The sequence below is a fragment of the Sphingomonas sp. genome, assembly GCF_045810705.1.
Taxonomy (GTDB): domain Bacteria; phylum Pseudomonadota; class Alphaproteobacteria; order Sphingomonadales; family Sphingomonadaceae; genus Sphingomicrobium.
Genome location: NZ_JBJMVI010000002.1, coordinates 228,506 through 271,248 on the forward strand (window position 1 = coordinate 228,506; position 42,743 = coordinate 271,248).

The window sequence follows — 42,743 nt, forward strand, 5'->3', positions numbered from 1 at the left end:
ACGCCGCGGCCGCCGACGGCTGCGCCGCCCAAGCGGGCGCCCGCCGGGATCGTGGCGTCGCGCCTCAGGCCCGCGCTCGAGATCGCCTTCCAGCCGCTGCGTTGCCAGGTCGACGACGACCAGGTCACGATCGAGTTCGAGCTCGAGCTGTTCAATGCCGGCGCGGCACCCGCTCGCGCAGTGCTCGCCGAAGCCAGCCTGCTCAACGCCAGCGCCGCGCAGGACGAGGAGCTCGCCGCATTCTTCGCCAATCCGCAAGGCATCGGCGAGCGCCTCGACCTCATTCCGCCGATGAAGCGAGTCAGCTTCAAGAACCAGGTCGTCGCGCCGCGCGCGGCCGTCCAGGAATATGAACTTGCCGGGCGCAGGACGTTCGTCCCGGTCATTGCCTTCAACGCGCTTTATGAATGGAGCGGCGGCCGGGCGCAGTCGTCGGCGGCCTATCTCGTCGGCCGCGACACGCAGCGCGAGAAGCTCGGCCCACTCCGGCTCGACCAGGGCGCGCGCGAGTATCGCGGACTTGGAGCGCGGGCGCTGCCGAGCGCCGTCAGGACCTAGAGAACCGCCGAATTATAGCTGTGCCACGCGAGCACGGCGGCGGCGCCGCGGTACGGCCGCCAGGCTTCCGCAAGCTCGCGCAACTGCCTTTCGGTCGGTTTCTCGGGAAGGTCCAATAACCGGCCGATCTCGACCAGGACGGCGAGGTCGCCGGCAGGAAAGACGTCACGCCGCCCTTCCGCGAACAGCAGATAGATTTCAGCCGACCAGCGGCCGATCCCTTTGATCTTGGTCAGCAGCGCGATCGCTTCTTCGTCGTCTTCGGGCAGGCTCCTAAGGTCGAGCTCGCCCGAGATGACCAGGCTTGCGAGGCTTCGGATATAGCCCGATTTCTGCCGCGACATGCCTGCGGCGCGCAGCTCTTCGTCGCTCGCCGCGAGCAGCAGGTTGAGATCGGGCGGCGAGCCGAACGCAGCCTCGAGCTTGGCCCACATCGAACGCGCCGCAGCGACGCTGACCTGCTGGCCGACGATGGTCCGCAGCAGCGTTTCGACGCCGGGGTTGCTGCTGCGCGGTTCGGGAATGCCATGCTGCTCGACAACGCGGGCAAAGGCGCTCTCCAGATTCGCCAGCGCCTTGACGTCACTGCGGATGCTTTTGCTGGTCCGGACCATTAGCCGAGGCTCGCTGCGTAAAGGGCGACGGCAGCCGCGTTGGAGACGTTGAGGCTTTCGACCGCGTCGGTGATTGGAAGCCGCGCGAGCGCGTCGCAATGCTCGCGCGTGTTGGGCCTTAGTCCCGGGCCTTCGGCTCCGAGCACGAGCGCGACGCGCGGCGGACCAAGCGCGTCCTTCAAATCACCCGCTGCGTCCCCTGCAAGGCCGATGCGCCAGAAGCCGGCTTCGCCGATCTCATCGAGCGCCCGGGCGAGGTTGACGACCCGCGCCCAGGGCACGCGTTCGAGCGCTCCCGACGCCGCTTTGGCGAGCGCGCCGCTTTCGGGCGGCGAGTGGCGGTCCTGGGTGACGATGCCGATCGCGCCGAACGCTGCCACGGAGCGCAGGATCGCGCCGACATTGTGGGGGTCGGTGACCTGGTCGAGCACGAGCACCACCGCGCGCTCGCCCGCATTGTAGAGCAGTCCGTCGAGCCAAATGTCCTCGAGCGGCTCGACCTCGATCACCACGCCCTGGTGCGGCGCATCGTGCGGGACGAGCCGGCCGAGGTCGGCGACGTCCGCCAGTGTCACAGGCACCTCCGCCGGGAATTGCATCGAGGCTGCACCTTCGCGCGTCGCCCAGGCTTTCAAGACCTTGCGTTCGGGGTTGTCGAGCGCGGCGGCGACGGCATGCTTGCCCCACAGCCGCGGCCGGCTGGCCTTTCCATGGCTTTGGTGCGATTTTTTTCGACGCGACATTGCGCCCGCTTAGCGGTGGGAGCGAGCGAGTCTAGCGCGCCGGCATCGGCTCATTTGCTGCGAGAGTGCGTCGATGTTGCCGCCATGCCCCGATGAACAGGATCACGAGAATCGGGTAGCTCCAAAACCGCTCGGCGATTGCATAGGCCCACGGCGGGAGACTGACCGTGATCGCCTTCAGGATGTGGGACAAGCTGTCGACGAGTTGAAGTCCAGCAACCCAAAGTGGCCAAAAGCGATCGGAAGCGAGGGCTATCGCAACGACGGCGATCAGGACTGCGGAATCGACGGCGATCTCGCCGCCATTCATCGCCACGTAGCCCCGCCCAAAGGATAGATGCGCCAGGAATGAAACCAGACTCGCGGCCAGAAAGACGATTGCGGCCAGCCGCTCGTATTTCCGCCCCCTTACGAGCGCATAACCGCAGGACAGAAGCAGCAGTGCCCAGAAGATGATGACGCGTGCAAACATGGCAATGGACCGGACCACATTGACGCGGTCCGGTCAAAGCTCCTTCGAAATCAGGCGACGATGCGGAGTTCGGTCTGCGCCGATGGCGGGCAGTCGTTGTCGGTATCTCCCCAGCTCACTGTGCGAAGGCCCGGAACGAACTGCTTCGCTTCGGCCAGCTGCCGGTGACAGCCGACGACCGATCCCCGCGCGGAAACCAGGCTGCCGAGCGCGGCCGAGAGTTCCTGCAGCGCGGCGTGAATCGGTGCCGGTCCGACATGGGCGACCGAATTGATCCGCATCATCCGGGCCTGGAGCTCGGCGATCTCGGCAAGTGTGGCGTCGATCGAATCTTCGACCGCGCGGACCTGGGTAGCGACTTCGTAGGCGGCGTCTTCAATCATATGCTTGCGCATGGCTGCTCCTTCCCCGGCGCTTATCGCGTCCGGAGTGGCTGTCGGCCTGATCTGGGGTCGGTTAGTGCTTGAGAAGCCTAGCGAGGCTTTCCAACCCGGCGAGGTACATGCCCGCCGAGAAAGCTGCACCGATCGCGATGGTCGCGATCCAGAACAGCCGCTGGCCGACACTCATCTCATTCCGGGGGTTGCTCCTCGTTGCGAACGGCAGTTGCAGGGAAGGCCAGAAAGACGCCGGCCTCTGCTCGGTAAGGAAACCAACTCCCCCAGCCTCCCCTGCGCGATCAGCGTGCCGAATCTGATGACTGACCGCGGCTTCGGGGTGGCGGGCTTGGGCGTCGCCGACAATGTACGGCGGTTGATGTATCAATCGTTGATATGGGCCCTTGGATTGCGCCACGATCCTCGCGGCCTGGGTGCGGCGCTCGACGCCGAGGATGGCAAGGGCCTGACGAATCCGCTGGTCGACCGTGTGCGGCGAAATCTTGAGCTCGGTCGCTATTTCCTTGGATGAGAGCAACTGGTCGACGAGCCGCAAACAATCGAGCTGCCCCGAGGTCAGCCGGGCAACGCGCTCGGCCATCGCGTCGACGGTGCGCGAACTCGATGCCTCACGAGGCGCATCCTGCGCTCCGTCCGAATGATCCAATGCGACACCCACCCCGCGTAACATGCGGTCTTCTCCGAGCGCGATTCACCGAAGCCTTAAGTCATCTCTGAGGCTTTAGCCAGTTTTCAGCCGGTTTTGAGCCATTTCGGGATTAACCTTCGATATTTACTTCCGGGAGGCCCGTTTCGACGAGATGCTCTGTCCGAAGTGGAGTTTTATTGCTCGCGCGCGGGCGGACTCGGCCGTCGTTCGAGAAAGACTCGGCGCTTGCGGCCTGCCCGATCGTTCGAATTGCCTCTTTGGCAGTGCCGGGCTGTGTTCGGCCGACGGTGGTGGAGAGGGCTGGATTCGAACCAGCGTACGCTTGCGCGGGCAGATTTACAGTCTGCTGCCTTTAACCACTCGGCCACCTCTCCAGGATTGGCAGCGCAGACCATCGGGGGATGGTCGAGCATGACGATCAGGCCCGCGCAAATGGCGGCGCACCATTGCTGTGTCAACGCGTCGGTCTGCGCTGAGTTGTCGCCCCTCGGCTGCGCCTCGGGCGCTCCACATTTCAACAGTCCCCCCGGACTGTCGAGATGTGCGGTATTATGCAGCAAACGCACCACGCCAACGGGCAACGTCCTCGTCGTCCCAAGCGTATTGACCCCTTAGCGCAGACTGAAAGCGCTTCCGCTCGTCATCCGGCAGTATCCGCCTAAGCTCTCTGCACTCGGCTTTCGTAAACAGCTTGGAGAGCCGGGAAGCTAGTAGAGTCGAATGACCTTCGTTTGGAAATGCCGCGAAACGGTGGCCGTGCTCCGGGCACTCGCCCTCGAACATTCTCTGATGGCTCTGAGGTCCGATGTCCTTTTGGCCGGGTGCGATGAGCAACATCTCGTTCGCTAAACGCGCGTTTGCGAGCTTGAGCCCACAAAGATCACACGGAATGTCTGGTTCAGACATACCGACGCCCGTCTGCGAACATCACTGGAATGCGGCGCTTTGCGCGTCCGACGACAATTTCCGTTGCGCGTCTCGTCCTCTCTTGAACGCCAGTGCAAGGATGATCAGCGAAGGCAGCAAATAGCTAACAAGACCATCGAAACGGAACTCGCCGCCATCCGCTGCACCGAATCCGTATAGAATCGCTGAGATCGGGTAAGTAGCTATCGCGGCAAAGATATGGCTGTGGAGCCGATTCGAGGTGACCCGCTTAAAGATCGCCCAATGAAGAAGCGAATAAACCAAATAGCAGCCAATCACTGCTCCTATCAGAAAAGCTATTAACCCCATGAGCTTACCCCTCGTTCAACGTTGATCCGCCTTTGAAATGAGCGCTGCGGAGCCTGCCATGAGCACTGGCAGTATCACTCCACAGAAAACTCCTGTGGTCCCCATGCGTAGCCGGAGGCCGGAAATGGCGTCCGGCAGGGAGTACGAAGGACCAGCGGTGCGCCCAAATTCCCAAATTAGAAGCGAATGGGAGTAGTCGTACTGGCTTCCAACTCTCCAGAATATGAAGACCAGCAATGCGCTGAGGCCATAAAGCCCATATACGACTATATTCCTCTGCTCTTTGTTCATGACAGCCTCCGCACGCTCACCGGCTTGCGCCACTGAGGTATGCGGACTGGGTTAATGATGCTTTAGCGCCCGCCTCACAGCCTATCCGCAAAACGGACCAAAGTGGCGGAGCAGATCGCGTCGTCCAGGGCATGGGGAGTGCTCACCTCCAGCTTCCAAGCAGCGTTCTCACACGCTGCCCACATCGACGCCATCCCTCCGCCGTTCCAAGCGAGCAGCACTTGGACGAGACCGGCCTACTGCAGCGAGGGGTAGTGCGCCTTCTTATGCTTCTGAACCAGCCGTGAGATGTAAGCCACCGCTAGGTCTTGGTTGTCGTCCCGCTCCCCCGCTCCGTTTATTGCGATGTCCATCTGACGCATCGAGGGGACGTCTTTCTTGGCAGCAACAATGTCGGGCTCCTCGTATGCCTCAGGCTTGAGCGCACCCGCCATGATGAGGAACGTGACGATCCCGTGGTCGTAACCGCGCGCCCAATCTGGATCGCCACGTTCGGCAAGTTCCAACCCACGGTCCAATCCGTGCTGTGGCGCTCCTAAGCTACGCATTGCGTCGAGCATGACAAAGCCCTTGTCGGTCGGATTCAATTTCCGACCGGTCATTGGAAGCATCTGAGCCGAGATGGACCCACCGATGACCCCAAGCACATAAGGGTCGCTCCAAATTCGGTCATCGAAAGCTCTGTCCCAGATAACCCAGAACGGCATGATCGCCATGCGCGCTGCCGCTGCGCCGATCTCAGTCGCTTCACGCCGTGCCTTACCTAAGCCAAACATGCTTATTCCTCGTAGCTATTAGCGTGAACGAGCTTCCCATCGGCATCTTCGACTTCCACTCTCATTTTGTGCATGTCGGGCCTGATTGAGAACGGCTTTGACTGGTCATACCAGTAGCATTCGACTTTGACGGTGCCGCCAGCGTGATCCGCATAGGTGTATTCCCAGCGCTGGCTAAGATCGCGCCGGATTTCACCACCGGCCATTCCCTCGGCCTCTGCCGCCTTCGGCACGTCATAGATGTGCCGGTCTGCGGTCGCCCTGTCGATTGCGGCGACCAGCTTCTCATATATCTCACGGGCCGATTTCATAATCATTCCTCGTGTTCGTAGTCCGGGTCGTCAACCGGGTAGAAACGACGAGAGCCGTCGCGCTCAACATAGCGGCGGCAAAAGGCAGTGCGGCGGCGAACATTGCTCGTGTCGATGTATTCTACCCACCCCATCACATAGACGTTGGACCGCCCATTCTCGTCCCAGTGAAGGGCGGTAAACGGCTCCTCGGACGAGAAGAGCCCAAAGACTGAGGAGCCGCTTGGAATGGCCGTGCGCGGCACCGGGTTATTGCCGTTTTTCCCCTCATAAGGCCGCTGCATTGGCAAGCCGTCTTTGAGTCCCCAAAGGACTTCGCAATGGCTTTCGACGACCCTAGCTTCGCCTGAACCGATGTTGGAAACGTAGAACTGGCCGTTGATCCGCTCTCCGGGGCTGAAGTTGAACGCCTCGTGCTGAAACGGACCGCTGCTGTCCTTGACGACGATGTTTCGAACATGAAGCCGAGGACGGTGCGTGGCATTGAACTCACTTCGGGAGAGATCGACCGAGCGTTTCGTCGTTCTGAGCATTCCCCATGTGACCAGCCAAAGCGCGATGGTCGCAACGGCGAGCACCAGAGTATAAATGGCGATGGGATCGGCAGACCGCTCCGCAAAGGATTGCAGTGGCACCGATCCGGCTCCCGTTCAGTAACAATTCACGCGAATTGGTTTATCAGCAACATCGGCTGCTGAGTTACTAGCCGGTGTAGGCATCGAGCATCTTTTCGATACTGCCGATCATCTTCTTCAAAAGAGCTTTGTGATCTTCCGTCCGGTCCTTACCGGCGAATTTCCACCGCATCTTGCCCTGCTCGAAGTAGCCAAGCTGCCGCCTCAATGAGGCCAGCTCACCCTCCCAATGCGCGATGAACTCGTCTTCCTGCGAGGACATCTCAACCTCCTGAAAGCTCCAAATGACTGATCGCGAAGTGATGATAGCGCTCTACAAGGCAATCGAGCAGCTATATCTGGAACTCATTGGCAAACCCCTCTCCATCTCGGTCGAGACAGGCAACGGGCGAATGCTGATTCAGAGCCTCGGCGGCACGAGTGAAGCCCGCATCTCAGAGGGCACTGCAGCCCAAGCGGCCTGAACCTTTCGCTTCGCTTCGAAGCGTCGGGCAATGGCAGTCTGAATCTGCTCGGGCGTATCCCAGCCACTCGCGTCGTATGACTTCGTAGATGACGACGCCACGATTTCTGCTGGGAGACCAACGGTGGTGTTTGAAAAGCATGTGTTCTCGGGAGCCCTGCTTAACTGTGTGGCGAAGTCTTTGAGTCCCGCAGCAATCGCGGCCAGAGCTTGCTTCGCGGCCTCGAACTCAGCATTCGTCTTGAGATAGTTTTCAATGGCAGTCATCGACCTCTTCACCTCCAATGGAGAGGCTAGTGAGGCCGCGTGGGCAAGTCCACAGTAAGAGCCGCGACGTCGCACCTCATTGCCCGAGCGAGCCGCACCAGAGCCGTGAACGTCAGGTTGTGCTCCCCACGCTCGATCCGGCCAACATAGCTGCGATCCATTCCGGCAACGTGCGCTAATCCCTCTTGTGACATCCCAAGCTCGCTCCTGCGGGCGCGGATGCGCTTTCCAAGTATGTCGAGATAGGGATCGCTCACCCCGACAGTGAGCGGTCGTGGTGATTACTCGTCCACGGCGTATTGATCCCGTTGTTAACCTTTGGCGCTTACGTCTCGCCTGCCGAGCGAACGGGAGAGCGAGTGGTGAGTGAGAAGTCGTCGGCAGCAGTAGGCTGCTTCGGTGTCCTTGGAATGATTTTGGTAGCTTCGTGTGTGTTCGCTGGCTCGCATGATAAGCCAGTGAAAACCGAGGCAGAGGCAACACCGCAGGTCGAGACTCAGACAACCACTGCTGAAAGTGGTTCGGACAGCACATCGTCAGACGGGTCGGCTCCTAGCTCGGCAGATGTTTCGAAAGCCCAGGGCACTGTCGCCTTCATCATCGGCCTCAACGGCTATCACTGCGTCAAGGTGATCGATGCCCATAAGGCCACTTCGACCCTGTACGACGTAACCTGCATCACGGACCATCACGGCCACCAAACAACTTACATGGTCAATGCCGAGACCAACGACGCGACACCAATCTGATGGTCGTTTTCATCCTGCTCGTGATCCTTGTCGCCTTGGTTGGTGGCAAGAACGGCGGCTTGCTCGTTAGAGGCATTCTCGGGTTGATATTTGGAGCGGTACTGATGATGGCTGGCTGCGCTATTGTGTGATCGAGGCCTCGACCAGCCCGACCGCGAAGATCCGATCCAGCTTCGGCAGCAGCCGTTTGAAGAGGCGAGAATCCCGCTTTGATTGCGCTGCCCTCAACCGGACATCTCTCAACAACTCTTCGCGAGCGACATACTCGGCGACCATCCGGTATTCGGTTTGCAACTCGGCTGGTCCTTGCTCCGCGAGCCTCAGCAAGTGAGCCAGTGATCGGTTGCTCTTGAGCCGGTTGGCCCTGTCGCTGATCACACGGATGTTGCCGGGGACGTAGCCCAATGATGGGTCTATGCGGTCGAGTGATGGCGAAGCCGGAGACCGGTCGCTGCCCACCACCAGAGGGATACCAAGGACAGGGCAGACATCCGGCGTGATGATGTCCTCTCGCCTGATCGTGAAGTCGAGACGGCGATTTTGAGCACGTTTCCGAGCCCTGTCGAAGAGAGCGTAGCCGGGCATCTCAATCCTGCGCCGACGTAGATAGGCTCGCATGTAAGCCGCATTGCATTCAGAGCAGGTGTCGCGTTTCGAAGGTCGTCCGTGCATCGGACACACTGTTGGGAGCTTCGGCCTCACTCCGGAAGCTCCATCACGATCTGTATGCGATTTGCCGGTATGAGCACCGGGCAGTCGGTCGCCTCACCGGCAATCTCGACCATGCGGCCTTCGATGTAACGAGCCCGAGCTATCCAGTGATGGAGCTCGGCAACATTGCGGGCTTCCATCTCTAAAATGGGCGATTGCGGCGTCCCTATCATGCAGAACTTGAATCGGGTCATCACGCGGCAGCCCTCAAGTGCCGTTGCCAATAGCCCTTCCACTGGCGTGACACCGGATGGTGGAGACCTGCCGCGACGATGGTCAGGAACTGCTCGCCGTTCGAGATGCGGCGGTTCGTTTCCCGCCAAGCCAACTCGGCCACGTAGTTCTCCGTGTAGGTATGGGCGATGTGATGATGGACGCCCATGATTGAGCGCTTGAGCCGCGAGTGGAAAGACTCACATTGATTGGTGTTCACGCCATCCAGTGAAGCCCACATTTTGGAGTGATCGATGCGCCGCATATCGAACGCGGCGTGGAGAGCATCATAAGTTTTCGCTTCGTCAGCGAAGCCGATACTGCCCGGTTCCAAGCGGTCCATGATCTCAGGGAGGCCTTGCCGCTCGGATTTGGCGACGAATGCGAGGACGCGACCACCGCGTTCGACCATCGTAATGATGCACTTTTTCCGGCCCGTCTGGTTCTCAAGGTACCGAGCATCACGGTGGTTCTTCTTCTCCCGTGCTGGCTTAACGTAGCCGCCAGTATAGGTGGCATCCATCTCCACCTCAGTGCCGACGCCGCCCAGCGTGACCGCCTGCAATGCCTTCATCGCCTCGCGAAGCTTGTGCAGCAGCACGAAGGCGGTCCGGTAATTGCACTGCATTTCGCGGCTCAGTTGGAGGGCGCTCACGCCCTTGGCTCCGTTGGCAAACTTGGCGATGGCGTAGAGGATATCGCGGATCGCCAGCTTGCGACCGGCGAAGATGGTGCCCGCCGTTAGGCTGAACTGCTTGTCGCAAGCCTTGCACTTGAACAGGCGGCGGACGCCCGGTTCCGCCTCCTTATTCTTGCCTCGCGAGGGCAGCTTGGCCGTGATGTGATAGACGACGACGCAGCCACAAGCGGGGCAGAACGGCTCTCCGTCCGTTTCCGCATACCGGATTTTGACGAAGGCGGCATACGCCTCTTCTTCGGACATGCGGGCGACCTGCTTAGTGCTAAGCGTCTTGGCCCGTGCCGAGAGAAGAAAGTGTTGTGCCATGTCCTCCGCTGCGTTAATTTCGCAGCGGATGTGCCACATATGTCCCGGATGTGCAACATCCTGATGACCGCTAAGTGGGACAATTGTAGCAGATGTGTGGTCATATGTCCCAGATTGAGAACGGCGAGGCGAAGCGCATCCTCCGGGCCGAAATGGTCCGACGAGGCGTCAGCTATGATGATCTAGCGAGGCTGCTGGCCGAAGCAGGGGTGAAGGAGACCAACAAGAGCCTGCGGAGCAAGCTCAGCCGTGGCTCCTTCACCGCCGACTTCTTCCTTAAAGCCCTACTGGCCATGGGCGCTAACGCGCTGAGATTAGGCGACTAAAATAGGGCTGGACTCCGCAGTAGACGCAGAGTAATTCCGTATTATCGCGCAGTTGATCTGCACGGTAGCCTCACTTCCTAGCTCCAATAGGGCGTGCGGGTTCAGAGCCACCGGTCAGCGAGAACTGACCGGTGGTTCGCCTTCTCAGGCGAAGAACGCCGTCTAGTGCCTAAAAATCCCAGCGCAAGCGGTTTTTTGTTTGCCTACGGCAGTTGCTTACTCGATGTCAGCGCCGCTTAGCGTTACCGTTACTTTCGCTTTACGTTAGTAATACTTTACACTCCCGTGGAATCCCCGATGTGGGGATTGCCGATCGCCCACCACAGACAGGGCGTTCGGCCCTCGTCCCGCATCACCGATACACCCTCCCACACTCGCAAGCCGCCTTCGATGTTCGACCTGATCCGCTCCCACAACGGCTGGTCGAGATCGAACAGGCCTTGCTCGTCCAACACGGCGTCGGTGATCTCCCGAGTCGTCATCTTCTTCGTTGCCGCTTTGAGGACGTCTAGCGCCACCCTACGACCGTCGCCGAAGGCAATCGGACTGCGGTGACCATTCGGCTTGATCGGGATGACTGTCTCGCGGTTCCAAGTCGGATCAAGGTCGGTCAACACGACATCGATCCCGTCGATCACCTTATCCAGATGTGCGAGATGTTCTTTAGTGGCAGGAAGCTCCTGCACCATCGCGTCGATGCGTTCGATTTTGCGAATAACCTGCTGGCGCTCGCCCATGACCCGAGCGATGCGATCCTTAAGGTTCGAGGAGATGTTGCTCTGTCCCATTGCCTTTAATCCTTCTGCGACAGTCCGTGGAGTCGTCGAAGGATACGGAAGGCGTGGGTTTTTCAGCTAGTTAGCTGTTGGTGCGTTTGCTGCATAATACCGGAGATGTGGAGCGGGTGAAGGGAATCGAACCCTCGTCGTAAGCTTGGAAGGCTTCTGCTCTACCATTGAGCTACACCCGCTCGAGCCACGGCCAATGCCATTTGCGGCGCGAGGGCGTCAACCGAATAGCCGGTTGACCGGGCCCAAGCGCCTGCCGTACCACGCGAATCGCATGACGAACCTGGTCGCCATCTCCGCTTCATCGACCGCTCGCCGCTGGTGGTGGCGTTCGATGACCCTTGCGGCGCGATGGCGCGATTGATCGATTAGCCAACCGATCAACGACTGCCCGCCCGCCTCCGGCGGGCTTTTTTGTTTCCAGGTGAGATCATGAACCAGATCCTAAATTTCGTGCGCGACGCCGTGGGCGCCCCCGCGGCCGCTCACGCGCCCCATGCCCACGATCCACGACAGCCGGTGGCGAATCCGCTGCCGAAACTCCTGGCAGGCGAGGACCTGCCGATCGACGATTCCGAACATTTGTTCGAGCGCCTCGTCCTCGGCAGGCTCGAACCGGCCGAGATTGCCGGAATGCTCATCGCGCTTCGAATGAAGGGCGAAACCGCGGACGAAATGATCGGCGCCGCCCGCGCGTTGAGCGCCGCGGCGCTGCCGTTCGCCCGGCCCGATTATCTCTATGCCGATTGCTGCGGGACGGGCGGCGACGGCTCCGGCCTGATAAATGTGTCGACCGCGACCGCCTTGGTCGCCGCGGCCTGTGGCCTGCCCATCGCCAAGCACGGCAACCGCAGCGTCAGCTCGCGCTGCGGCTCGGCCGATGTGCTCGAGGCCTTGGGTGCGAAGATCGACATCGGACCGCAAAAGGCCCGCGCACTGCTCGACGACGTCGGCTTCTGCTTCTTGTTCGCGCCTGCCTATCATCCGGGAATGAAGCATGCCGCGCTCGTCCGCCGGCAGCTCCAGGTGCGCACGGTCATGAACCTGCTCGGTCCGTGCATCAATCCGGCGCGGCCTGCCGTCCAGCTCCTCGGCGTCGCCGATCCCAGGATGCTGCGCCGGATCGCCGAGACGCTGGCGGCGATGGGCGTCCGCGAAGCGCTCGTCGTCCACGGCGGCGGCCTCGACGAGGTTGCGCTGCACAGCGAAACGCGCGCGATCCGGCTGTCGCGTGGGGAGTTCGAGGAGTTGGAGATCACGCCTGAGGAAGCGGGTCTGGAGCGGGCGCCGGTCAACGTCGTGACCGGCGGCGAAGTCGAGGAGAATGCCGCGAGACTTCAGGCGCTGCTCGGCGGTCGCGGCAGCCGCGCCGAGGAGGATATCATATTCCTCAACACCGCGGCGCTGCTGCGGACGGCGGGCATGGTCTCGACCTTGCGCGAAGGAGCGGCCCTGGCGCGTGACGCGCTCGCATCGGGCGGGGCGGCCAAGGTGCTTGCGGAATTCCTCGAGGCGAGCCGTGACTGAACCGGCTGGAGTGCTCGGGCAGATTGCCGCGGCCAAGCGCGACGAGCTCGCGCGACGGTTCGACGGCGTCGCCCTCGACTCGCTGCGCGCGCGGGCGCGGGCGACGAGGCGAAGCCTTGCCAGCGCACTCGCGCAGCCCGGCGCCCGCTTCCTCCTTGAAATCAAGAGGGCCTCGCCGTCCGCCGGGGTGATCCGGGCTTCCGCCGATCCCGCGGTGCTGGCCCGCGGCTATTCGGGTGTCGGCGACGCGCTCAGCGTTCTGTGCGATGCCGAGTTCTTCGGCGGCTCGCTGGCCGACCTCGCTGCGGCGCGCCGCGAGTTCGACGGACCGATCCTCGCCAAGGACTTCTTCATCGACCTACGTCAGGTCACCGAAGCGCGAATCGCCGGCGCCGACGCTGTGTTGGTGATGCTGTCGTTGCTCGACGACCCCGCCGCGCGCGAGATGATCGCCGAGGCGCGCCGCTTCGGCATGGACGCGCTTGTCGAAGTTCACGACGAGACGGAGATGCAGCGCGCGCTGGCCCTCGGCGCGCCGCTGATCGGCATCAACAATCGCGATCTGCGCGACCTCACCGTTGACCTCGCCACGACGGAGCGGCTCGCGCGCCTCGCCGGTGACCGCCTCCTGGTCTCCGAATCCGGAATTGACTTCCGCGCCGACGTCGAACGCCTGTCGCCGTTGGTCGATGGCTTCTTGATCGGCTCATCGCTGATGCGTGGGAGTGAGCCGGCCCAACGCGCACGTGAGCTGATCTTCGGGCGGATCAAATTGTGCGGATTGAATTGCGGCGCTGACGTGAGCGCCGCCCGGCCAGCGGCGTTCGTCGGCTTCGTGTTCGTGCCTGGCAGCCCCCGCCATGTCACGGCCGACGAAGCTGCGCCGCTGGCCGGTGTTGCCCGAAAGTGCGGGATACGGCCCGTCGGTGTGTTCCGAGACGCGCCGCTGCGAACGGTTGCCGAGCTCGCGACGTTGATGAACCTGCATGCGGTCCAGCTGCACGGCCACGAGGACGCCGACTATGTCGCGACGCTCCGGCGCGAGCTGCCCCCGTGCGAAATCTGGACGGCACTCAGTGTCGGCCGCGAGCCGCTCATTGGGCGCGGCGGTGATCGGCTGGTGTTCGACAATGCCGACGGCGGCAGCGGACGCTCGTTCGACTGGTCCCTGATCGCAAGGCATGCCGATCTGTCTCGGTCGGTGGTCGCCGGCGGGATCGGCAGGCACAACGCACGCGCAGCGCAGCGGCTCGGCGCTTATGCGATCGACGTCGGTTCGGCCATGGACCAGCGCCCCGGCAAGAAGTCGCCCGAAAAGATGGCAGCTTTGTTCGACGCGCTGCGCCCGGCGTCGCGGCAGCGGCTGCGCGCATGCGCCTGAACGGCCGCTTCGGGCGCTTCGGCGGCTGCTACGTCCCCGAGATCCTGGTCCCGGCGCTCGAGCAGCTCGAAGGGGCGTTTCTCGACGCGCAGGAAGATCCCGCGTTCCGGACCGAGCTGAACGACTTGCTGGCGAATTACGCAGGCCGCCCGACGCCGCTGACCCGCTGCCGGAACCTCCCGGACAACATCTATCTGAAGCGCGAGGACCTGCTCCACGGCGGCGCGCATAAGACCAACCAGGTCCTTGCGCAGGGCCTGCTCGCACGGCGCATGGGCAAGACGCGCTTGATCGCCGAGACCGGCGCCGGGCAGCACGGCGTGGCGACGGCGATCGTCGGGGCGTTGCTCGGCTTTGAGACGGTCATCTACATGGGCGCCGAGGATGTCGAGCGGCAGCAGCTCAATGTCTTCCGCATGCGGCTGATGGGCGCCGAGGTGATTCCCGTCGAAAGCGGTGGACGCACGCTCAAGGATGCGATCAACGAGGCGTTGCGCGACTGGTCGGCGAGCTTCGAGGCCACCCATTATCTGCTCGGCACTGCCGCCGGTCCGCACCCGTTCCCGACCATGGTCCGCGAGTTCCAGCGGGTGATCGGCCGGGAAGCGCGCGCGCAGATCATCGAGCAATTGGGCCGTCTACCCGACGCGGTCGTCGCCTGCGTCGGCGGGGGTTCCAACGCGATCGGCCTGTTTGCCGACTTCATCGACGACGACGTCCGGCTGATCGGCGTCGAAGCCGCCGGCAAGGGCCTTAGCGGCGCCGAACATGGCGCGACTTTGCTGCGCGGCGCGCCCGGTATCCTCCACGGCGCAGAGACTTACGTCCTCCAGGATCCGGACGGGCAGGTCACCGATACCTGGTCCGTGTCGGCGGGCCTCGACTATCCCGCGGTCGGGCCCGAGCATGCCCACCTCAAGGACAGCGGCCGGGCGCAATATGTCGGCGCGACCGACGCCGAGGCACTCGCGGCGTTCAAGGCGCTGGCCGAAGGCGAGGGCATCCTCTGCGCGTTCGAATCCGCGCACGCGCTTGCTCACGCGCTGAAGCTCGCCGAAGCGGAGCCGGACAGCGCGATCCTGGTCGGCCTCTCCGGGCGCGGCGACAAGGATGTCGCACAGGCCGAGGCGCTGCTCGCGTGAGCCGCTATGGCGCTATGTTCGATCGGCTGGGCAGCGACGGCGCGTTCGGTGCTTTCGTGATGCTCGGCGATCCCGATCTCCAGACCAGCGCGGCGCTGCTCGATGCGCTGGTCGAGGGTGGCGCCGACATGATCGAGGTCGGGATCCCCTTCTCCGATCCGGTTGCCGACGGGCCGGTGATCCAGGCGGCGGCGCAGCGCGCGCTCGGTGTAGGCGTGAGGGTCGGCGACTGTTTGGGGCTCCTCGCGGGGTTCCGGGCGCGCCACCCCAACGTGCCCGTCGGCATTCTAACCTACGCCAATATCGTCGTCGCGCGCGCCGGCTTCATGCGCGACGCCGCCGACGCCGGCGCCGACAGCCTTCTGATCGCCGACGTCCCGGCGCTCGAGGCGGAGCCGTTCGCGGCGCAGATGGTTCAGGCCGGAATCGAGCCGGTGCTGATTGCCGCCGCCAACACGCCGGAGCCGGCGCTCCTGCGAATTGCGCGCTTGTCGAAGGCCTACACTTACTGCGTCAGCCGCGCCGGAATCACCGGCACCCACGCCGGCGGGGAATTCGATGCAGGCCTGATCGATCGCGTGAAGGCCGCGGGCGCGCCGCCGCCGGTGTTCGGCTTCGGCATCTCCACGCCCGAGCATGTCCGCGCCGCGCTCGCGGCCGGCGCGCGGGGCGTCATTTGCGGCTCGGCGATCGTCGATCTCGTCAGCCGCGGCGGCGATGTCGCGGCGTTCGTTCGCACTCTCAAAGCCTCGACACGGAACGAGTCGGTGGCGCAATGAATTGAATCGGCTCGAAAAGGAGACGATTCATGGCTGCGCGCGCGATCTGGCGAGGGCAAATCCGGCTGGCGCTGGTGTCCATCCCAGTGGAACTCTTCCCGGCGACCCGAAGCGGGGCACAGATCCAGTTCCACCAGGTCCACGAACCGACCGGCAAGCGCATCAAATATGAAAAAGTGGTGCCGGGCGTGGGACCGGTCGACCGCGACGAGATCGTCAAGGGCTATGAGGTTTCTAAGGGCCATTATGTCCTCCTCGACCCGGAGGAGATCGAGAGCGTCAAGCTGGAAAGCCGCAGGACGCTCGACCTCGTCGAATTCGTCGATGAGGACGACATCGAGCCGATGTATTTCGACAAGCCTTATTATGTCGTGCCCGCCGACGACCTTGCCGAGGAGGCTTATGTCGTGTTGCGCGACGCGTTGAGGGCGGCGAAGAAAGTCGGCGTGGGCCAGCTGGCAATGCGCGGCCAGGAATATGTCGTCGCCTTGAAGCCGTTCGACCGCGGCCTGGTGCTGGAAACGCTGCGCTACGCCGATGAGGTCAACAAGGCTTCCGGTTTCTTCCGCGACATCGGCGACCACAAGCCCGACCCCGACCTGCTCGACATGGCGTCGATGCTGATCGAGCGCAAAGCCGGCGAGTTCGATCCCAGGGAATTTCACAATCGCTATGTCGATGCGCTTCATCGCCTGATCGAGGAGAAGCAGAAGAAGAAGGGCGAGAAGATCATCGAGGATCCGGACGCCGACGCCGGCCCGCCCAAGGGCTCGAACGTGATCGACCTTATGGCGGCGCTTAAGAAGAGCCTCGGTGACCGCGAAGCGGAAGGCCGCGGCAAGGAGAAGAAATCGGCCGCGAAGAAGGCACCACCGAAGCGGACAGCCAAGAAGAAGGAACCGGTCAATGCCGCGGCGCGCAAGCGGGCGTAAGCCATGGCCAAGCGCGTCCCGCTCGACATCGAAACCTACAACCGCAAGCGCGACTTCTCGAGGACCAAGGAGCCGCGCGGGCGCAAGCTCAAGGGCAAGGGCGACAGCTTTGTCGTCCAGAAGCACGACGCGTCGCGCCTGCACTGGGACTTCCGGCTCGAGCTCGACGGCGTCTTGAAGAGCTGGGCGGTGCCCAAGGGCCCCAGCCTCGATCCCGACGAGAAGCGCCTCGCCATGCGGACGGAGGACCATCCGCTCGATTACGGCACCTTTGAAGGCACCATTCCCAAGGGCGAATATGGCGGCGGCACGGTCATGCTGTGGGACGACGGCCGCTGGATTCCCGAGCCCGGCAAGGACCCGAGCAAGACCATCGGGGAGGGGCACCTCCATTTCACCCTCGAAGGCGAAAGGATGAAGGGCGAATGGGTGATGTTCCGCCTGAAGCCCCGCCCGGGCGAAAAGGCCGAGCCGTGGATGCTCAAGAAAGTCACTGACGAATTCGCCGATGCGGAAAATGGTGACGCGCTGGTCGACAATGAGGTGACCAGCGTCACGACCGGCCGGACCATGGCCGAGATCGCTGCCGGCGCCGACGTGTGGCGCTCCAACCGCGGCGGGCAGAAGGGCGGTCGCGGAAAGCGCAAGCCGAGCGTTGCGCCGCCGCCGTTCGAGGAGCCGCAGCTGGCGACGCTGGTCGACGAAGTTCCGACCGGAAATTCATGGATCCACGAGTATAAATATGACGGCTACCGGCTGCTGCTCGCTGTGGGCGAAGGCGTCGCCACGGCATGGACGCGCAACGGCAAGGACTGGAGCGACAAATTCAAGGCGCTGGTCAAGGCCGCGGTCAAGCTGCCTGCCGGATGCCTGATCGACGGCGAGGCCGTTGCGATCGACGATAGCGGCAAGCCCAGCTTCCAGCTGCTGCAGGCCACGCTCAAGGATCAGAAAGGCGCCAACCTCGTCTTTTACGCCTTCGACCTGCTGATCGACCGGGGTGAGGACATTCGCCGCCTTCCCAACATCGAACGCAAGCAGCGTCTGGCTGCGCTGCTCGAGGGCGTGTCCCCGCCGATCATCTACGGCGATCATGTGGTGGGGCGCGGCGAAGCCATGTTCGAGCAGGTTTGCAAGCAGCGCGGCGAAGGCATCATCTCCAAGAAAGCCAGTGCCCCGTACAAGGGGACGCGCACGCGCAACTGGCTCAAGATCAAGTGTATCCAGCGCCAGGAATTCGTCCTCGTCGGCTGGTCCGAGAGCGATAAGCGCCTCGGCTTCCGCTCATTGCTGCTGGCCGCGCGTGAGCATGGCAAGCTGACCTATGTCGGCAAGGTCGGCACCGGCTTCAGCGGCAAGCTGATCGAGGAGCTGATGGAGCGCTTCAGGCCGCTCGAAACGGACAAGGCGCCAGTCGCGGTCCCCCGTGCCGATCGCAAGGGCGCGCATTTCATGAAGCCGCAACTGGTCGCCGAGATCGCCTTCACCGAATTCACCAACGAGGGTATCCTGAGGCACCCGAGCTTCGTCGGCCTGCGCGAGGACAAGCCGGCCAGCGAGGTGGTCGTCGAAACTCCCACGCATCTCAGGAAATCGGAGACGAAGGCCGAGCGGCCGACGCCGGAGAGCTTCGGCATCGCCATCAGCAGTCCCGAGCGGATCATCTATCCGGAGGACGGTCTGACAAAAGGCGACCTCGCCAATTATTATGCGGCGGTCGACCCGCTGATCATGGTCGATGCGGCGCATCGGCCCATGACCTTGATCCGCTGCCCGCAGGGGCGGTCGAAGAAATGCTTCTTCCAGAAGCATGACAGCGGGACGTTCGGCGAACACGTCAAGCACGTCCCGGTCCGCGAGAAGAAGGGCGACGTCCAGGACTATCTCTATTTCGACGATGTCCGCGGCCTCCTCGCCTGCGTCCAGATGGGAACGGTCGAGTTCCACGGCTGGGGCAGCCGGAGCGACGACATCGAGCACCCCGACCGGCTGGTGTTCGACCTCGATCCCGACGTCGGGCTCGATTTCGCCAAGGTCAAGCAGGCGGCGGCGCGGCTGCGCGCTCTGCTTGCCGACCTCGGGCTCAAGACCTTCCCCTTGCTGTCGGGCGGCAAGGGGCTGCACGTGGTCGCGCCGCTCGACGCCTCTGCAGACTGGCCGGCCGTCTCCGACTTCGCCGAACGATTCAGCCGCGCCATCGCCGAGGCCGAGCCGGAGATGTTCACCGCCAATATCCGCAAGGTTCAGCGCAAGGGACGGATCTTCCTCGACTGGCTGCGCAACCAGCGTGGGTCGACCGCGGTGATGCCTTATTCGGCCCGGGCACGCGAAGGCGCGCCGGTGGCCGCTCCGATCGCCTGGGAAGACCTCGACCGCTATCAGGGCGGCAACCACTTCACCATCCGCGATGCCGAGGAGCTGATCGATCGTGCGTCGTCGAAGGCGCTTGCGGATTGGGGGAAGGCGAAGCAAGCCTTGCCGAATGCGTAAGACCGCCGCCGCCCTCCTTCCACTCCTTTTCCTGCTCACAGCCGCGTCGCCGGCCGATCTTGCGCGATGGCGAGCCGAGGCAAGTCGAGTGACCATCACGCGCGACGATTGGGGCATCGCGCACGTCCACGGCAAAACCGACGCCGACGCCGTCTTCGGGATGATCTACGCCCAGGCCGAGGACGACTTCCCGCGCATCGAGGCCAATTACCTGACCAACCTCGGACACACCGCCGAAGCGGACGGCGAAAAGGCGATGTGGCAGGATTTGCGCGCGCGGCTCTATGTCAGCGACAGCGAATTGAAGGCCGATTATGCGCGCAGCCCCGCTCCGATGCGGCGGTTGATGGATGCCTGGGCCGACGGCCTCAATGACTTCCTTGCCACGCACCCGGCCGTGCACCCGCGCGCAATCACCCGTTTCGAGCCGTGGATGGCGCTGTCGTTCACCGAAGGCAGCATTGGTGGCGACATCGAGCGGATCGACCTCGACCAGCTCAAGGCCTTTTATTCAGGAAGGCCGATTGCAGCAGCGTTGGCGCCGTGGCGCGAGCGCCAGGGCTCCAACGGCATCGCGATCGCGCCAAAGCTGACCGCGAATGGCTCGTCGCTGCTGCTGATCAACCCGCATACAAGCCACTTCTTCCGTTCCGAGCTGCAGGTCCGAAGCGACCAGGGGCTCGATGTTTACGGTGCGGCGACCTGGGGTCAGTTCTTCATCTACCAGGGCTTCAACGCCCATGCTGGCTGGATGCACACGTCGAGCGGGATCGATAATGTCGACGAGTTCGCCGAGAAGGTCGAGCGGCGCGGCAATGGTTATTGCTATCGGTACGGCCAGACCTGCCGGCCGATCGGTGTCCGGCCCGTGACGGTCCGCTATCGCAAGGCCGATGGAACGTTCGGCACTCGCAGCGTCATCACCTACCGCACGCACCACGGCCCCATCGTCCGCTCGGCGGACGGCCGCTGGATTGCGTTTGCGATGATGGACAAACCCGTCGAAGCGCTGCAGCAGAGCTTCCTCAGGACCAAAACAACCGACTTAACGTCGTTCCTGGGCATCGCCGACCGGTTCAAGGCGAACAGTTCGAACAACACTCTGTTCGCGGACGATCGCGGCGAGATCGCCTACCTCCACCCGCAGTTCGTCCCGAGGCGCGACGATCGCTTCGATTACACCCGGCCCGTCGACGGCAGCGACCCGACGACCGATTGGCGCGGGCTTCATGCGTTGATCGAGCTTCCGAGCGTGCTGACGCCTAGCGTCGGCTGGGTCCAGAACACCAATGCCTGGCCATATCGCGCCGCCGGCCCGAACAGCGCCGATCCCCCGCGCTTTCCCAAGTACATGGACACCGACGGCGAGAATTTCCGCGGTCTCCACGCGCAGCAACTTCTCACGGGAAGCAGCGGCTGGACGCTCGAAAAGCTCCAGCGCGCGGCCTACGACAGCTATCAGCCCGGCTTCGCGCTGCTCATCCCGTCGCTCGTGCACGCCTACGACGCGCTCCCGTCCGGCGACCCGCGCAAGGCTCAACTTGGCGCTCCGATCGCCGTTCTGCGCTCGTGGAGCTACCGATGGAGCGCGGACTCGGTCGCGCAGTCGCTCGCGATGTTGTGGGGCGCGGCGCTGAAGAAGGAGCTCAACGCGCCAAAGTCGGAGCCTGGCAACAAGGTTATGATGCGCCTCGCCCGCGACACCACGCCAGAGCAGAAGCTGCGCGCGCTTTCCGCCGCGGTCGCCCGGCTGAACGGGGACTTCGGCCGCTGGCAGGTGCCATGGGGCGAGATCAACCGGATTCAGCGCATCTCGCCGGCGATCAACCCGCCCTACAGCGACCGCGCGCCGAGCCTTGCGGTGCCGTTCGCGGAGGGCAGCTACGGCTCGCTCGCCTCGCTTCGCTCCGAGCAGAAGCCGGGGACCAAGCGCTGGTACGGCAATTACGGCAACAGCTTCGTCGCTGCGGTGGAGTTCGGCAAGCGCGTCCGGGCTCACGCCGTCACCGCTGGGGGCGAGAGCAGCAACCCCACCTCGCCGCACTTCAACGATCAGGCTCAGCGCTATGCTTCAGGCGATTTGCGCGAGGTCTATTTCTATCCTGAGCAGCTCAAAGGCCACACCGAGCGGGTCTATCATCCGGGCGAGTGACTAGATCCCGGCAAACTTGTCGGTCGCCCGAACCAGTGCGTCGAGGTTGCCCGGCTCGCTGAACAAATGTCCGGCGTCGGGAATGATGTTGAGCTCGACTTCGGGCCACGCTGCCTTCAGCTTCCATGCGGCGATTGGCGGCGTGCAGGTGTCGTGGCGCCCCTGGACGATCACGCCGGGGATGCCGCGCAGTTTTTCGGCGCCGCGCAGCAGCTGGCCTTCCTCGAGCCAGCCGTGCGTCGCCATGTAATGGTTCTCGATCCGGGCGACGGCAACGGCGACCTCGGGCGATGTGAAATGCTCGATCGTTTCGGGGCTGGGGAGCAGCGTCACGATGTCGCCTTCCCACTTGCTCCACGCCTTGGCTGCGGCGAGCTGGATGCCCGGATCCCCGCCCGTCAGCCGCTTGCGATAGGCCTCGACGAGGTCGTCGCGTTCGCCCTCGGGAACGGCTGAGAGGAACTCTTCGAACTTGTCGGGATAGATTTGTGAGGCGCCGCCCTCCCTGTACATCCAGTCGATCTCATATTGGTCGAACAGGAAGATGCCGCGCAGCACCAGTTCGGTGACTCGATCGGGATAGGCCTCGGCATAAGCGAGCGCGAGGGTCGAGCCCCAGCTGCCGCCGAACACCTGCCATCTTTCGACTTTGGCGATTTGAGTTCGAAGCTTCTCGATGTCCTCGACGAGGTCCCAGGTCGTGTTGTTCTCGAGGCTCGCATAAGGTGTGGATTTGCCGCAGCCGCGCTGGTCGAACACCAGGATCTTGTACTTGTCGGGGTTGAACTGCCGGCGATGATCGGGGCTCGACCCGCCACCGGGGCCACCGTGGAGGAAGACCGCCGGCTTTCCGTTGGGGTTTCCGCACAGCTCCCAGTAGAGGCGATGACCGTCGCCGACGTCGAGCATCCCGCTCTCATACGGCTCGATCGCAGGGTACAGCGTCCGGCGCTTGGGGCTCATCGCGTCCATCAGAAGCTGAACTCCTCGTAGATGTGGGAAACGTCGCCGCCCCACTCGTGTTCATACTTGTGCAGCAGCCGGTCGGCCGGAGTCATGCCGGTTGCGACCACATCGCGCAACGGGTCGAGGAAGCCGCCTTCATTGTCGCCCGCGTTGTTCAGGCGCGCGCGGCGGGTGAGCCCGCCGGCGGCGATGTCGAGCACGCGGCCGGCGAACTCGCGCATCGTCTCGCCGTCGGGAGTGACCGCCTCGAGCGCGAGCTTGGGCACGTCGTGGCGAAGCGTCTCGCGTTCGGCGATGCGCCAGTGTTTCACCAGCTCCCACGCGTCGTCCAGCGCTTGGGAGTCGTAGAGCAACCCGACCCATAAAGCGGGCAGCGCGCAGATCCGGCTCCAGCGCCCCCCATCGGCGCCGCGCATCTCGAGAAAGCTCTTGAGCCGCACTTCGGGGAAGGCGGTCGACAGATGGTCATTCCAGTCGGTGATGGTCGGCTTTTCACCCGGCAGCTGCGGCAGCTTGCCGTCGATGAAGTCCTGGAAGCGTTCGCCGGCGACGTCGATGTACTGTCCGTCGCGATAGACGAAATACATCGGGACGTTCAGCGCGTAGTCGCAGTAGCGCTCGTAGCCGAAGCCGTCCTCGAACACGAAGGGCAGCATGCCGGTGCGGTCCGGGTCGGTGTCCTCCCAGATGTGACTGCGGAAGCTCTTGTAGCCGTTGGGCCTGCCTTCGGTGAACGGCGAGTTGGCGAACAGCGCCGTAGCAACCGGCTGGAGCGCAAGTCCGACGCGGAACTTCCTCACCATGTCGGCTTCAGAACTATAGTCTAGATTTACCTGAATGGTACAGGTGCGAAGCATCATGTCGAGGCCCAGACTGCCGACTTTGGGCATGTAATTGAGCATGATCTTGTAGCGGCCCTTGGGCATGACCGGCAGTTCGGCCCGGGTCTTGTCGGGCCACATGCCGAGGCCGAGGAAGCCGAGACCGAGCCGGTCACCGACCGCCTTGCATTGCTGCAGGTGACGGCCGGACTCGGCGCAGCTCTGATGAAGGTTCTCGAGCGGCGCGCCGCTCAGTTCGAACTGGCCCGCAGGCTCGAGGCTGACATTGCCATCCTCGCCCTCGAGCGCGATGACCTTGCCGTTCTCGAGCACCGGCTCCCACCCGAACTCGGTGAGGCCGAGGAGCAGGTCGCGGATGCCGCCGGGTTCATCCCATGACGGCGCGCGGTGATCGTCGAGGCGGTAAACGAACTTCTCGTGCTCGGTGCCGATCCGCCAGCGCTCGGGCGGCTTCTCGCCGCCGGCAAAGACCGACAGCAGATCGTCGCGGCTCTCGATGAGCGGGCTCGCGCTGTCGTCGGTCCGGGTCGTCATGGCTGGCGGCGCTTACCCGTGCGCCCGTAACGACGCCAGCACTTCCGGCTTATGATTCGACAAGCCGCCAATCGCCGGCAACCGCCATGAAGACGGCGAGCGCGGCGAGCGCAGCGGTCTCGGCCCGAAGGATGCGGGGCCCGAGCGAAATGGCAACCGTATTGCTCGCTGCTCGGATAAGCGTGCGTTCCTCATTGGTGAAACCGCCTTCGGGTCCGGTCAGCAGCAGTGCGGGACCGGCCTCGAAAGCGCTGGCAGCCGGCTCGCCGCCGGCCTCGTCGGCAAAATAGAGGCGCCGCCCGAGATCGCGCGTAGCGAGAAGCTTCGTGAGACTGAGTGGTTCGGCGATGTCGGGCAGGCGCGTGCGGCCGCATTGCTCGGCGGCTTCGATTGCTATTGCTTCGAGCCGCTCCAGCTTGACGCGTTGCGCGATGGTGCGCTGCGTCAGCGCCGGCATCAGCCCCCCCGCTCCGAGCTCGGTGGCTTTCTCGACCAGCCAGTCGGTTTGTGCACGCTTCACCGGCGCGAAGGCGAGCCAGACGTCGGACGCGGGCTCGGCGTCGCGCGTGCAGCGCTCAACGGTCAATGTCATCCGTTTCTTCGCCGCATCGGCGATCCGCGCCAGCCATTCGCCTGACTGCCCGTCGAACACCAGCAGCTCGGCGCCGACATCTAGCCGCATCACATTGCCGAGGTAATTGGCCTGCCTGGCGTCGAGCTCGACGCGAGCGCCGTCGCTTAGCGCGGTCCTGACAAACAAGCGCGGCAGGCTCCTGGGCGGCCAGGCGGGGGTTGCGGGCATGGCTGCCTCCTACTTAGGTGCGCTGGTGACCGCCACAGACATTGTCCCCGACAGCGAGCGGCGCGGCTTCATCGGCGCGCTGCCGGTGGGGCTGAGACCCTACGCCAGCCTGATGCGTCTCGACCGGCCGATCGGCACCTGGCTGCTCTACTGGCCCTGTGCGTGGAGCGTCGCGCTTGCCGGCGTGGGCGGGCGCTGGGACCTGTTCGGATGGCTGTTCCTCGGCGCGTTCGCGATGCGCAGCGCCGGTTGCGTCTACAACGACATCGTCGACCGCGATCTCGACCGGCAGGTCGAGCGCACCCGCCTTCGGCCTTTGGCGAGCAGGCGCGTGTCCGTCGCATCGGCATGGCTGCTCATCGGCGTGCTGTGCCTGCTCGGTCTTCTCGTTCTCTTGCAACTGAAGTGGGTCGCGGCGCTTGTCGCGCTTGTCAGCCTTGCGCCGGTCGTGGCCTATCCGTTCATGAAGCGCATCACCTGGTGGCCGCAGGCATGGCTCGGGCTGGTCTTTTCATGGGGAGCATTGGTCGGCTGGCCGGCCGTAACCGGCAGCCTTTCGCTGCCGCCACTGCTGCTCTGGTTCGGGACCATCGCCTGGGTCATCGGCTACGACACGCTCTACGCGATCCAGGACAAGGAAGATGACGCGCTGGTCGGCGTCAAATCCTCGGCGCGGCGGCTGGGCAACAAGGCGCCGCTCGGGGTGGGCGTTTGCTACGCGATCGCCCTGCTGCTGTGGGGTGCAGCCGTGTGGACGGTCCGGCCTGACTTGGTCGCGCTGGTTGCCCTCGCCCCCGCGGCGCTTCACCTCGTCGGCCAGGTCGCGCGAGCCAATCCCGACGACGGCGAGCTCGCGCTGAAGCTGTTCCGCTCGAACCGGACATGCGGCCTGCTGGTTTTCCTCGCCGTGCTGGTCGTCGGCCTTTCCGCGCGCTAGGGCGCGCCGCTCATGCTTTCCCCCGACAAAGCCAGGACGATTGCCGAGGCGCTTGTGGAACGCGGCATCGCGGCCGGCGCAACAGCCGCAGATGCGCTTTACGTCGGCCAAGGCTCGTCCGGCGTTCAGGTCCGGCTGGGCGAGATCGAGGGCGTGAGCCGGTCCGAAGGCGAAGAGATCGGCCTGCGCCTGTTCGTCGGACAGCGCTCGGCGACGGCCGCTTCCTCGGACCTTTCGGACGAAGCGCTCGTAACGCTCGTGGAGCGCTGCCTGGCGATGGCGCGCGAAGCGCCCGAAGACCCGTTCGCCGGCCTCGCGCCCGGCGAGTTGCTGCAACGCGGCGATTTGCCGTTCCTCGACGTCGTGGATGGTTGCGAGCCCGACTCCATCGCGCTCAGGGCGCGCGCGCTTCAGGCGGAGAAGGCGGCGCTCGCCATCCCCGGAATTACCAACTCGGGCGGGGCCGGCGCGAGCACCTCCGCTTCGATCGTCGCACTGGCGACCTCCGGCGGCTTCTCGGGATCCTACCGGACCACCGGCCACGGTTGCTCTGTGTCCGTCATTGCCGGCGAGGGCGCCGCGATGCAGCGCGACCATGCGTGGCACAGCGCGCATCATCTCGACGATCTCGAAAGCGCTGCCGACATCGGTCGCCGCGCCGGCGAGCGCGCCGTGAAACGCTTGAATCCCACGCGGCCCAAGCCGGGAAAATATCCGGTGTTGTTCGACCCCCGCGTGTCCTCGACGCTGCTCGGCCATTTTTGCGGCGCGATCAGCGGCTCGGCCATCGCCCGCAAGACCAGCTTCCTCCAGGACAAGCTTGGGCAGGCGGTGTTCGCGAGCGGAGTTACAATCGTCGACGACCCGCTTCGCACGCGCGGGCTTCGTTCGCGACCGTTCGACGGCGAGGGCGTCCGCGTCGCGCGGCAGGAGCTTGTTTCGAACGGGATGCTCAACCAATGGATCGCCGAGAGCGCTTCGGCGCGCCAGCTTGGGATTCAGCCGACGGGCCATGCTTCGCGCGGCGTCGGCGGCGCACCGAGCGCTTCGCCAAGCAACCTCTACCTCGCGGCGGGAACGCGTAGTCGGGACGACCTGCTCGCGACATTTCCGGAAGCCGTGCTGATCATTGAGCTGATCGGCCAGGGCGTGAACCCGGTGACCGGCGACTATAGCCGGGGCGCGGTCGGTTTCATGATCCGCGGCGGGCAAATTTCCGAGCCGGTGTCGAAGATCACCATCGCTTCGAACCTCGTCGACATGTTCGCCACGCTGGAGCCGGCTTCGGACCTCGAATTCCGCCGCGGTATTGATGCGCCGACGCTGTTGATTCCGGAGATGACGGTCGGCGCGGCCTAGGCGTCGCTTGAGACTCGCGGCACGCCAAGCCGCGGGATCTCGATCTTCGGGCAGCGGTCCATGACGACCTTCAGGCCAGCGGCCTCGGCCTTGGCCGCGACCTCCTCGTTGATGACGCCGATCTGCATCCACACCGCCTTGGCGCCAACGAAGATCGCCTGGTCGACCGCTTCGGCGGCGGCTTGGGGCCGGCGGAAGATGTCGACAATGTCGATCGGGACGCCAATCTGGGCGAGCTCGCGCCAGACGAATTCGCCGTGGACATGTTCGCCGGTGATCTGCGGGTTCACGGGGAGCACGCGATAACCCCAGTCCTGGAGGAACTTCATCACCCCGTAAGACGGGCGGTCGGGCCGGTCGGACGCGCCGATCATCGCAATCGTGCGCGCGTTCGTCAGAAGCTCGCGGATGTCCTCGTCACGGGTAAGTGGCATGTGCTGATAACCTCTCAATGGACCGGTGTTTCCAACGCCTCGAGCAGTTTCCTTGCGATTGCCGCGAAGGCCTGCCCGTCGGCGTCATCGGCGGCGGCGGGAGGGTTGCCGGCGTCCGAAGCTTCGCGGATTCCAACCGAAAGCGGCAAGCGGCCGAGGAAGGCCACGCCCATCTCGGCTGCCGCAGCTTCCGCCCCGCCGCTGCCGAACGGATGCGACTCCTCGCCGCAATGGGGACAGACGTACGTCGCCATGTTCTCGATGATGCCGAGGACCGGCACGCTGGTCTTGTTGAACAGGTCGACGGCGCGGCGCGCGTCGATCAGCGAGAGGTCCTGCGGCGTTGAGACGATCACTGCCCCCGCGGGCCGCGAGCGCTGGATCAGCGTCAATTGGACGTCGCCCGTGCCGGGCGGCAGGTCGACCAGCAGAAGCTCGGCGTCGCCCCACTCGGCGTCGAGCAGGTTGGCGAGCGCCCCCGTGGCCATCGGCCCGCGCCAGGCAAGCGCATGACCGGGCGAGACCAATTGGCCGAGCGACAGAAAGCGGATGCCGTGAGCCGGCACTGGAAGCAGCTTGTCATTCTCGGCAGTCGGCTTGTCGTGTGTCCCGAGAAGCGTCGGCTGCGATGGGCCATAGACATCGGCGTCGATCAGCCCGACCTTCTTGCCGGCCCTCGCGAGCGCGATCGCGAGGTTCGCGGACACGGTCGACTTGCCCACCCCGCCTTTGCCGCTGCCGATCGCGATCAGCGTGCGATGCGGTTGCGCCGCCGTCATCGCGATCCGCACTTCGCTGACGCCCGCCGTTGCGCTGGCGGCCGAGCGGATGTCTTCCTCGATCCCGCTCGCCTCGTCCTTGGGCAGCCCGGTCGCATCGACGATGATGGTTGCGACCCCGCCGGCGAGCTTGCGCGAGCGGATCCGCTCGTCATGCGGTAGGCCCGTCAGCGGGTCGGCGGGATGCTCCATGGCCAGGGACATAGGAAGGTCAGGCGCGCTTGCCACTGTATTTCGCGCGCCGCGCCTCTATATTCGCCGGCGATGACGATTATTTCGGGGCTGGGCAGCCGCGTCCGCGGCCTGTTCACCGACACCAAGGGTCCATGGGGGCCAACCAGCAGCGAAGGTCGCGGTGACGCTCCGGCGCCCGACGATAGTGAGCATGGCAGCGGGCCGTGGGGCGAGCCCCCGCGCCGTACCCGCCGCGGAACCCTTGCCGGGCCCAACGGCTCGGCGCTCGAGGAGTTGTTTCGGCGAAGCCGGGCGCGGTTCGGTGGTGATGGCGGCGGCGGACTTCCCGGCCTGCCCAGCCGCTCGTTGATCCTGTGGGGAGTGGTCGGGTTCGTTCTGATCTGGCTAGTCTTCACGAGCACGCACTCGATCTCTCCGGGACAGCGCGGCGTGGTCACTCAACTCGGCCGCTACAGCCGCACGCTCGGCCCCGGTGTCGGCTTTACGCTTCCCTCGCCGATCGAGCGGGTCAAGAAGCTCGACGTCGAAAAGATCCAGTCGATCGACCTTGGCTCGTCGACCGCCGACGATTTGATGCTGACGGGCGACCAGAACCTCATCGACCTTGCTTATTCGGTTCGGTGGAACATCCGCACGCCGGAACTCTACCTGTTCCAGATGGCGCAGCCCGACGAGACCATCCGCGAGGTCGCGGAAAGCGCGATGCGCGCGGTCGTCAGCCAGGTCACGCTCAATGACGCTATGGGCGACCGACGCGCGGAGATCGAAGCGCAGGCGGCCCAGAGCATGCAGCGCATCCTCGATTCCTACCGTTCGGGCATCCAGGTGCAGGGCATCGCGATCAAGCAGGCCGACCCGCCGGACGCCGTCAACGACGCGTTCAAGCAGGTCACCGCGGCGCAGCAGCAGGCGCAATCCTACATCAACAGCGCGAACTCCTATTCGCTGCAGCTGCGCCAAAAGGCGCAGGGCGAGGCGACCTCTTTCGACAAGGTCTACGCGCAGTACAAGCTGGCGCCCGAAGTCACCCGCCGGCGGATGTATTACGAAACGATGGAGCAGGTGCTCTCGAAGGTCGACAAGACGATTGTCGAGGTTCCGGGCGTCACCCCCTATCTGCCGCTTCCTGAAGTCAAGAAGCAGCAGCAGCAGGAGGAGCCGCAGCAATGACGGATACCTTCCGCAGGCACCCGCTGCTCACCGCGATCGGCGCCTTCGTATTTCTCCTCCTGCTGCTCGGCAGCTTCCCCATCATCCCGGAGACGAAGCAGGCGGTGGTGGTCCGCTTCGGCAAGCCGGTCCGCATCTACAACCAGTACAAGCCGGGGAGGCCGATCGGTACCGCAGGCGCGGGCATCAACTGGCGCATTCCTTTTGCCGAGCAATTGGTGTGGATCGACAAGCGCGTCCAGGACGTCGACATGCAGCGGCAGCAGGTGCTGTCGACCGACCAGCGACGCCTTCAGGTCGATGCCTTCGCGCGCTATCGGATCATCGATCCGACGCTGATGTACATTCGCGCAGGCAACGAAGAACAGCTGACCGAGCAGCTGCGCCCGATCCTCGGGTCCGAAGTCCGCAACGAGCTCGGCCGCATCGAGTTTGCGGCGCTGCTGACGCCGGAGCGGCAGGGCATCATGGACAGCGTGCGCACGTCGCTCAATCGGATCGCGCGCCAATATGGCGTCGAGATCATCGACGTCCGGATCAAGCGGACCGATCTGCCCGACGGCGCCCCACTGGCGGCGGCGTTCGACCGCATGCGGACCGCGCGTGAGCAGGAGGCCCGGTCGATCCAGGCGCAGGGCGCAAAGCAGGCCGCGATCATCCGCGCCGAAGCCGACGCGGAGGCTGCGCAGACTTATGCCGCCAGTTTCGGTAAGGACCCGGACTTCTACGATTTCTACCGCGCGATGCAGAGCTATCGCACGACGTTCGTGCCCAATGGGCAGGACAAACTTGCGCCGACGACCGTCGTTCTGTCGCCGCAGAATGACTATTTGAAGGAATTCAGTGGACGCCCGCGTTAAGCGGTTGTTGGACCCCAAAGCGTTCAAAGGTGGTTCATGCGGCGAGGACATTAGCGCCTTGCGTCTCACCCGAATTGATGGAGTATCGATGACGTCGAAGGAGTCCGGAAAAGTGCGTTACGCTTACGGGGTTGCAATGGCCCTGCTGCTCGGGGGGACGGCCTTTTCGCTCGCCACGGGCGAAGCCGGCGCCCAGATCGCGCAGAACGAACCCTCCGCGCTTGCCCCGCGCCCCGGCGCTCCGATGTCGTTCGCCGACCTCGCCGCGCGTCTGCAGCCCGCGGTCGTCAACATTTCAACCAAGCAGCGCGTGGCGGTGAAGGCGCAGAGCGACCCGTTCGAAGAATTCTTCCGCCGCTTCGATCCGACCCAGCCGCAAGGCGGCACCGACAATGGCGGCGGCGCACAGCCGAGGACCCGCGAAGCCGGCTCGCTCGGCTCGGGCTTCATCATCTCGCCCGACGGCTATGTCGTCACCAACAATCACTTGATCCAGGGCCTCTCTGGCACCGGCACCGTCGACAGCGTCACGGTGATCACCACCGATCGCCGCGAATATGTCGCGCGGATCGTGGGCCGGGACGAGACTTCGGACCTCGCTTTGCTCAAGATCGAAGGCCGCAACCTGCCGTTCGTGAAGTGGGGCGACAGCACCAAGGCGCGGGTCGGCGACTGGGTGCTGGCGATCGGCAACCCGTACGGCCTTGGCGGCACCGTCACTGCCGGGATCATCTCGGCGCTTCACCGGGGCATTACCGGTGTCGGCGCCTACGACCGCTACATCCAGACCGACGCGGCGATCAACATGGGCAACAGCGGCGGCCCGATGTTCGACCTCAACGGCAATGTGATCGGGATCAACTCGGCGTTGATCTCGCCGACCGGGGCTTCGGTCGGCATCGGCCTCGCCATCCCCGCCGAAGCCGCCAAGCCGGTGATCGACGCGCTGATACGCGGCCAGCGCCCGTCCCGTGGCTATCTCGGCGCCAGCCTGCAGCCGGTCGACGAGGATCTCGCGCCCTCGGTTGGCATCCCCAAGGACAGCGGTGAGATCGTCCGATCCCTCGTGCCGGGCGGTCCGGGTGCCGGCGCGGGCCTGCAACAAGGCGACGTGATCGTGAAGGTCAACGGCCAGCAGGTGACGCCCGACCAGACCGTATCCTACCTGATCGCCAACAGTCCTGTCGGATCGCGCGTTCCGCTCGAGATCGTCCGCGCTGGGCGCCACGCAACGGTCACCGTGATAGTCGCGCAGCGCCCGACCGAAGAGGCGCTCGCCAGGCTCAGCGGCGGCGGCTCGACCAGCGACGGGGCAACGGCGATCGCGCCGAATGCGCCGCAGCGCGCGCTCGGACTCTCACTGGCGCCGCTGACGCCCGAACTGGGGCGTGCCGCGAGCCTTCCGCCGACGGCGCACGGCGTGATCATCACGGCGATTGATCCCAACGCCAACGCGGCCGAACAGGGCCTCCAGCGCGGGGACCTCATCGTGTCCGTCAACAACCAGCCGGTGAACACGCCGGCCCAGGTGATCGCCGCGGTCGACGCCGCCCGTAAGGCGGGCCGGTCGAGCGTGCTGCTGCTCGTGCAGCGGGGCGCCACGCCGGCGGTGTTCGTGGGCGTAAATATCGCGCCCAAGTAGGCGGCGCGCCGCGTCCGCTTCGACGGTTATCCTGCCGACGGTGGGCTGGCGGCCTTATCGTTCGAACCCGTGAAGCCGCACTGCTTCTGCTCCATCGCGATCTGCTTGGTGATGCGCGTGGCGTTCTCCGAATAGGCCTCCGTCACTGATCCGTGATTGACGGTCTTGCCGTTCAGCGGACTTACGCCCTGGCAGATATGGAAGACGTGCGGTGTCGCGGACGTCTTGGCCCCGCTCTCCGGAGCGATCCAGTACACGACATCCTGACCGGCCGGGTGGGCGGCGTCCTTCGTTGCCTCAGCCACCGTATTGGAGTCCTTGGCGATATCCTGGGCTTGTGCGGCGACCTCGGGTGAACAGGCGGTGGTCGGCTGACGGGCTTTGATCTGGGCTGCGCAGCTGTTCATGTCCTTCGTGTACTGCTCGACCGACGGCGGCTTCCAACTCACCCCGATCAACGTGGCGACCACAGCCAAGGCGGCACCGACACCGCCCGCAATCTTCTTGTTCTTTGGGTCCATGTCCTTGTCCATGAAGATCAGGACAATCAGCGGCAGGAAGGCGATCAGCGTGATGATCGCGCCTAGCTGGTTCTGGAAGAAGAACCTGGCCTTATCGGATTCGCGCGCCGGATCCTGCTTGTTGGCCGCCTTCCACATCAGGCTGCCGGCAATGGCAAAGATCGCGATCCCGACCAGGATTCCGATCAGCAGCGGGAGGTTTCCGTGGTCGAACTTGTGCTGACGGAGCAAAACAATTCCGAACACCTCGCCGCCGATCGCAACGATCCATGCGAGCCCCGCGAAAATGCGAAGACGCTTGGCCGCCGACGCCTGGCCGTGCGTCGCTTGCCAGTCTTTGGTGACGTCGGTCTCTGCGGCTGGCTTGTTGTCGGACATGTTCAGACCCTCCAATCGACATTGGTGCACGACGAACGGAAAGCCTAACCTGCCTGGCGCAGCCTCACAATATGCCGGGGAATCAACGGGTCGAAAGTTGCGATCCCTTTTTCCCGCGAGGGAATTCCCGGCGGGCTGATGCGCGGGCGCTGACCCCGGTTCCGGCGGCCGAATTGTTGCGCTACCGTGACTCGCATTATCGGCTTTCGGCATTAAGAAGGCCGCGGGAGAGCGAGCAGAGTGGCCAATCCGAAGTGGGAGGTGATTGAGGGGCTCGAGCGCGAATGGCGCGACGCGTTGTGCAGCAAGGATATAAAGCAGCTGCAGACGCTGGTGCACCAGGATTTCGTGTTGATCGGAACGCGCTCGACCGGCCCGTTCATGATGAGCCGCGACGAATGGCTCGACGCCATCCAGCGCCGCGACGTGTTCGAGATCGATATCGAGGTCCAGGACGCAACGGCGCTCAAGGACGTGATGATCGGAACCGTGCACGCCCGTTGGCGTCTCAAATATCTCGGGCGTCAGATCGAGGATTGCGTCGTGCTGACCGACGTGTGGGTGAAGGACGATGGCCGCTGGCAGGCGATCCGGCGCCACTCGACGCCGGCGCCGCCAGGCGCGTGCCCTGACCTGAAGGGAGCATAGGATGGCAAGTCGGGCCGAGGGCAGCGCAGGCGGCATCGTCAAGGAACTGACGCTCCGCGGGATCATCCTCGGAGCGCTGATCACGGTCCTGTTCACCGCCGCGAATGTCTACCTCGGACTCAAGATCGGAATCACCTTCGCGACGTCGATCCCGGCCGCGGTGATCTCGATGGCGGTGCTCAAGGCATTCCGCGATTCGACCATCCAGGAAAACAACATCGTCCAGACGATCGCCTCGGCGGCGGGAACGCTGTCGGCGATCATCTTCGTGCTGCCCGGACTGATCATGGTCGGCTGGTGGACGGGCTTCCCCTATTGGCTGTCGGTCGCCGTCATCGGCATCGGCGGCATCCTCGGGGTGATGTACTCGGTACCGCTGCGCCGCGCGCTCGTCACCGGTACGGACCTGCCCTATCCCGAAGGCGTCGCGGCGGCCGAGGTGCTCAAGGTCGGCGCCGGCGTCGGCGGGGCCGAGGAGAACCGCCGCGGGCTGGTGCTGATCGGCGGCTCGACAATCGTCGCCGCACTCTACTTCCTCCTCGCCAAGACGCGCCTGCTGACCGACGCCGCGGCGAAAACCTTCCGCGTCGGCTCGGGCGCATCGGGGATTTCTGCGAGCCTCTCGATGGCGCTGATCGGCGTCGGCCATCTCGTCGGCCTCGCGGTCGGGCTCGCCATGGTCGTCGGCATGGTGATCAGCTGGGTGTTCATCGTACCCCACTGGACGCAGGACCCGGGGTTGATCGCTCAGGCCGCCGGTGACCTCGACAAGCTCGTCAGCACGGCCTTCCGGATGAAGGCGCGAATGGTCGGCGCGGGCACGATCGGTGTGGCGGCGATTTGGACCCTCCTCCGTATCATCGGACCGATCGTCGCGGGCATCCGCGGCGCGCTCGCCGCCAATCGCGAGCGCAAGGCGGGCCGGGGCGCCGAACTGCCGCTGACCGAACGGGACATCCCGATCGGGATCGTCACGGCGACCATCCTTCTGTCGATGATCCCCGTCGGGCTGTTGCTCTATGCGTTCGGGAACACGGCGCCGATCGCCGAAGCCCCCGGCGTGACGATCGCCATCAGCATCGTCTACACGCTCATCGCCGGGGTCGTGATTGCCGCCGTGTGCGGCTACATGGCCGGCCTCATCGGCGCCTCCAACAGTCCGATTTCCGGCGTGGGTATCCTGTCCGTCCTCGGCATTGCGCTGATCCTCGCCGCGCTCTTTCCGGGCGTCAGCGGGGACCAGACCAAGGCGCTGGTTGCCTTCGCTCTGTTCGTCACCGCGATCATCTTCGGCATTGCCACTATTTCGAACAACAATCTGCAGGATCTCAAGACCGGTCAGCTCGTCGAAGCGACGCCGTGGCGGCAGCAGGTCGCGCTGGTGCTCGGCGTGGTCTTCGGAGCGCTGGTCATCCCGCCGATCCTCGACCTGCTCAACACGGCTTTCACCTTCCAGGGCGCGCCCGGCGCCAAGGCGACGGCCCTGGCCGCGCCGCAGGCCGCGATCATATCGACCATTGCGCAAGGCGTGCTCGGCGGCAGCCTCGACTGGGGCTTGATCGGCGAGGGCGCGGTCATCGGCGTCGTCGCGGTGATCATCGACGAAGTGCTGAAGGCGACCTCAGGCAAGCGCCTCCACCTGCCCCCGCTTGCCATCGGCATGGGCATCTATCTGCCGCTCGAAGCGGACCTCCTGATCCCGGTCGGCGCCGTACTCGGCTGGTTCTACAATCGCTGGGCGGTGACGGCGCGCAGCCCGGCGTTCGCGGAGCGCATGGGCGTGCTGATGGCCACGGGCCTGATCGTCGGCGAGAGCCTGATGGGCGTGGTCTATGCCTTCGCCGTTGCCGGCGCGGAAAAAGCCGGCTCGAACGACAGCGCGAATGTGCTCGCGCTGGTCGAGCCTTATTCGTCGGTCATCGTCGTCAGCCTCGTCGTCTTCGCGATCGCGATTGCGGCGCTGTATCTGTGGACCAAGGGACGCGCCTCGGTGGCGCCCGCGTTCGACGATGCGCCGACGCCGAGCGAGGCCACCTACCACTAGCGGCCGAGCACGGCCTTTCGCAGCATGACCGGGCCGAGCGCCTTCGCGCCGCCCTCCGCCTTGCGCACGAGATCGACGATGGCGCGATTGACCGGCGCATCCCGCTGCAGGCGCTCGGCCAGCCGCACCAGCTCCCCGTTGATGTAGTCGACTTCGGTCGTGCGCCCGGCGGCAAGGTCGTCGGCCATCGACGAGCGCGCCTTCGTGTCGATTCTCCAGCGTTTGAGGAAAAAGCGGTTGAACAGCCAGTCCGGCGCGCTGATGATCCGCGGCAGGCTCGTCGGCGAGGTCGGCCCGGGCGCCGCAGGCTCGATCTCCGCTCGCTCGAGCAGCTCCAGCCCTTCGCGCATCGCGGCGGCGAACACGCGGCGATAGTCGCGCTGCTTCAACTCCTCGATCAACGTCCGGCCGGAAAGGGCATTCACGGCATTGTTGAGGTTGATGAGCAGCTTGCCCCAGGCGAGGCCGAGCATGTCGTCGCTGAGCTTCAATGCCGCCGGGCCGCTGCCGATCCGGTCGGCGAGCGCTCGCGTACCGGCGCGCTGCTCGGCGTACAGGTTCCCGGCGACGCCTTTGTGGAACCGGCCGTTGCCGAGATAGGCGACATTGTACTGAACCATGCCCCGCGCAACCTCGAACCGGCCGCCGAGACCCTGTTCGAGCATATCGACGTTGCTCACCCCGTTCTGGAAGCTGATCACCAGCGCGCCGGGCGTCCCGTGCTCGGCAATTTGCGCTGCGGCGACGGCCGTGTCGCCGCTCTTGACCGTGACCGCGATCACTTGCGCATCTTGCAGGGCTTCCGGGCCGCAGCGGTAGTCGACGTCGCCCGGCGCGAGCCGCGCCTGCCAGCCACCGTAATCGGTGAGGGTCAGGCCAAAGGCGTCGACGTCCTGGGACATTTTGGGCCGGCCGATCAAAGTCACGGGAAGCCCGGATGCGACCCAGGCGCCCCCGATGAAGCAGCCGATCGAGCCGGCGCCGAGAATGGCAATCTTGGAACCCCCCGGCATGCCTTAACCCCTCCCGCGATACGGCTGCACGCCCTGGTCCGGCAGCCACAGACCATCGGGCGGCGATCCCGACTGCCAGAAGACGTCGATCGGCATGCCGCCACGCGGATACCAATAGCCGCCGATCCTCAGCCATTTGGGCTTCATTTCGCTTGTCAGCCGCTGGCCGATCCCGACGGTCACCTCTTCATGGAACCCGCAATGGCTGCGGAACGAGCCGAGGAACAGCTTGAGGCTCTTGCTTTCGATGATGGTCTCGGCGGGCGCATAGTCGATCACCAAATGCGCGAAGTCGGGCTGGCCCGTGACTGGGCACAGCGAGGTGAATTCCGGCGCGGTGAAGCGAACAAGATAGAGCGCGCCGGGCCGCGGGTTGGGCACATAATCGAGCACCGCCTCATCGGGCGAAGCGGGCGGGGTGCTGGGCTGGCCGAGGTGGCGCGTTTCCATCGTGCGGGCCACCTAGCAGCAGTGAAGCGACGCGCCTATCCTCGGCGGATGGACTCCCTCGTCTCGACGGATTGGCTGGCGCAACATCTCGGCGAACCGGACTTGGTCGTCGTCGATTCGAGCTGGTTCATGCCTTCCTCGGGCCGTGAGGGGCATGAGGAGTTTGTCGCAGCCCACATCCCCGGCGCGCGCTTTCTCGACATTGACGAAGTCAGCGACCGTTCCGACACCGCGCCGCACATGCTTCCCGGCGCAGCCGAGTTCGGCGCGGCGATGGGACGGCTCGGCGTCGGCCGCGATGACCGGATCATTGTCTACGACAATTCGCCAGTTCGAACCGCGGCGCGCGGCTGGTTCATGCTCCGCCATTTCGGCGCGCAGAAGGTCGCGATCCTCGACGGCGGCCTCCAGAAATGGGTCGCGGAAGGCCGCCCGACCGAGAGCGGCGAGCCAGCGTCCCGGGAGGCCGTTTTCGATGCGGTGGAGCGCGACGAATTGGTCACCAAGCGGCAGCTGCTCCGCGGCACCGGCCTGCCGTGGCTCGATGCCCGCGGGCGGCCGCGGTTCGAAGGAACCGAGCCGGACCCTCGCCCCGGCGTTGCCGCCGGCCATGCGCCGGGAGCGAGGAACCTGCCGTTCGGCTCGCTGTACCGCGAGGACGGCACCTTCAAGTCGGTCGAGGAACTGCGCAAGCTGTTCGCCGAAGCCGGCGTGGACCCGACGCAGCCGTTCGTCGCCAGCTGCGGCTCGGGCGTCACCGCCAACTGCCTGATTTTCGCCGCGCACCTTCTCGGCAACGACGACACGCGGCTGTACGACGGAAGCTGGAGCGAGTGGGGCGCCGACCCGGCGACTCCGAAGGTGCTTGGCCCCGCCTAGGCGAGGACGATCCCGGCGACCTCGCGGAGCTCGCGGCGGATTTCGCCCACCAAAGTCTCGCTTGCCGCGCGGTGCGGCTCACGGCCTTTCTGACGCTGGCTGAGCAGGGCCTCGATCCCCGTCGCGGCGGTCTCGACCAGACGCGCCGAGCGCCGGTCGAACCAGCGGTGGCGCGCTTCGCCGGCCTGCGGCCAGGCTGCCGCAAGTTCCTCGTCCGCGTCCAGATCGTCGGCCGGTCCAGCGGCAAAGCCGCCGTCGACCAGCCGCAGCGCATGGCGGACGCTGGCCAGCCGCGATACGGCCTCGGCGTAATCGGGCTGCGCCTCGGGCTCATGCTGCGGAAGCAAATGAAGCATCTGCCCGGGCTAAGCCCGGCAAAGCTAAGAAAAGCTTAAGCTCCGCTTTTCTCGTCGACGTCGCGCAGGATCCAGCCGCGCTGGGGAATGGTCTCGATGAACTCCGCGCCGCCGCTGGCATTCCTGAGCTTCTTGCGCAGCTTGGAGATGAACACGTCGATGATCTTGGGCTGCGGCTGGTCGTCGGCGCGGCGATAGAGGTGCTTCAGCAGCATCGCACGAGTGACGACATTGTTGCGCGCGAAGGCGAGCAGCTCGAGCACGCGATATTCCATCTCGGTGATCCCGATCGGGTGCCCGTCTATACGGATCAGCCGCTGCATCTGGTCGACCGCGAGTCGGCCGCCGCACAGGCTGTCGGGCATCTCGCTTCCGCTCGCCTTGAGGCTTGCAAGCAGCTTCGACGCCGCCTCCTCGCTGTCTTCGGGCGAAACGGTGCGGGGCGAACCGAGGATCGCCTGCTGCACGTCGGCGAGCAGCGTGTGCGCGTCCTCGACCAGCTTGGTGCCTTCCTCGAAGCGGCGGCGCGAGCGGTCGAGCATCGATTCGATCTCGACGAGGCGGGCAGGAACGTTGGTATCGGCCATTCTTGGACTTGGCTCCTTATTGGCCGGCCTGGGCCGAAGCGACGTTGGTGCTGGTCGGTCGAGCCGTCAGGATTTGCACGGTCGTCGAGCCCTTGTCGACCAGCCGCGTGTCCGGGTCAGCCACCTGGCTGCGGATACCGAGCTGGGCATCGCCGCGCCGGGCCGCGTCGAGCAGGCTGGTTTCGCCGGCACTGCGTGGCGCGGGACCGCCGAACAAGGTGTCGATCGCTTGCTGCTGCGCCTCCGCGGGCGTCAGGCCCGCGGTCCCCGCAACCGGCGGTGCCAGGTTGAAGTCGGGCGGAATGATCAGCGGCGCATTGCGCGCGACCGCGAACTCGTCGGGCGTGCTCGCGTGGGAACGGCTCAGTCCGCAACCGCTCGTGGTCACGGCCGCCGCCAGTACCAGGGCGGATAAGGCTTTACGCATGTTCGATCGTCTCCTCGGGGCCACTGCCCTTTGATTGGTCCTTACGGCTCACGAAGGCGCGCAGCAACAGGATCGCGACGGCAATGCTAATCGCCGCGTCGCCAACGTTGAATATCAGAAACGGCCGCCACGCGCCAAAGTGGAGGTCGGCGAAATCGACGACATAGCCGTGCCGCACGCGGTCGAGGATGTTGCCGAGCGCGCCGCCAAGCACCATGCCGAGCGCGACCTGGTCGATCCGGTTCTTCTCGCGCCCCATCCAGTAAGCGACCCCGATGGCGATCGCCGAAGTCAGCGCGACCAGCATCCAGCGGCCGACTTCGGTCGTCGCGTTGAACAGCCCGAGCGAAATGCCATTGTTCTGGGTGTAGGTGAACTGGAAGATCGGCAGCAGCACCAGCTGGTCGCCGACGCGGTTGACGCCGAGCGGGCCGGTGACAAGCCATTTCGCGAGCTGGTCGAGCGCGAACACGACCAGCGCAGCGAGGTAGCCGAGGGAGCGCGTCCTCATTGGCCAGCACCGCGAAACGCAGCAAACGCAGCGATCCAACGCGCGCCCGTGCTCGCGCCCGCGCGAGCGACCCGGAAGAACGAGCGGATCGCGAAGCTGACTGAAGTGGCCATCACGTCACCTTGCATAAGCGACGGCCTGTAGGACAGGATTTCCTCAGCCATTCACCACCTGGTCGCAGCGCGTGTCGAGCTCGGTCGCGGAATCCACATCCGGCCGATGGCGCCAGCAGCGCGCGCATTTGGAGTTCTCGGTCTTCACCACCTTCCAATCGCCGTTGTGGACTGTCGAGGTGATGAACAATTCTTCGAGCAGCTCGGGGTCCTCGTCGCTCGGCACCCAGACCTCGGCCTCGAGGCTCGAGCCGACGATCTTGTCGCGGCGAAGCGGCTCGATCCGCTCGGTGACCTCGGTGCGGAGCGTGCGCAATGCGGACCAGCGCGCTTCGTCGGCATCGACCGGCGGAATCACAGGCCATTCGAGCAAATGCACCGACCCGGCATCGGGGAAGCGCGTGCCCCAGACTTCCTCGGCCGTGAACACCAGCACTGGCGACAGCCAGCGGACCAGCGCGTGGAACAAGGTGTCGAGCACGGTCCGGTACGCGCGCCGCTTCAGCGACGAGGGCGCGTCGCAATAGAGGCTGTCCTTGCGGATATCGAAATAGAAGGCGCTCAAATCCTCGTTGCAGAAGTCGGTCAGCGCGCGGACGTAGGTGTTGAAGTCGAAGTCATCGACCGCGTTGCGCAGCTTCTGATCGAGCGCCCCGGTCAAATGCAGCATGTAGCGCTCGAGCTCGGGGTAGGCGGAAACGTCGTCGAGTCGTTCCTCCTCGCTGAATCCGTCGAGGGCGCCGAGCAGATAGCGAAAGGTATTGCGGAGCTTGCGATACTGGTCGGCGACCCCGGCGAGGATCTCCTTGCCGATGCGGTGGTCCTCGGTGAAGTCGACGCTCAATGCCCACAGGCGCAGGATGTCGGCGCCATATTCCTTCATCAGGTCGAGCGGGTTGACCGTATTGCCCAGGCTCTTGGACATTTTCAGGCCCTTGGAGTCCATCGTGAAGCCGTGGGTCAGGACCGCATCGTAAGGGGCGCCGCCGCGCGTTCCGCAGCTTTCGAGCAGCGACGACTGGAACCAGCCGCGGTGCTGGTCGGAGCCCTCGAGATAGAGGTCGGCCGGCCAGCGCTCCTCGGGCCAATGGCCGCTTTCGAGCGTGAACACGTGGGTGCAACCGCTGTCGAACCAGACGTCGAGGATGTCGGCGACCATTTCGTAATCTTGCGGGTTGCGGTCGCCGAGGAAGTGCGCGGCATTGGCCGCGTCCCACGCGTCGACGCCCTCGCGGCGCACGGCTTCGACGATGCGGGCGTTGACCTCGCGGTCCACGAGCAACTCGCCGGTCTTCGTGTCGACGAACACGGCGATCGGCACGCCCCAGGCGCGCTGGCGGCTGAGCACCCAGTCGGGGCGCTGCTCGACCATCGAGGCGAGACGGTTGCGGCCTTTCTCGGGCACGAAGCGGGTCGCGGCGATGGCGTTCATCGCGAGTTGGCGAAGCGTCGGCCGTTGATCGTCCAACGTCTCGTTGGACCCGCCGCCCTCGCTCTCCCAGCGCTGCTCGGCGCGGGTCAGCGGCGACAGATGCGCGAGCGGCTTGTCCATCGCCACGAACCATTGCGGGGTGCAGCGATAGATGACCTTAGCCTTCGACCGCCAGCTATGCGGATAGCTGTGCTGGAAGTCCGCGCTCGCGGCCAGCAAGGCGCCGGCTTTGCGCAGGTCCGAGCAGATCGGTCCGTCGGGCGCGTTGAACTTGTTGTTGATGACCGAGCCCTGGCCGCCGAGCCACAGCCAATCGGCGCGATAGAAGCCGCCCGCATCGACCGCGAACACCGGGTCGATCCCGTGCGCGCGGCACAGCTCGAAATCGTCTTCGCCATGATCCGGAGCCATGTGGACGAGGCCCGTGCCCTGGTCGGTGGTGACGAAGTCGCCGGGCAGAAACGGCCGCGGCTTGGCGAAGAACCCGCCGAGCTTGTGCATCGGATGGCGGGCGATGGTGCCCGCGAGTTTCGATCCATCACCTTTCCAAAGAACTTTAGGTGAATCGAAGATGCCGGTGCCATCGGCGTTCTGCTCTAGGAATTTGATGCCGGGTTCAAACCTTCTGAACGCGTCGAGTAGGAGCTGCCCCGCAATCAGAAGCTTATGTCCACCGAACTCCGTGAGAACGTAGAGTGTGTCTGGCCCGTAAGCGATCGCCTGGTTGACCGGGATCGTCCACGGCGTGGTCGTCCACACCACCGCATGCGCGCCGACCAGCTCCGGTATCGGGCTCTCGACGATCTCGAACGCGACATCGATCTGGGTCGAGACAATGTCCTCATATTCGATCTCGGCCTCGGCCAGCGCGGTCTTCTCGACCGGCGACCACATCACCGGCTTGGCGCCGCGGTAGAGCTGGCCGGTCTCGGCGAACTTGAACAATTCGGAGACGATGGTCGCTTCCGCGCCCTTGGCCATGGTCAGATAGGGCTTGTCCCAGTCGGCGCTGATGCCGAGGCGCTTCAATTGCCCGCGCTGAACGTCGACCCAATGCTGGGCATAAGCGCGGCATTCGGCGCGGAACTCCCTGACCGGCACCTCGTCCTTGTTGAGCTTCTTCTTGCGGTACTGCTCCTCGACCTTCCACTCGATCGGGAGCCCGTGGCAATCCCAGCCGGGCACGTAAGGCGCATCCTTGCCGAGCAGGGTCTGCGTCCGGACCACCATGTCCTTGATCGTGTGGTTGAGCGCG

General features: G+C 64.7%; 48 protein-coding genes and 2 tRNA genes (1 of these 50 cut by a window edge). 20 read left to right on the forward strand and 30 right to left on the reverse strand.

What is annotated here, in order from left to right; translation table 11 throughout:
• Positions 1-558: the 3' end of a hypothetical protein gene (locus tag ACJ8FR_RS01095; RefSeq protein WP_407826753.1), read on the forward strand. 627 nt of this gene lie to the left of the window's left edge; only the last 558 of its 1,185 coding nucleotides appear in the window; the start codon falls outside the window, past its left edge; the stop codon is at positions 556-558.
• On the opposite strand, the gene ACJ8FR_RS01100 is transcribed toward ACJ8FR_RS01095, so the two are convergent.
• From ACJ8FR_RS01100 to ACJ8FR_RS01150, 11 genes are all read right to left on the reverse strand, one after another.
• A complete protein-coding gene (locus ACJ8FR_RS01100) occupies positions 555-1,172 on the reverse strand; it encodes a DNA-3-methyladenine glycosylase family protein (protein ID WP_407826754.1) in 618 nt (205 codons plus the stop codon). The genes ACJ8FR_RS01095 and ACJ8FR_RS01100 overlap by 4 nt on opposite strands.
• Positions 1,172-1,915: a 23S rRNA (guanosine(2251)-2'-O)-methyltransferase RlmB gene (rlmB, locus tag ACJ8FR_RS01105; RefSeq protein WP_407826755.1), complete on the reverse strand. Its 744-nt coding sequence runs from the start codon at positions 1,913-1,915 to the stop codon at positions 1,172-1,174. The genes ACJ8FR_RS01100 and rlmB overlap by 1 nt, the downstream gene beginning before the upstream one ends.
• 31 nt (positions 1,916-1,946) lie before the next feature.
• Positions 1,947-2,387, reverse strand: coding sequence for a hypothetical protein (locus tag ACJ8FR_RS01110; RefSeq protein ID WP_407826756.1), 441 nt, complete (start codon positions 2,385-2,387; stop codon positions 1,947-1,949).
• A 50-nt stretch (positions 2,388-2,437) separates the two neighbouring features.
• Complete coding sequence (locus ACJ8FR_RS01115) at positions 2,438-2,782, reverse strand: hypothetical protein (RefSeq protein ID WP_407826757.1); 345 nt, start codon at positions 2,780-2,782, stop codon at positions 2,438-2,440.
• Positions 2,783-2,843: 61 nt separating this feature from the next.
• Positions 2,844-3,431 (reverse strand): helix-turn-helix transcriptional regulator, encoded by a 588-nt coding sequence (locus tag ACJ8FR_RS01120; RefSeq protein WP_407826758.1) that lies wholly within the window; start codon positions 3,429-3,431, stop codon positions 2,844-2,846.
• Between the two features lie 291 nt (positions 3,432-3,722).
• A tRNA-Tyr gene (locus ACJ8FR_RS01125) sits at positions 3,723-3,808 on the reverse strand.
• Between the two features lie 553 nt (positions 3,809-4,361).
• Positions 4,362-4,640 (reverse strand): hypothetical protein, encoded by a 279-nt coding sequence (locus ACJ8FR_RS01130; RefSeq protein WP_407826759.1) that lies wholly within the window; start codon positions 4,638-4,640, stop codon positions 4,362-4,364.
• Positions 4,641-5,197: 557 nt separating this feature from the next.
• A complete protein-coding gene (locus tag ACJ8FR_RS01135; RefSeq protein ID WP_407826760.1) occupies positions 5,198-5,737 on the reverse strand; it encodes a hypothetical protein in 540 nt (179 codons plus the stop codon).
• A 2-nt stretch (positions 5,738-5,739) separates the two neighbouring features.
• Positions 5,740-6,048, reverse strand: a complete 309-nt coding sequence (locus tag ACJ8FR_RS01140) for a hypothetical protein (protein ID WP_407826761.1) — start codon at positions 6,046-6,048, stop codon at positions 5,740-5,742.
• 2 nt (positions 6,049-6,050) lie between these two features.
• Entirely contained in the window at positions 6,051-6,683 is a 633-nt protein-coding gene (locus tag ACJ8FR_RS01145) for a hypothetical protein (RefSeq protein ID WP_407826762.1), read from the reverse strand.
• A 67-nt stretch (positions 6,684-6,750) separates the two neighbouring features.
• Entirely contained in the window at positions 6,751-6,945 is a 195-nt protein-coding gene (locus ACJ8FR_RS01150; RefSeq protein WP_407826763.1) for a hypothetical protein, read from the reverse strand.
• Positions 6,946-6,967: 22 nt separating this feature from the next.
• Between ACJ8FR_RS01150 and ACJ8FR_RS01155 the strand changes: the two genes are divergently transcribed.
• The gene (locus ACJ8FR_RS01155; protein ID WP_407826764.1) at positions 6,968-7,147 is read left to right on the forward strand and encodes a hypothetical protein; all 180 of its coding nucleotides are present in this window, start codon (positions 6,968-6,970) and stop codon (positions 7,145-7,147) included.
• Between the two features lie 292 nt (positions 7,148-7,439).
• Here ACJ8FR_RS01155 and ACJ8FR_RS01160 read toward each other — a convergent pair whose 3' ends face one another.
• Positions 7,440-7,670, reverse strand: coding sequence for a helix-turn-helix domain-containing protein (locus ACJ8FR_RS01160; protein ID WP_407826765.1), 231 nt, complete (start codon positions 7,668-7,670; stop codon positions 7,440-7,442).
• A gap of 105 nt (positions 7,671-7,775) precedes the next feature.
• Between ACJ8FR_RS01160 and ACJ8FR_RS01165 the strand changes: the two genes are divergently transcribed.
• On the forward strand, positions 7,776-8,162 hold the full coding sequence (locus ACJ8FR_RS01165) for a hypothetical protein (RefSeq protein WP_407826766.1): 387 nt from the start codon (positions 7,776-7,778) through the stop codon (positions 8,160-8,162).
• Positions 8,162-8,293 (forward strand): hypothetical protein, encoded by a 132-nt coding sequence (locus tag ACJ8FR_RS01170; RefSeq protein WP_407826767.1) that lies wholly within the window; start codon positions 8,162-8,164, stop codon positions 8,291-8,293. Before ACJ8FR_RS01165 ends, ACJ8FR_RS01170 begins: the two co-directional genes overlap by 1 nt.
• Here the strand turns inward: ACJ8FR_RS01170 and ACJ8FR_RS01175 are convergent.
• From ACJ8FR_RS01175 to ACJ8FR_RS01185, 3 genes are all read right to left on the reverse strand, one after another.
• A complete protein-coding gene (locus ACJ8FR_RS01175; RefSeq protein WP_407826768.1) occupies positions 8,283-8,747 on the reverse strand; it encodes a hypothetical protein in 465 nt (154 codons plus the stop codon). The genes ACJ8FR_RS01170 and ACJ8FR_RS01175 overlap by 11 nt on opposite strands.
• 113 nt (positions 8,748-8,860) lie before the next feature.
• Positions 8,861-9,067, reverse strand: a complete 207-nt coding sequence (locus ACJ8FR_RS01180; RefSeq protein WP_407826769.1) for a hypothetical protein — start codon at positions 9,065-9,067, stop codon at positions 8,861-8,863.
• A complete protein-coding gene (locus ACJ8FR_RS01185; RefSeq protein WP_407826770.1) occupies positions 9,067-10,092 on the reverse strand; it encodes an IS1595 family transposase in 1,026 nt (341 codons plus the stop codon). Before ACJ8FR_RS01185 ends, ACJ8FR_RS01180 begins: the two co-directional genes overlap by 1 nt.
• 104 nt (positions 10,093-10,196) lie before the next feature.
• Between ACJ8FR_RS01185 and ACJ8FR_RS01190 the strand changes: the two genes are divergently transcribed.
• Complete coding sequence (locus ACJ8FR_RS01190) at positions 10,197-10,418, forward strand: DUF6471 domain-containing protein (RefSeq protein WP_407826771.1); 222 nt, start codon at positions 10,197-10,199, stop codon at positions 10,416-10,418.
• A 275-nt stretch (positions 10,419-10,693) separates the two neighbouring features.
• On the opposite strand, the gene ACJ8FR_RS01195 is transcribed toward ACJ8FR_RS01190, so the two are convergent.
• A complete protein-coding gene (locus tag ACJ8FR_RS01195) occupies positions 10,694-11,206 on the reverse strand; it encodes a hypothetical protein (protein WP_407826772.1) in 513 nt (170 codons plus the stop codon).
• Between the two features lie 108 nt (positions 11,207-11,314).
• A tRNA-Gly gene (locus ACJ8FR_RS01200) sits at positions 11,315-11,388 on the reverse strand.
• Positions 11,389-11,638: 250 nt separating this feature from the next.
• Here ACJ8FR_RS01200 and trpD point away from each other — a divergent pair.
• The 7 genes from trpD to ACJ8FR_RS01235 are packed head-to-tail and all read left to right on the forward strand — an operon-like array spanning position 11,639 to position 21,609.
• Entirely contained in the window at positions 11,639-12,733 is a 1,095-nt protein-coding gene (trpD, locus tag ACJ8FR_RS01205) for an anthranilate phosphoribosyltransferase (protein ID WP_407826773.1), read from the forward strand.
• Entirely contained in the window at positions 12,726-14,114 is a 1,389-nt protein-coding gene (trpCF, locus tag ACJ8FR_RS01210; protein ID WP_407826774.1) for a bifunctional indole-3-glycerol-phosphate synthase TrpC/phosphoribosylanthranilate isomerase TrpF, read from the forward strand. The genes trpD and trpCF overlap by 8 nt, the downstream gene beginning before the upstream one ends.
• Positions 14,105-15,256: a tryptophan synthase subunit beta gene (gene trpB / locus ACJ8FR_RS01215; protein WP_407826775.1), complete on the forward strand. Its 1,152-nt coding sequence runs from the start codon at positions 14,105-14,107 to the stop codon at positions 15,254-15,256. Before trpCF ends, trpB begins: the two co-directional genes overlap by 10 nt.
• Positions 15,253-16,035, forward strand: a complete 783-nt coding sequence (trpA, locus tag ACJ8FR_RS01220; protein ID WP_407826776.1) for a tryptophan synthase subunit alpha — start codon at positions 15,253-15,255, stop codon at positions 16,033-16,035. The genes trpB and trpA overlap by 4 nt, the downstream gene beginning before the upstream one ends.
• A 29-nt stretch (positions 16,036-16,064) precedes the next feature.
• Complete coding sequence (locus tag ACJ8FR_RS01225; protein ID WP_407826777.1) at positions 16,065-16,967, forward strand: Ku protein; 903 nt, start codon at positions 16,065-16,067, stop codon at positions 16,965-16,967.
• Positions 16,968-16,970: 3 nt separating this feature from the next.
• A complete protein-coding gene (gene ligD, locus ACJ8FR_RS01230; protein ID WP_407826778.1) occupies positions 16,971-19,457 on the forward strand; it encodes a DNA ligase D in 2,487 nt (828 codons plus the stop codon).
• Positions 19,450-21,609, forward strand: coding sequence for a penicillin acylase family protein (locus tag ACJ8FR_RS01235; RefSeq protein WP_407826779.1), 2,160 nt, complete (start codon positions 19,450-19,452; stop codon positions 21,607-21,609). The genes ligD and ACJ8FR_RS01235 overlap by 8 nt, the downstream gene beginning before the upstream one ends.
• On the opposite strand, the gene pip is transcribed toward ACJ8FR_RS01235, so the two are convergent.
• Genes pip through ACJ8FR_RS01250 form a run of 3 tightly spaced genes read right to left on the reverse strand, consistent with a single transcriptional unit; the run spans position 21,610 to position 24,753 of the window.
• Positions 21,610-22,572 carry a prolyl aminopeptidase gene (gene pip / locus ACJ8FR_RS01240; protein ID WP_407826805.1) on the reverse strand — a complete coding sequence of 321 codons (963 nt, stop codon included), beginning with the start codon at positions 22,570-22,572 and terminating at the stop codon, positions 21,610-21,612.
• 8 nt (positions 22,573-22,580) lie between these two features.
• Complete coding sequence (locus ACJ8FR_RS01245; RefSeq protein WP_407826780.1) at positions 22,581-23,951, reverse strand: glutamate--cysteine ligase; 1,371 nt, start codon at positions 23,949-23,951, stop codon at positions 22,581-22,583.
• A 49-nt stretch (positions 23,952-24,000) separates the two neighbouring features.
• Positions 24,001-24,753, reverse strand: coding sequence for a 16S rRNA (uracil(1498)-N(3))-methyltransferase (locus ACJ8FR_RS01250; RefSeq protein WP_407826781.1), 753 nt, complete (start codon positions 24,751-24,753; stop codon positions 24,001-24,003).
• Between ACJ8FR_RS01250 and ubiA the strand changes: the two genes are divergently transcribed.
• Together ubiA and ACJ8FR_RS01260 are read left to right on the forward strand one after the other, a co-directional pair.
• Positions 24,752-25,690, forward strand: a complete 939-nt coding sequence (gene ubiA, locus ACJ8FR_RS01255; protein ID WP_407826782.1) for a 4-hydroxybenzoate octaprenyltransferase — start codon at positions 24,752-24,754, stop codon at positions 25,688-25,690. The two genes, ACJ8FR_RS01250 and ubiA, sit on opposite strands and share 2 nt — an antisense overlap.
• Before the next feature lie 12 nt (positions 25,691-25,702).
• Positions 25,703-27,049, forward strand: coding sequence for a TldD/PmbA family protein (locus ACJ8FR_RS01260; RefSeq protein ID WP_407826783.1), 1,347 nt, complete (start codon positions 25,703-25,705; stop codon positions 27,047-27,049).
• Here ACJ8FR_RS01260 and ACJ8FR_RS01265 read toward each other — a convergent pair.
• Both ACJ8FR_RS01265 and ACJ8FR_RS01270 read right to left on the reverse strand, forming a co-directional pair.
• Complete coding sequence (locus tag ACJ8FR_RS01265; RefSeq protein WP_407826784.1) at positions 27,046-27,483, reverse strand: CoA-binding protein; 438 nt, start codon at positions 27,481-27,483, stop codon at positions 27,046-27,048. The genes ACJ8FR_RS01260 and ACJ8FR_RS01265 overlap by 4 nt on opposite strands.
• 14 nt (positions 27,484-27,497) lie before the next feature.
• Entirely contained in the window at positions 27,498-28,454 is a 957-nt protein-coding gene (locus ACJ8FR_RS01270) for an Mrp/NBP35 family ATP-binding protein (RefSeq protein WP_407826785.1), read from the reverse strand.
• Between the two features lie 72 nt (positions 28,455-28,526).
• On the opposite strand from ACJ8FR_RS01270, the gene hflK reads away from it, so the two are divergent.
• The 3 genes from hflK to ACJ8FR_RS01285 all read left to right on the forward strand — a co-directional run bounded on the left by hflK (position 28,527) and on the right by ACJ8FR_RS01285 (position 32,129).
• A complete protein-coding gene (gene hflK / locus ACJ8FR_RS01275) occupies positions 28,527-29,627 on the forward strand; it encodes an FtsH protease activity modulator HflK (RefSeq protein ID WP_407826786.1) in 1,101 nt (366 codons plus the stop codon).
• Complete coding sequence (gene hflC, locus ACJ8FR_RS01280; protein ID WP_407826787.1) at positions 29,624-30,487, forward strand: protease modulator HflC; 864 nt, start codon at positions 29,624-29,626, stop codon at positions 30,485-30,487. Before hflK ends, hflC begins: the two co-directional genes overlap by 4 nt.
• A 112-nt stretch (positions 30,488-30,599) precedes the next feature.
• The gene (locus tag ACJ8FR_RS01285; RefSeq protein ID WP_407826788.1) at positions 30,600-32,129 is read left to right on the forward strand and encodes a Do family serine endopeptidase; all 1,530 of its coding nucleotides are present in this window, start codon (positions 30,600-30,602) and stop codon (positions 32,127-32,129) included.
• Between the two features lie 26 nt (positions 32,130-32,155).
• Here ACJ8FR_RS01285 and ACJ8FR_RS01290 read toward each other — a convergent pair whose 3' ends face one another.
• Positions 32,156-33,028: a hypothetical protein gene (locus ACJ8FR_RS01290; RefSeq protein WP_407826789.1), complete on the reverse strand. Its 873-nt coding sequence runs from the start codon at positions 33,026-33,028 to the stop codon at positions 32,156-32,158.
• A 240-nt stretch (positions 33,029-33,268) separates the two neighbouring features.
• Here ACJ8FR_RS01290 and ACJ8FR_RS01295 point away from each other — a divergent pair, with 240 nt between their 5' ends.
• Both ACJ8FR_RS01295 and ACJ8FR_RS01300 read left to right on the forward strand, forming a co-directional pair.
• Positions 33,269-33,676 (forward strand): nuclear transport factor 2 family protein, encoded by a 408-nt coding sequence (locus tag ACJ8FR_RS01295; protein WP_407826790.1) that lies wholly within the window; start codon positions 33,269-33,271, stop codon positions 33,674-33,676.
• A gap of 1 nt (position 33,677) precedes the next feature.
• Entirely contained in the window at positions 33,678-35,720 is a 2,043-nt protein-coding gene (locus ACJ8FR_RS01300; protein ID WP_407826791.1) for an OPT family oligopeptide transporter, read from the forward strand.
• Here ACJ8FR_RS01300 and ACJ8FR_RS01305 read toward each other — a convergent pair.
• Entirely contained in the window at positions 35,717-36,733 is a 1,017-nt protein-coding gene (locus tag ACJ8FR_RS01305; protein WP_407826792.1) for a 2-dehydropantoate 2-reductase, read from the reverse strand. The two genes, ACJ8FR_RS01300 and ACJ8FR_RS01305, sit on opposite strands and share 4 nt — an antisense overlap.
• 3 nt (positions 36,734-36,736) lie before the next feature.
• On the reverse strand, positions 36,737-37,183 hold the full coding sequence (gene queF, locus ACJ8FR_RS01310; protein WP_407826806.1) for a preQ(1) synthase: 447 nt from the start codon (positions 37,181-37,183) through the stop codon (positions 36,737-36,739).
• A 48-nt stretch (positions 37,184-37,231) separates the two neighbouring features.
• On the opposite strand from queF, the gene ACJ8FR_RS01315 reads away from it, so the two are divergent.
• A complete protein-coding gene (locus tag ACJ8FR_RS01315) occupies positions 37,232-38,062 on the forward strand; it encodes a sulfurtransferase (protein ID WP_407826793.1) in 831 nt (276 codons plus the stop codon).
• Here the strand turns inward: ACJ8FR_RS01315 and ACJ8FR_RS01320 are convergent.
• The 5 genes from ACJ8FR_RS01320 to ileS all read right to left on the reverse strand — a co-directional run.
• A complete protein-coding gene (locus ACJ8FR_RS01320) occupies positions 38,059-38,418 on the reverse strand; it encodes a hypothetical protein (protein ID WP_407826794.1) in 360 nt (119 codons plus the stop codon). The two genes, ACJ8FR_RS01315 and ACJ8FR_RS01320, sit on opposite strands and share 4 nt — an antisense overlap.
• A gap of 35 nt (positions 38,419-38,453) precedes the next feature.
• Positions 38,454-39,005: a winged helix-turn-helix domain-containing protein gene (locus ACJ8FR_RS01325; RefSeq protein WP_407826795.1), complete on the reverse strand. Its 552-nt coding sequence runs from the start codon at positions 39,003-39,005 to the stop codon at positions 38,454-38,456.
• A 16-nt stretch (positions 39,006-39,021) separates the two neighbouring features.
• Positions 39,022-39,432 (reverse strand): DUF3035 domain-containing protein, encoded by a 411-nt coding sequence (locus tag ACJ8FR_RS01330; RefSeq protein WP_407826796.1) that lies wholly within the window; start codon positions 39,430-39,432, stop codon positions 39,022-39,024.
• The gene (lspA, locus tag ACJ8FR_RS01335) at positions 39,425-39,943 is read right to left on the reverse strand and encodes a signal peptidase II (RefSeq protein WP_407826797.1); all 519 of its coding nucleotides are present in this window, start codon (positions 39,941-39,943) and stop codon (positions 39,425-39,427) included. The genes ACJ8FR_RS01330 and lspA overlap by 8 nt, the downstream gene beginning before the upstream one ends.
• A gap of 156 nt (positions 39,944-40,099) precedes the next feature.
• On the reverse strand, positions 40,100-42,743 hold a 2,644-nt coding region (gene ileS / locus ACJ8FR_RS01340), incomplete at its 5' end, for an isoleucine--tRNA ligase (RefSeq protein ID WP_407826798.1).

What these genes read in the sequence shown, in the direction of transcription:
- ACJ8FR_RS01100 (WP_407826754.1), bottom strand. Translation starts at nt 1,172, where the DNA reads ATGGTCCGGACCAGCAAAAGCATCCGCAGTGACGTCAAGGCGCTGGCG.
- rlmB (WP_407826755.1), bottom strand. Translation starts at nt 1,915, where the DNA reads ATGTCGCGTCGAAAAAAATCGCACCAAAGCCATGGAAAGGCCAGCCGG.
- ACJ8FR_RS01110 (WP_407826756.1), bottom strand. Translation starts at nt 2,387, where the DNA reads ATGTTTGCACGCGTCATCATCTTCTGGGCACTGCTGCTTCTGTCCTGC.
- ACJ8FR_RS01115 (WP_407826757.1), bottom strand. Translation starts at nt 2,782, where the DNA reads ATGCGCAAGCATATGATTGAAGACGCCGCCTACGAAGTCGCTACCCAG.
- ACJ8FR_RS01135 (WP_407826760.1), bottom strand. Translation starts at nt 5,737, where the DNA reads ATGTTTGGCTTAGGTAAGGCACGGCGTGAAGCGACTGAGATCGGCGCA.
- ACJ8FR_RS01140 (WP_407826761.1), bottom strand. Translation starts at nt 6,048, where the DNA reads ATGAAATCGGCCCGTGAGATATATGAGAAGCTGGTCGCCGCAATCGAC.
- ACJ8FR_RS01150 (WP_407826763.1), bottom strand. Translation starts at nt 6,945, where the DNA reads ATGTCCTCGCAGGAAGACGAGTTCATCGCGCATTGGGAGGGTGAGCTG.
- ACJ8FR_RS01155 (WP_407826764.1), top strand. Translation starts at nt 6,968, where the DNA reads ATGACTGATCGCGAAGTGATGATAGCGCTCTACAAGGCAATCGAGCAG.
- ACJ8FR_RS01170 (WP_407826767.1), top strand. Translation starts at nt 8,162, where the DNA reads ATGGTCGTTTTCATCCTGCTCGTGATCCTTGTCGCCTTGGTTGGTGGC.
- ACJ8FR_RS01175 (WP_407826768.1), bottom strand. Translation starts at nt 8,747, where the DNA reads ATGCCCGGCTACGCTCTCTTCGACAGGGCTCGGAAACGTGCTCAAAAT.
- ACJ8FR_RS01180 (WP_407826769.1), bottom strand. Translation starts at nt 9,067, where the DNA reads ATGACCCGATTCAAGTTCTGCATGATAGGGACGCCGCAATCGCCCATT.
- ACJ8FR_RS01185 (WP_407826770.1), bottom strand. Translation starts at nt 10,092, where the DNA reads ATGGCACAACACTTTCTTCTCTCGGCACGGGCCAAGACGCTTAGCACT.
- ACJ8FR_RS01190 (WP_407826771.1), top strand. Translation starts at nt 10,197, where the DNA reads ATGTCCCAGATTGAGAACGGCGAGGCGAAGCGCATCCTCCGGGCCGAA.
- ACJ8FR_RS01195 (WP_407826772.1), bottom strand. Translation starts at nt 11,206, where the DNA reads ATGGGACAGAGCAACATCTCCTCGAACCTTAAGGATCGCATCGCTCGG.
- trpD (WP_407826773.1), top strand. Translation starts at nt 11,639, where the DNA reads ATGAACCAGATCCTAAATTTCGTGCGCGACGCCGTGGGCGCCCCCGCG.
- trpB (WP_407826775.1), top strand. Translation starts at nt 14,105, where the DNA reads ATGCGCCTGAACGGCCGCTTCGGGCGCTTCGGCGGCTGCTACGTCCCC.
- ACJ8FR_RS01225 (WP_407826777.1), top strand. Translation starts at nt 16,065, where the DNA reads ATGGCTGCGCGCGCGATCTGGCGAGGGCAAATCCGGCTGGCGCTGGTG.
- ligD (WP_407826778.1), top strand. Translation starts at nt 16,971, where the DNA reads ATGGCCAAGCGCGTCCCGCTCGACATCGAAACCTACAACCGCAAGCGC.
- ACJ8FR_RS01235 (WP_407826779.1), top strand. Translation starts at nt 19,450, where the DNA reads ATGCGTAAGACCGCCGCCGCCCTCCTTCCACTCCTTTTCCTGCTCACA.
- pip (WP_407826805.1), bottom strand. Translation starts at nt 22,572, where the DNA reads ATGAGCCCCAAGCGCCGGACGCTGTACCCTGCGATCGAGCCGTATGAG.
- ACJ8FR_RS01245 (WP_407826780.1), bottom strand. Translation starts at nt 23,951, where the DNA reads ATGACGACCCGGACCGACGACAGCGCGAGCCCGCTCATCGAGAGCCGC.
- ubiA (WP_407826782.1), top strand. Translation starts at nt 24,752, where the DNA reads ATGGCTGCCTCCTACTTAGGTGCGCTGGTGACCGCCACAGACATTGTC.
- ACJ8FR_RS01250 (WP_407826781.1), bottom strand. Translation starts at nt 24,753, where the DNA reads ATGCCCGCAACCCCCGCCTGGCCGCCCAGGAGCCTGCCGCGCTTGTTT.
- ACJ8FR_RS01260 (WP_407826783.1), top strand. Translation starts at nt 25,703, where the DNA reads ATGCTTTCCCCCGACAAAGCCAGGACGATTGCCGAGGCGCTTGTGGAA.
- ACJ8FR_RS01265 (WP_407826784.1), bottom strand. Translation starts at nt 27,483, where the DNA reads ATGCCACTTACCCGTGACGAGGACATCCGCGAGCTTCTGACGAACGCG.
- ACJ8FR_RS01270 (WP_407826785.1), bottom strand. Translation starts at nt 28,454, where the DNA reads ATGGAGCATCCCGCCGACCCGCTGACGGGCCTACCGCATGACGAGCGG.
- hflK (WP_407826786.1), top strand. Translation starts at nt 28,527, where the DNA reads ATGACGATTATTTCGGGGCTGGGCAGCCGCGTCCGCGGCCTGTTCACC.
- hflC (WP_407826787.1), top strand. Translation starts at nt 29,624, where the DNA reads ATGACGGATACCTTCCGCAGGCACCCGCTGCTCACCGCGATCGGCGCC.
- ACJ8FR_RS01290 (WP_407826789.1), bottom strand. Translation starts at nt 33,028, where the DNA reads ATGTCCGACAACAAGCCAGCCGCAGAGACCGACGTCACCAAAGACTGG.
- ACJ8FR_RS01300 (WP_407826791.1), top strand. Translation starts at nt 33,678, where the DNA reads ATGGCAAGTCGGGCCGAGGGCAGCGCAGGCGGCATCGTCAAGGAACTG.
- ACJ8FR_RS01305 (WP_407826792.1), bottom strand. Translation starts at nt 36,733, where the DNA reads ATGCCGGGGGGTTCCAAGATTGCCATTCTCGGCGCCGGCTCGATCGGC.
- queF (WP_407826806.1), bottom strand. Translation starts at nt 37,183, where the DNA reads ATGGAAACGCGCCACCTCGGCCAGCCCAGCACCCCGCCCGCTTCGCCC.
- ACJ8FR_RS01315 (WP_407826793.1), top strand. Translation starts at nt 37,232, where the DNA reads ATGGACTCCCTCGTCTCGACGGATTGGCTGGCGCAACATCTCGGCGAA.
- ACJ8FR_RS01320 (WP_407826794.1), bottom strand. Translation starts at nt 38,418, where the DNA reads ATGCTTCATTTGCTTCCGCAGCATGAGCCCGAGGCGCAGCCCGATTAC.
- ACJ8FR_RS01325 (WP_407826795.1), bottom strand. Translation starts at nt 39,005, where the DNA reads ATGGCCGATACCAACGTTCCTGCCCGCCTCGTCGAGATCGAATCGATG.
- ACJ8FR_RS01330 (WP_407826796.1), bottom strand. Translation starts at nt 39,432, where the DNA reads ATGCGTAAAGCCTTATCCGCCCTGGTACTGGCGGCGGCCGTGACCACG.
- lspA (WP_407826797.1), bottom strand. Translation starts at nt 39,943, where the DNA reads ATGAGGACGCGCTCCCTCGGCTACCTCGCTGCGCTGGTCGTGTTCGCG.